Below are 55,622 nucleotides of genomic sequence, written 5' to 3'. Positions count from 1 at the left end.
TGGATTGTCCGGAACCTGGCAGAGCCGACCGCCTATCGGCAGCGGGTCGAGATTGCCGGATAACGTCGGACCGCTGGCCGATGCGGGAGACACCCCCGCGCGCACGGCGCATCACACGGTCGCGACATCACTCTCTGTCGTTAGCCGAAAATTTGGCGACTATTAGCCGGATTTCCCAGTATCGAGAAGTAACGGCAGATGCGCTCGACCGGCTTGCCGATATCATTCGACCGCTTGTGCTGCCGGAACCCGATCCGGCCGATGTTAGCTAGTGAGGTCTGCAATGAAGCGGAGCGATGAATTCGCCGGCGTGGCGCCTACGGGGCCTCGGACTCGGATGGCAGATCTGCCATTGCGAAGAGAATTGTTGAATAGAACATCGTATCTCGCGCCGCAGCCTTCCGTTTCCATACGAATGAATACCAATGAGAGCCCTTTCCCGCCGACGTCGCAGGTTTCAGAGGAAATACTGGTTTCGCTGCGAGAGGCGGTCACGTCACTACATCGATACCCCGACAGGGACGCGATCGAATTACGGACCGACTTGGCCGAATACATATCTCGACAGACCGGTGTCCCGGTGGATTTCGGCAACATATGGGCGGCCAACGGATCGCTCGAGATATTACTGCAGTTGATGCAGGTCTTCGGCGGCTCCGAGCGCAGCGCATTGAGTTTCGTGCCGAGCTACTCCATGTACGCGAGCATCGCGACCACCACGGAAGTCGAATGGCTGGAAATTGCCCGCGACGCCGAATTCTCACTCAACACAGACAAGGCACTCGCGGCAATCCTCGAACACACCCCTGACATCGTGTTCTTGACAAATCCGCACAATCCCACCGGACAGAGCATGGCGACCGCCGACCTGCAGCGGATTCTCGAGGCCGCGCCGGGCATCGTGATCGTGGACGAGGCATACGGCGAGTTCTCCTCGGTACCCAGCGCGATCGGCCTGATCGACAGGTTCCCCACACGTCTGATGGTGACCAGAACCCTGAGCAAAGCATTCGGCTTCGCCGGCGGACGCCTCGGATACCTTGTCGCCGCTCCCGAGGCCATCGAAGCACTGAAGTTGGTGAGCCTGCCCTATCACCTATCGGCCCTGACCCAAGCGGCAGCGCGGGCGGTCTTGCGCCACGCCGACGAGATACTCGGACACGTTGCAGAATTGACGAAGGAGCGAGAACGCATCACCCGTGTTCTGCGCCACCACCGATTCGATGTGGTGGATAGTGCGGCCAACTTCCTCCTGTTCGGCCGGTTCACGGACGCGCCGCTGGCCTGGCAGCATTACCTCGACCAAGGTGTCCTCATCCGCGATATCGGCATACCCCACTATCTCCGCATGAGCATCGGTAATGCTGCCGAGAACGACAGGTTTATCGAGATCACCCAGCTTCTGGAACCCATGGGCCCGTAAACGGTTGGTTCAGAAAGTCCGGTGTGCGGGCCGAGATGAGCGGCCGTTCGGAATTTGGCGCACGACGATCACAATGAGCTCTGATCACGGCCGCGCCGATCGCCACCTATGAGCGGACATTCGCGTCGCTGACCGAGGTCGCCGACTTCGGCAATGGCGACATATCGCTGACGCACGGGTGGCGTACGCAAACGAATGAGCAGCCGGTAGGGATGGTTCGGTACCGGTCCCATCCCGAAGAACAGCGGCCGCCGTGGAAACGGTGCCTGCTGCCGCCCACCGCTGGCGCGCACCGCACCGCACCGCGCTGTAGGCCTACGAGCACGTCGATGGCCGTTCGGCTTTGCGGGCGGCGTGCTCCCGGTTTGCTGTCGCGGCCAGTGACGGTTCTGCTTCAATGGATATATGTGTAGGTGGATGGCCTACTCCGGTGAGCCGATCCTTGCCGAGGATCTGCTGTTCCGTCCGGCACATTCGCTGATCGTCCAGAGTCTGCACTCCCATCTCGGGGCGACGACCACGAATGGCGATGGTTTCGGTGTCGGCTGGTACGGCGAGGGCAGCGAACCGGCGGTATACAAGAGCATCGAACCAGCCTGGAACGATCGGAACCTGCGCGAGATCACCGGTCAGGTGCGAACGCCGCTGCTGTTCGCACATGTGCGGGCCTCGACCGGCACGCCGGTGCAGCGCAGCAACTGCCACCCGTTCCGCCATGGGCATTGGTTGTGGATGCACAACGGTCTCCTCGACGGCTTTCAAGAGATCAAGCGCGACCTGCTGATGGCTGTCGACCCGCCCCTGTTCCCCTACATCGAAGGTTCGACGGACTCGGAAGCCTTGTTCTTCCTCGCACTGACGTTCGGTCTCGAAGACGATCCCTTCAGCGGTGTTGCCCGCGCGGTCGGCTTCGTCGAAGATGTCGGCCGCGCGTACGGGATCGACCATCCCGTACAGATGACTGTCGCGACCAGTGACGGCGAATCCTTCTGGATCTTTCGCTACTCCAGCGAGCGGCAGACGAGGTCGCTGTTCTACTCCAGCGAGATCTCGAAGCTGCGCGCTCTCCATCCCGAAGTACGAGTTCTGCGCCACCTGGGCGAGCAGACCCGCTTCGTGGTCTCCGAGCCGCTGCTTCGCGACCTGGCAGGCGCGTGGAACGAAGTGCCGGAATCCTCGGCGAGGTTGGTCCGAGCCGGCGCTGACGAAATCCGGCCCTTCCAACCGATTTCACCGAGCTGAGTTCGAATAGCGCCGATTGTGGAACGCGGTGAGTGCGCCGAAGGGCTGCGTGAGTGCGGTTTCACCCGCCGCTGGTGAGATCGCACCGCCGCGAAATCCTAGACTCGAGCAGTCGCCGATGGGTTGGTCGCCTATGCCGCCAACCGACTGACCCAAGTCGCGGGCACGAACCCGTCGTTCATAAGGGCAACGGGTCGCCCGCTTGTTCGGCCACCATGTAGTCGGCGTACCAATCGGGCCAGTTTTCATCACGCTGGCCGCCTGTTCTTTTCTCATGCTCGCCGTGAGCGACAGACGCGCGCCGCATCGCGCTTGCAAGATCCCGCGCGGAGGCGAAGCTCGTGGTGGACGAGTCGATCCGGCCAGGCAATCGTGTGGTGATCTCCTGGAACAGCCAGCCGTTGCCGTCGGGATCGCTGAACGATGCAAAGGAGCGGTAACTTCCGCGGTCGGGGTCTGGACCGTTCACCCGGATCCGTCCGAACAAATAGGGCTCGTCCGGGCCGGCGTGCACGCTGTCGCCGCCGTGGAACACCTCACCGATCTCGACGCCGCGACGGAGCAGAGCAGCGCGGGCGGCCTCGATGTTGGAGACGACAAGATACAGTCCCTGGGCGGAGCCAGGAACCGCCGTGGTGACGTTCTTGCCGAAAATGACTGACGCTGGAGAGCCTGGCGGCGTGTACTGGATCACCCGAAAGTCGTCTCCTTCGGCGAAGTCGGCGTCGAGCCGCCATCCCAAGTCGCCATAGAAGCGCTTGGCCCGATCGACATCCGAAACGGGAATGACGACGATCTCGAGCTTCATGTCGAGCGTCGTGGTTTCGCCTTGTGCTTCAGTGTCGGTCATATCAAACTCCTTTGGTTTGGATGACTTGCGGTGATTCCGAGGGCAGTGACACCACCAACGCGGGAGTTGTGAACTTACTCGTCGGCGACCACGACTCACCAGGTCGCCGCTACTTACGCGCTATTGCATGATCGCCCCTGCGTATTGTCGATCACTAGATTGAAGAGGGCATGGTCGCGAAGCAGGTGTTCCACTTCCAGCTGGAATGAACAACATGGTCGGCAGCCACTCTGTGCGCTCAGCATGCGTAGGGCAGCATCCTATCGACAGTTGTTGCCGAATTTCCGCCATATGGAATCAAGAGCGCCTGCCCGGCACGACGCGCAACCGTTGCCGACTAAGCATCGCCACGACCCCGTCGGCACGTCGGCCACGCGTTCGCGCCACCAATGTCTCTCCAGGACACCGTGGCTCACTCCCCTATCCACAGGGGCAGTTCATCTTCTTGGAGCCTCTCATCGGAGTGCCATTCATCGACATGTTTTCCCAATACCTCATCGAAGAGGCCGATGCCCTCGCATAAAGCACGATGAGTGCCTGTTGTGTGGTATTGGATCCTGCGCGTTTACGCGTCCGTTGTGTCCATCGTGGTCGTCCTGGTGTTTGTCGAGGGTCGCTGTGGTGCCTCGCATTCCGCGCACACTCACCACATCGACTCCCGCTATCTGCTGCGCGGCGGCCCAGCTCGCGGTCGGCGCGATCTGACACCGCCGTGACGTCCTGGCCATACCAAGACCTCGCCTTGGGTTGGGAGACCCACACCAGGCCCCACGGGTTCGGCACGCTGCGTTCACGATGGGACGGTCAGGATCGCTGCCAAGGGTTCGGGGATGGGATCATCCGGGTCGAGCCCGTCGACTGCGGTCACGTCCACGCCACGCGGCGCCAGATCGGCCGGTACTCGAACCCTGGCCACACATCGAAGCCGTCCAGGTTGGCGCTGGGTTCGAGTGGCAACCATTCCAACTGACACGCCAGGGCGCGCCGCTCCAGGTCGATCCCATTCGAGGCCGGATTTCGCCCTGACGGCCGCCGAGCTGCTCGATCTCCATCAGCGTACCTGCACTGCGGTCTTAAGTTGTAGGCTAAACCACACTGATCCAGGCGTTTTGCCGAGGCCACGCGGCGACACGAAAAAGGCCCCTCGTTCGGGTGTAATACCTGAACGAGGGGCCTATCCGGTGGTGGTCCCAGCTGGTTTCGAACCAGCGACCTTCCGCGTGTGAGGCGGACGCTCTCCCGCTGAGCTATGGGACCAAACTTTGCCGTCCGGGTGGAGCTGAAGCAGCATCCGAACGAGGAGGAACATTAGCACGCACCACCGGGCGTCCACCAAATCGCCACCTGGATGTCGTGGGATGCCATGCCGTGGCGGCGTATTGGATGCCCCGCGATCGGGGGCAAGTGCGTCGAGCGGGGTTGTCCGGAAGGGGGTGGCCCAGTCCCCGACGGTGCCGAGTTGCGTTGCCGGAGTTACTCGTCGAATCCGCGAAGCGCAGCACCCGATCGCACGTACGGAGCCCCTCCGGACGACACCGCCTACCCGAATCGGGCGCAATCCGTAGCCCAACTCATGGACCACACCCGAACAACACCCGTGTGATTCGAATTCGACCCCTCCTACCAGCGGATTTGTACCTTTCCGCGAACGTCGTCTAATGTTTCATCTCGCAGCACGGAGGACAGCTAGAACGCCTCCGAGGTGCAAATGCGGATGTAGCGCAGTGGTAGCGCATCACCTTGCCAAGGTGAGGGTCGCGGGTTCAAATCCCGTCATCCGCTCGAGAGGTAGGCCAGGCTTAATTTTTCGTTATGCCGTCCTCCTTTGCGCGGTGGAGTGGCCGAGTGGTGAGGCAACGGCCTGCAAAGCCGTGCACACGGGTTCGATTCCCGTCTCCACCTCGCGCGATTAGCTCAGCGGGAGAGCGCTTCCCTGACACGGAAGAGGTCACTGGTTCAATCCCAGTATCGCGCACCACCGTAGTACCAGATCAGACCCGGTTTACACCGGGTCTGATTTTGTTTGTGCCCAACGCGCGCCCAATGCCCGCTTTACCGAACCTGGGTGTTAGCCCGGACTGGACGATCAGATCCGATGCGCCGGAGTACATCTCGATCAGTGTGACGCGGGCGGGATGCTCTGCTCGTACTGGAAGATGTTGTGGGGGTCGTACTTCGCCTTGATCCTGCGCAGCCGCTCGAAGCGCTGGCTCCCCCAGTAGGCGGTCTCCCACTCTTGCATTCCGACGTTCGGCACGTTGACGTAGGCGCCGTCCGCGTAGGGCTGCAGCGCCTGGCTGAACTCAGCGGTCCAGGCCTGGGCCTGCGAGGTCAGCGGGTCGCCGACGCCTGGTTGCGTTGAACGAGTCCCCCAGGCCGCGCCGATCTCGCCGTAGAAAAGCGCGTCGCGATGCGCGAACGCCGTGCCGCCGGGGGGCTCCCGCTTGATCGCCCCGCCGAAGGCATCGACGAAGTAGTTGCACTCCTCTGTGGGAGCGTTTCGCATGAAGTCGCCGATGATGTCGATCGCCTCCTTCGGGAACCGCTCTTTGACGAACTCCGAGAAGAACTTCCAGTTCGCGGGCTCCTGCGCGAGCGGGACCTGGGCTCCCGCAAAGAAGTCGCCCCAGTTACCGACCTGCACCGTGACATCGGGCCTGCCGACCGACAGGATCGGAGCCAGCATTTCTCTGGCCTGTGCCGCTGCCCCGTCCACAAGCCACGCGGACAGCAGGATCTGGGACTTGTGGATCTCGAGCTCGGATCCCAGACGGCTGTCGGCGGACGGTACCGTACGCTGCCACGCCTCGAAGACCCCGTACAGGTCGCCAAGTCCATCCCATGTCGCCTGCACATAGGCGAGATGCTCGAGCGCGTACACCTTATAGGTGAGTTGTGTGACGATCCCGAAGTTGCCGTTTCCCGCCCCGCGAAGCGCCCAGAGCAGGTCCGAGTGGTGCTGCAAGTCCGCGTTGATCACCTTGGCGCAGTCGTGACCCGACGGGACGACGACCTCGGCCGCCATCAGGCTGTCGCAGGCCATGCCGAGCCAGCGGTTGAGGGGCCCGAGGCCACCGCCAAGCGTCGCACCACACAAGCTCACGCTGCCCTCACTCCCGGTTGTGACCGCGAGGTTCTGCTTCGCCAGCGTTGTCACCGCTTCCAGTTGGTTCAGCCCGGCACCGACCGTCGCGATACGAGCACCAGGGTCGATCTGTACCGACTTCAGCTGGCTGACGTCGATTACGATGCCGTTGTCGACGTTCGACCAGCCTTCGAGGGCGTGGCGGCCGCTCCGCACCCGCAGCGCGATGTTGTGCTGCCGCGCCCACGTCAGGGCGTTCACCACGTCCTGGGTTTCCTGTGCGAAGGCGATGACCAGCGGATAGTGAGAAAAGAGCTGGTCCCAGCCGAGTCGCGCATCCGTGTACGACGCGTCACCGGGGCGGATGATGTGGCCGGTCAGCGTCGCGGGCGGGCATCCCGGGCTTTTACTCGCGTGGTCCGCGGCCACAATTCCCGGGGCGCTTGCGCCCGCAATATCCGGCGTGTCTGCGGCCGTAAGGCCCGAGACAACGACTGCTCCGACGCCGGCGGCCGCCGACGTCCTGAGCAGGTCACGGCGAGAAAGATCGCTCAAGGTACAGATCCTCTCAATCGGGCTACGCCAGTACCCGGCTGCCAAGGGAACTCCTACCCGCCAGCCGCCAGGCAGTCCTTTGTGGTCGACCCCCGCACGGTAACTGGGTGGCGTGGCGGTGTGTCCCGACACGCCAATCGAGGACGATGACGACACCCGAACGAGGTTCCCGGCGGTGTCGGCCAGCTCAGCAAAACCGGACTCGTCGATTCCGAACGCACCGGAGTGAACGTGGTCCCACCACCCCGAGGACGCGACACCTGTCGACGGAGTCGCCTTTCTGAACTGTGGCCAGGCCACGGCAGGGCGTCGACGGTCCGCGGCGGAGGTGACGAACGATTGACGTCTGCGCATGACAGCGGCGCGTTCGACGGCGTGCGCCGGATCGACCGGGATGTCGGTGGGCGGCGTTAGGCTTTGCCGCATTGTGTTGAGGAGTCGAAGTAGGGGGTTGCCGCGTTGACGATGGATCGAGGCGTTGCGCCGAAGGGCGATGGCGGCCACGATGATGCGGAGTTCGAGCAGGTCGACGACATCGAGGGGGATGTGTCGTTCGGGCTCGAGGAGATCAACGAGTTGTTGGGTGAACTGGTCGAGATACATGGGGACCGTCGGCGGCGGGATGCGGAGATCGTCGGGTTCCGGTTGGGGGTGCGCGGGGAGGCGCCGGAGACCTTGGCGCGGATCGGGGCGCGATATGACCTGTCGCGGGACCGGATTCGGCAGTTGCATACGCGGGCGGTGGGGCAGATCATTCGGGAAGCGCAACTGAGTGGGCATCGGGCGGCAGGGGTGTTCGGGGCGCGATATCCGGTGGGGACACGGGATTCGCAGTTGGTGCGGGCGTTGCTGGTGGAGACGTACGCGACGGACAGCGATATCGCGGCCAACGAGTTGACGTATCTGAAGCTGCGGCTCGCGGGGCATGCCGGGGAGGACGCGCGGCGGATCGCGGGGTTCGTGATGCAGCGGATCATGGCATGGCAGAAGAAGACCAATCGGCGGCTGGCGAAGTTGCACAATGCGGAACCGTCGGCGACCGATGAGGTGAATTCGTGGCTGGGGCAGGTTGATTGGCCCGGGTCGGTGGCTGCTGCCGCGCCGCCCCGCGAGTCGGCGCGGGTCGTCGACGGCGATGACGATGGTAGGGGCAGGTTCTATCTGGGCAAGGTGGGGCGCGACGTGCCGTTCGATTCCGGGCTGGAGGCTCGGCTGTTGCGGACCCTCAACGCGAGCGATCTGATCGCCACGTTCCAAGAGCAGCCGAGCGCCGTCGAATATCAGGTGGACGGCACGGATCAGGTCTTCTACCCGAGCATCGTCGCCGAGCTGGCCGACAAACGGGTCGTGCTGATCGATGTCCAACCGCTGGGACACGTCGGCTTTCACATCAATAGGGCCAAGTCGGCCGCAGGGCGTGCCTATGCGCACGCCAACGGGTGGGGCTGGCTCGTCTGGACAGGGAGCCGGCTCGGTGTGCCGGAACTGCGTGGGCGGCAGGTCGATTCGCAGTCCGAGAGCCGGCTGCGCGAGCTGATCGACAACGGGCCGGTGCACTGGCCTGCGATACAGCGCCTGCGGACGGAGACCGGACTCGAATTACTCGACCTCGCCGCACTGGTCCTGCGCAACGAATGGCGCTGGGATCGTGCGCCGTTCCGATTGACCGCGGGCCGCTGACGCGGCCGTCGCCGATCTCAGCGCACCACCATCGCACCGGCGAGGAAGGTGACGATCAGCATCATGGCGCAGCAGGTGATCAGTTGCCAGTGGCTGATGGTCTGCTGGAGATTGGTGATGGTGGCGCGCAGGCTGGTGTCGACACGGTTGTGGTCGGCGAGCCTGCGCTGCGCTTCGGCAAGTGAGTCGGCGTGCCCCTGGGTGGATTCCTCGGCGCGCTCCAACCGGGCGGCGAGCTTCATGATCTGTTTCTGCTTGTCCCGCACCGATTTCCGGGACAGGGCCAGCGTGGTGCGCTGATTGACCAGTTCTTGGCGTTGGCGGGCGATGACGCTGGCCTGCGTTCTGGTGTGGTGTTCCCAGTCGGTCACGGTTGCCCATCCTCCTGTCGTCACGTCTCGGTAGCCCCACACGATGTCACCGGTGACCCAGCCCCGCAGAAAGTCGCGCAGTTCATACGGTTCGCGTTGCGGAACGACCACAGCACTGTGCGCGGCGTCGAGCATTCCGAGGTCGATGAGATAGTCACACGCGGGCGGTGCGAGATCGGCGACCCCGATCGCGGGCAGGTAGGCCACCCAATAGCCAGGCGCGCACAGCCACAGCACACCGGCACACCCGGACGCGCGCAGCCGCGCGGTATGTTGCTGTGCCGAATCCCGATCCAGCGGCCCGCTGCGCACCTCGATGGCGAACTCCCGGTCGCCCACCCGCCAGTAGATGTCCACCGGCACATCGCCGACACGGCGATCGACCTCGGCCTCGTCGGCGCCGTAGGCGAGCATCCTGGCGGCCAGCCAATGCTTCAGCCGCCGAATATTCCATTGCGCGTCGATACAATCCGGGCACCGACAGGCATATCCGGACTCGTCCCGCCCTGGTCCGCGCACCGGCCCCTCGGACACCACATCTTCGGACCCGCGACTATCCGATATGCCCAATTCGGCGAGCATCGCCCGACGCCCGCAAGCGGTGTCCACTCGCTGCTTCGTCCTCACGCGACCACTCCCCTGCCCAAACCACCGCAGTTCCGACGACCTCGATCGTCAGCCATAGATCAAGAGTGCGTCAGACTTCCATCGCCCGCCAGTCCCCTTTACCCCGCGCTCGGGTGCGCCATAACTGGAGAACCACCGCTTACCAGCCAATGTGCGGTGCGTCACAAGGGATTTCGCAGCGACATACGAGAGCATCACCACAGAAATTCCGGCGGATTGACACTTGCCGCCATTTCCGTGACACGGCCGGACCACGATACAAGCCCATTCGAGATTGTCGGCCGTCTTGCCCGAGGGCGCCCATGCCACTGGTACAGCCCCCTCGACACAGCCGCTCGTTTCGATGCCGATCTACTATCGGTCGATCACCGCTGCAGCGATAGCGCACGACAGCGAGTAGTTTCCCAAGCGAACGAAAAGTGCCGCGGCCCACTGGGTGCTGGTTGCCTCGAGCCGCGTATCTACCGATCGACGGATAGAATCGGCCGGCCACGGGCGGAGTTCGGGCACATACGGGGAAGAAGGTAAACGAATGGACCACGGCGAGCCGGGTGGCGAGTCGATCGGCGCGCTCTTGTCGAGCCTCGCGACGACCCTGCGCGAGGTAAGCGACAAGCTGGACGCTGTGGCCGGCCGCGTGGACGAGAATCGCGACGACAACGACGTGATCGAGCGCCTTGCGAAGCTGGAGGCGTGGGCTTTTCGTGCCGGGGATGATATGACGAAGCTGGACGCGCGATTGGAACACGTCGAATCCGGCGGCGCCCCGAGTAAGGACACCGTCGAGGCCACTCCCAGCAGGCTCGACGCGAGCCGTCCGGATTCGCCGAAGCTGCCCTCGCGCGCGCAACGCCGCGAAGCGACCGTGATACCGCCACTCGGCGACCAGTCCGGACGGACACCGACAGCGCCGTTCGAAATTACTCCGGCAGCGCCACGCCGAGACCCCGCCCCGGCTGTGACGCCGAATACCCGGACCGAGCCCGCCGCACCCGCCTTCCGCAACGAACGGCTCGAATCCCCGACTCCCCCAGTGCAGCACGAACACGTCGAGCCGGCGACGATCACCCCGCGCACACCACGCGCCGAGTCGACAGCGGCCCCGTTCCACAGCGAACCCTTCGGTCCCGCGACACACAGCGAGCCACGTAACTCCCGGCTGGAGCAGACGGCGCCGACCTTCGGCAGCGAGCGCCTGGAGCCCCCGGCGCCGCCCCGTAGCGAATGGCCGGAGACAGCCCCGACTACGCACTCCGAGCGACCCGAACCTGCCGAGCCCCGGAGCAACGAACGCCTGACGCCCCCTGCTCAGGCATCTCGAAACGACTGGGCCGACTTCAGCTCACCCGCCGCGGGCAACGGCCGCGGCGCATCCACGGCGCCCACGAACCACGGCCGGACCGATTACAGCACTACAGGATCGAGCAACGGCCGGACCGACTACAGCAGCACAGGACCGAGCAACGGCCGCCTAGAAACGCCACCGACCCGACCCGATTCCGGCATGACCGCGCCCCGCAACGACCGCGAAGAAGCCGTCCCCATCCCGCCGGGAGCCCATCGCGCCGCCACAACCACCGAAGACAATTCTCACGTGGACAAGCTGCAGGCGATGCTCGACGAACTCAAGCGCAACGGTCCCTTCGGCGCTCGCCCCGAAGCGCCTTCCCCGGGCGAATTGCCCGGTATCGACCCGCATTTCGCGGTGCGAACCGAGGGGTAGACAGCGACCTGCCGGTGTCATACGCCCGGGCTCTGCACCGCACCCGCACAGGCCACCGCCGACCCAGGCGTACCGATCGCAGAAACTGAACCCCGCACCGAACTCCCGGGCGACGCTGCCGACGGCCCTCGTTCGAGACCGCAGGGCCCGCTGACCAAAAGCTGGGCTGCGACTTCGGTGCAGTCCTGATACAGCCGTCACCACGCCGGCAAGCGCAGCCTCGACCTGGTGTCCGGGCGGCTCGGCGGGCTCGGCACAAGGCAACGGCACGATCGAGGCTGGCGCGCCGATGTCGACGGCGGACTGTCCCGGCTACAGATTGCCCATGAATCCCGTGTCTGATGCCGACAGGACACGGCCGAATCGCCCTACGGTCGGTCGCCGTGGCGAGAGTGTGGGTCTGCGCCGTCGACAGCGCTGGTGAGGACGGCGCGGATCAGCTCGCGAAACCAGCGGTGGCCACTGTCGGCAGTGTTGCGGGGGTGCCAGGCCATACCGATGGTCACCTCCGGCAGAGGTAGCGGAATCTTGAAGGCACACAACCCGAGCGCGGCCAATGTGGTGGCACTGAGGGCGGCGGGCGCCGGGCAGATCAGGTGGCCCGCTCGAACGGCGAGCAGTGCGGTGGTGAGGTTCGGGACGGTGGCTACAACGCGGCGGGTGCGGCCGTGCAAGGCCAGTCGGTCGTCGATGGGGCCGCGGGCGCGACCGAGCCGGGAAATGGAGAGGTGCGCGGCCGAGGCGAACGCCGCCACTGTGACACGGTCGGTGGCGAGCGGGTGGTCGGGCGCCGCGACGCCGATCACCCGGTCGCCGAGCACCCGTTGCACCGTCGTTTCCGGATCGGTGTGGTCGATGACGCCCACCTCGATGTCGACTCGACCGTCACGTAACGCTGCGGTCCCCTCGAAGGTGTCGGGCAGAAAATGCACTGTGACGCCAGGGGCTCGGGCCCGGACGGCGGTCAGCAGCGGGGCGGCGAGTTCGGTCAGCACCGTGTCGCCCGCCTGCAGGGCGAAGCTGCGCTTGAGCCCTGCGGGGTCAAGGGCGCCGCGCGGGGTGAGCAGCGCACGGCCCTGCTCGACCAACACGCTCACTTCGTAGCGCAACTCCAGCGCGCGCGGCGTCGGCACCAGATTGCGGCCTGCGCGCACCAATAGCGGATCGCCGAGCACGCGCCGCAACCGAGCCAGCGTTCGGCTCATGGCGGGGGCCGAGGTGTGCATCCGCTCGGCAGCCCGCGTGACGCTATGGGTGTCCAGTAGCGCATCCAGAGCAACCAAGAGGTTCATGTCCAAGGCTTCCACCCATGGATTATCACCAGCGGAAAGACAAGATACCAACATTGCGCTGGTGATAATCCGTGTCGACTCCTGGCGTTGTAGCCAGACGGCGCCGTGCTGCCGATCTCGAAATCCACTGCCGGAAGGACTCAGCCACTCATGTCCCCCATCCCCAGGTTGCTGTGCTGAGCCAGAGCGGTTGCACACTGAGCTTCGTCGATCTCACGACCGGTACCCGTACAGCACGAATCGATGTCGTTCCCGAAGGACACGAACTGTGTTTCGATCCCAGCTCACGGCTGTTATACGCCAGCCACACCTATCGCTCGGGCCATGTGGCCGGCCCATGCGGCCGAGAGCCATGAGATCACCGTGGTCGATGTCGACATCCATGACATCGTCGATGTCTCGACCTGTCTCCAGAGCACGCACCGCACGAACTGTTGCTCGACTCCGATACCGGGCTGCTGTACGCCGGTGTCGAGGAGGACCCCGCGGGACCGAACGGGCTCGTGGCGATCGCTCTGAAATCCCGACATATCGTGCGCCGCATCTCGGCGGACGCCGCGATCCCGCACTAGGCCGCACTCACTCCGGACAGCAAGAAGGTGTACACCAGCAACAAACGGGCACCATTCGTTTCGGTGCTCGATCTCACCGATCACGGGGCGGCACGGCGAATACCGGCGCCGGGCAGCGAAGGCCTGGCCCTGTCGCCCGACAGTGCGCTGTTGCTCGTGGCGACGCCTGTCATGAGCATCCCGCCCGATGCGGAAGCCTCGTATGCGGTGTAGGTCATCGACGTCGGCACCGACGCCGTGGTCGAGACGATTTCCACGCCCGCGGTGCCGGGCCGGTCCATGTCACCGCGAACAGCCGCGTCATGGTGGGCCAGTGGCGATTCGGTGACGTCGGCTCACCGTTGCGCGCCGGGCTGCTCTCGATATACGACGCGATCGCTCCGTTCGGCCGGATCGAGGTGGGCGTCGGACCCATCGACAACCGCGACTCTGGAGGTGGATCGCGGCGACGATCTGCGCTGGACCGATCGATCCCCAATCAGGGTGCGCACGGCATGGCCTATGTTCCGGCCATCGCCTAGCTGCCTGGCGCTGCCGGGGTTCCGGCGGGCACCTGCACCCCCGGCGTAGTGTGGTTCGCCGGTGACCGGCGCTCGCCGAGACCGCGGTAGGACGACGGTTTGATCGTCCGGAACCATTGGGCGGCGCGAGTTCTCAGCGGCAACCGATAGTGCAGGTCGGCGAGCATCTCATCGATGTTGTGGATGGAGAACGGGGTGATCGCGGTGCCGTGGGCGTGGTGGCCGTTGGTCCGCTCGGCCATCCACTGCAGGCGTTCGTCGACCTGCGCGCCCATGGTCTCGGCGGTGGGCAGTGCGAGCCTGCCGCCGAGCAGTGCGGCGGTCCAGTGCGCGGCGACCTCGGCGTTGAGCGCACTGATCACCGAGGAGTTGTAGCCGACGAAGGTCAGGTTCGGGACGCCGACCGGCAGGATCTGGCGGTACAGGCGGAAATTGCCGTCGTCGTCGGTGAGCTGACGCTGGATGTACGGGGTGAGGAACGGGACACGCTGATGGAATCCGGTGGCGCAGATGACGACGTCGGCCTGGATCATCTCGCCGGTGGACAGCTGCACGCCGGGTCCGTTGTCACCGCCGAGCATCTCCGCGATGGTGGCGTCGCGATGGACCGCGATACGGCCCGCCGCCACTTGCTCGTAGAAGTTTTCGGTGGTGAGACCGACGGTGCTTTCCGCGATCTCCTCGAACCTGCCGTCGGGCACCAGACCCAGTTCACGCAGGTTCATGTGCTTGGTGGCGAGCTCCTGGATCACATCGAGATTGGTGTCACGGAACGAGTGGCCACGGCCGTGCAGGAAGCGTTCGAACCGGCCGAGCTCCTGATAGCGGAAGTGCGCCTCTCCCATGCGGGTCAGCATCAGTCGTTCGTAATCCAGGACGCGGGCCAGCTTGCGCGGCATCTTCCACAGCAGCCGTCGCGCGACCACACTGGTCGAGGCGGCGACGTGGCTGACTGCCTCGGCGATATCGCAGGCGGACTTTCCGTAGCCGACCACAACGACCGACTTGCCGCGCACGGCTTCGACGTCATGGAATTTCGAGGCGACACCCAACTGCCCGCCCGCGCGGCGGAAACGGTCGGCGCCGGGGAAGTCCGGCAGCACGGGATCGCTGAACACGCCGTTGGCGATCACCAGGTGGTCGCAGGAGGTGCGGCGGATACCGCCCCTGTCACGAATCTCCAGCAGCCAACCGCTGTCGACGGGATCGGCGGCGACCACCTCGGTATTGAGCCGCAGGTGCTCGCCCAGGCCGTTGTGGCGGACGTATCCGTCCAGGTACGCCTGCATCTGTTGCCCGTCGGGCACGCGAGGGTAGTCCGCGGGCATCGGATAGTCCGAGAAGTGATAGGTGTGCTTGCTGTTCTGCGCGCGCAGCCCCGGATACCGGCGCGTCGCGCTCCACACACCCCCGACGTCGGGAGTCCGGTCGAATACTTCGACCGGGAATCCCTCCTGTCGCAACACCTTCGCGCAGGCGAGGCCTGCGATGCCCGCACCTACGATCGCGATGCGGTTCCCGCTCGTCATGGGACGGAGATTACGTCGCCTGCGCCCGTGCGGCAAAGCCCGCCCAAGATTTCACCCGTCTGAACGTGGGGTGACGACCATCTTGGCCTTGCCGCGCGGCACGGTAGTGATGTTGCGTACACGACCGCGTTCCGGCTTCGCGCCGGCAGGCGCCGACAGGCTGTATCTGTTCAGGATTTCGCGCAGCACGGTGGTGCCCTCCATGAGCGAGAAACCCGCACCGATGCAGCGGCGCACCCCGCCGCCGAAGGGTAGCCAGGTGTTCGGCTCCACCTCGCCGTCGAGGAAACGCGACGGCCGGAACGTCGCGGCGTCGCGATAGTTCTCCGTGCTGCGATGCGCCAGCAAGATGGAGCAGCTGACCACGGTGCCCGCGGGCAGCCGCCAGCCGCCGATGGTCATGTCGCCGGTGAGTTTGCGGACGGCGCCGGGAATCACGGTGCGCAGCCGCATGGCTTCCTTCATGACGGCTTCGAGCGTCTTGTCGTCGTCGGTGCGCACCGCCTCGAAGGCCTGCTGTTGCAGGTCGGGGTGGACAGCGAGTTCGTGCAGGGCCCAGGACAGTGCGGCGGCCGTGGTTTCGTGCCCGGCCAGCAGCAGGGTGATCAGCTGGTCGCGCAATTCGGCGTCGGTGAGCGGCGGGTCGGCGTCGGTTTCACCGCCGGCTTGCAGCAGCCTCGACAGCACATCAGTGCGCTCGGCGAGGTCGGGCGCGGTGCGGCGGGCCGCGATCTCCGCGTAGAGCAGGTCGTCGATGGCGACCAGGTTGTCGTGGAAGGCCCTCCACGGTGCGAACCGCTGCAGCGCGGGTTTCAGGAAGCCGATGTACTGGATGGTGCCGATGGTGACGATGCGATGCAGCCGCGGCGCGAGTGCCGCGCGGGTGCGTGCATCGGTGACGCCGAACACCACCCGCATGATGACCTCGAGGGTGAGCGCGTTCATCCGATCGAGGGTGATCACTGTGGAACCGGGCTGCCAGCGTTGCACTTCCGCGCCCGCGATCTCGGCGACCACGTCCCGATAGCCGCGCAGTGCCGCACCGTTGAAGGCAGGCATCAGCAATCGGCGCGCCCTGGCGTGCTCGGCTTCGTCGGTCATCAGGACCGAATGCGCGCCCATGATCGGCCCGAGAATCTGGTTGCCTTCTCCGGCATGCAGGTCGCGCGGGTCGCCCGCGAAGATCTGTTTGATGTGTTCGGGCCGGGTGAACACGACGAGCTTGTCCGCGAAGGGCGGCACTCGCAGCGCGAACACATCGCCGTAGCGCCGACGCAGCGGCGGCAAGATCAGTGACCGGCGGCGGATATACAAGAAGCCCTGTACGAATGCCGGTAGGGGTGGGCCCGGCGGATACGTTGCAGTCATCGCTTCCTCCGAATCCGAGCCGGAGGCATCGTTGTTCCGGTCATGAGCAAATGTCGCACATTCCGCCGACCGCGGGAAAGGCCGCGGGCCTGCCTTCCACAGGTGCGCGGCGCAGGCATCCGGTGCACGAGAGAAATCCGCCTGCGGCCGTCTCGTCTCGATGATCCGCCCCGCCGGACGAGTTGTCTTGTGCCCCTTCGATACTGGCACGCGATGCCAGTATCGTCCACCGTCCGACCGGGATGTGCCCGGACCGAGGCCGGGGCGCAGTTCTCTGCGTGCACGATTCGGCGGGCGTGCCGCCGTCGGTGTCGTTACCCTGCGGGAATGAGTTCGATTGCGCCTGTACTGCGCGGCGCCCGGGTCGCGAACTCCCTCGCGTTCGGGTTGCAGGGTTTCTTCTTCGCCGTGGTGCTTACCCACTTGCCGCAGCAGAAGGAGCGGTTCGGCCTGTCCGACGGCCTGATCGTCGGGTCGGTGGTGTTGGTGTCGCTGCTCGCCGGTGGCGGTAGCGTGGCGGCCGAACAGCTGGCGATCCGCTGGTCGAGCCGCACCACGCTGCGCATCGGTCTGCTCGGCATCGCGAGCACCGGCTGCGCGCTCGCGATGGCGCCGAACACGATCGTGCTGCTGGTGACACTCGGCTGCTACGGAATCGCGGTCGGCATCGTCGATGCGAGCACCAATATGCAGGCGGTGTTCATCCAGCACGGGTACGGCACCTTCATCCTGTCGTCGTTCTACGCGGCCTGGAGCGCGGGATCGATCACCGGTGCGCTCTTCGTGTCCGGCTGTGAGGCACTCGAGGTCACGCTGCGCCAATCGGTTCTGACGGCGGCGGGGGTGGTACTCGTACTCGGGGTGGCACTCGGACCACGACTGCTCGGCGCCGACGCGGCGAAAGAAGATCCGGCGGAAGAAGGTCCGGCCGAGAGCGAACCCGGAGCAACGGAACCATCGGGGACCGTCGCGCTCTCGGCGTATCTGGTGTTCGGCATCGCCATGGCGCTGGTGTTCGCGATCGACCTCGCGGTCGGGAACTGGTCTGCGCTCTATCTGACCGACGACCTGCTCGCCAGTTCGGCCACCGCAGCCTTGGCATTGGCCGCTTATCAGGGCACCTCGCTGATCGCCCGGCTCACCGGCGACATCTGGGTCCGGCGCTTCGGGCCGCGCCGGGTCGTGCAGGTCGCCGCCACGATCGGGGTGGTCGGCCTTGCGGTGGTGGTCGCGGCTCCTGGGCCGGTGGTCGCCATTGCCGGCTTCTTGGTCGCGGGTATCGGGATGCCGGTGATCGCACCGCTGTGTTTCAGTGAGGCGGGACAGCTGACCAGCGGACGCGCGTTGGACGCGCTGATGGCGCGCCTGAACCTGTTCAACTACGCGGGCACGCTCGTCGGCGGCGGTGTGGTCGGCGCGATCGCCGCCGGGTTCGGTCACCGTGCCGGATTCGTCATTCCACTCGTGTTCGCGGCGGTCCTTATCGGGCTCGCACGCGTATTCCATTCACGTTCCGAAGCGGGCAAGTTTCTCGCAGCGGGCGATGACCATGCTGTACTGGACAGATGAGCAACATCCCAGTCACCGTCGACCGGGCCGGACTGTGGGACGCCGAGGCCCTCAGTGACGTTGCGGCCGCGACCTTTCCACTAGCCTGCCCGCCCGGCGCCACCGCCGACGACATCGAGATCTTCATCAGCGATGCGCTGTCCGGAGAGCGCTTCGGCGAATACCTGACCGACCCCACGCGCACTGTGCTGAAGGCGGTCGCGAACGGTGACATCGTCGGCTACGCGATGCTGCACGCAGGCGACCCGGGCGATCCCCAGGTCGCCGCGGCGGTGAATCTGCGGCCGGTCGTCGAGATCAGCAAGATGTATGTGCTGCCCGGCCATCACGGCAGCGGGGTATCGAAGGCGCTGATGCGCGCTACACTCCAGCGCGCTCACGAAGAGGGGGCCGCGGGAGTCTGGCTCGGGGTCAATCAGGAAAACACCCGTGCCCAGCGTTTCTACACCAAGCACGGGTTCACCAGGGTGGGCACCAGGACCTTCCACGTCGGCAACCAGTTGCATCACGACTTCGTCATGCGAAAGGTGCTCTAGCTCTTCACGAAATTCACCAGCGCCGCATGAAATGCGGGTTCGATCACGGCCATCAAATGGTCGCCGGGCACCACGGCCAGGGTGCCGTCGGGTAATGCGGACGCGAGTCGTTCGGGTTCGGCGGCGAACGGGTCGGCGGCGCCTGCCAGGACCAGCGTGGGCACGGTAACGCCGGCCAGTGTGGTGATCGGCTCGTCGTCGAGACCGGTCGCGACCGCCTCGATGGCCGCCCGGTCAGCACCGATCGCATCGGCGAGAATCCGGAACATCATGGCGACCGGGGATGCGCCTACGCCGTCGCCGTGCATGGCGGCGCGCAGGTCGTCGATGTCGATGACGCGGCGGTCGACGCCACCGCAGTCGAGCACACCCGAACCGATGCCGCCGACAGCCAGCTTCGTCACCCGCTCGTCGGCGGCCGCGACCAGCAGCGAGATCACCCCGCCCATCGAATAGCCGACCTGCACAACGCGATCGAAGCCGAGCTCGTCATACAGGGCGCTGACGTCCTTCGCCATCGCCGCCCACGAGTACCGCGCGGCGTCGTGCGGTTTGTCCGAGCGGCCGTGTCCGCGGGCGTCGAGCGAGACGACGGTGTGCCCGGCAGCCCGCAAGGCCTGCACCACACCGGTGCCCATCCAGTTGGCGTTGGTGTCGGCGACGACCCCGTGCTGCAGCACGACCGGGACCCCGTCGCCCTCCCACACTCGGTAGTTGAGCTCCAACCCGTCCCAGGTCTCGAACTTCGTCATGCCCGCATCGTAACGGGGTTCAATCCAGGGGTTGACAAGTTCTGGATGTTCAGTCTTTACTGAACTCATCAGTTCTTACGGAAATTGCAAGACATACAGAACCTGATCGAGAACTTTTCGAAGGAGCATCATGACCACCGCCGCCATCCGCACCGAGGGCCTGACCAAGCACTACGGCAAGCATGTCGCCCTCACCGAGCTGAATCTCGAGGTCGGCCAGGGCGAGGTATTCGGATTTCTCGGCCCCAACGGCGCGGGCAAGTCCACCACCATCCGCATCCTGCTGGATCTGATCCGGCCGACCTCGGGCCACGTCGAAGTTCTCGGCGTCGATCCGCGCGCGGGCGGTGCGGAACTGCGCAAGCGCATCGGCTATCTGCCGGGCGAGCTCGAGATCGAGGGCCGCAACACCGCACGCGACCTGCTCGGGTTCCTGGCCGATCTGCGCGGCACGGTCCCGGCGAATCGGATCACCGACCTCGCCGATCTGCTCGATCTGGATCTGTCCAAGAAGGTCGGCGCGATGTCCAAGGGCAACAAGCAGAAGGTCGGCATCATCGCCGCCTTCATGCACAACCCCGACCTGCTCATTCTCGACGAACCGACCTCCGGCCTTGATCCGCTACTGCAGCAGCGCTTCCTGGACCTGGTCACCGCGGCGAAGCACAACGGGCAGACGGTGTTCATGTCCTCGCACATTCTCAGCGAAGTGCAGCAGACCGCCGATCGGGCCGTCATCATGCGCGCGGGCAGGCTACTCGGCACCGAGAACGTCGAGGATCTGCGGCGGCGTTCGCCGCGCTCGGTCGAGCTGGTGTTCGGCGAGGACATTTTCGCCGATGATTTCGCGAAGCTGCCGGGTGTGCGCGACCTGACCATCGAGGGAAAAACGTTGCGCTGCACCACCGAAGGCGAAGTCGACGACCTGTTCAAGATGGCGGCGAAGAACCGCCTGATCAGCGTGCTCTCCACCGAGCCGGATCTCGAACAGATCTTCTTCAGCCTCTACGGCCGCTGACCCGTACCGGCAAGCACACCACCAGAATACTTATCGCACAGGAGAACTCGTCATGACCCGCTCGGTTTTCACCCAGACACTGAAGGAACAGCGCCGCGGCCTGATCGGCTGGTCGATCGGCCTGGCCATCGTCCCGATGATGTACCTGCCCAACTTCCAGTCGCTGCAGCAGCAGGGCTCGCTCGACATCAAGCAGAACAAGATGTACGAGGCCATGGGTATGGGCGATTTCGCCAGTGCCACCGGCTATCTGCAATCGATGGTGTACGCGATGATGGGCACGCTGTTGTTGCTGATCTTCGCGGTTACCTTCGCGGCACGTTCGGCCGCCCAGGAAGACAGTGGAACGCTGGATCTGCTACTGGCTCAACCGATCAACCGCCGGGGCCTGCTCGCGCAGCGGTTCGCGGCGCTGGCGGTGCAAACCGGAATCGTCACCACTGTCTTCACCCTGAGCATCATCGCCGGCGCGAACGCGGGACAGATGAACATTCCAGCGGGCAATATCGTTGCCGCAAGCGCGGGACTCGGCCTGCTCGCCCTCGTCGTCGGCACGATCACCATGCTGATCGGCGCGATCACCGGAAAGCGTACGCTGACACTGGGATTCGCCGCGCTGGTCGCACTGGCCGCCTACCTGGCCAACAACCTCGGCGGGATGTTCGACGGCACCGAATGGCTGCGCAAGCTGTCGCCCTTCTACTACGCGATCGGTGACTCACCACTGGTCAACGGCTGGAACGTCATCAACCTCGCGGTGCTGGTCGCCGTGGTCGTCGTCGCCGTGACGGCAGCGCTGAGCGCCTTCGACCGCCGCGACCTGGCGGTCTGATTTTTCCGAGCGGGGCGGGCCGACACGGCCCGCCCCGTTTACCCATATCGACACCACCGAAGGGATACTCGACCGATGAGCGAGCGCAGCGAACGACACACATGCACAGCGCCACTGGGGATCACGGAACAGACCACTGGCGAGGCCCGATCATGACCAGCACGGACAACGAGCCGACCAATGACCCCACCCAGGAACAGTTGGCGTTCGTCGAGGATTTGGCGCTCGTATTCGAAAAAATGGGCCTGGTCCGGATGGTCGGCCGGGCGGCGGCCTGGCTGCTGATCAGCGACCCGCCCCAGCAGACGTTCGGCCAGATCGCCGACGCGCTGCAGGCATCGAAGGGATCCATCTCGAGCGCACTGAAGACTCTGGTCACCATGCGCTGGGTGGACAAGACGTCCAAGCCTGGTGACCGCAGGGACTACTACTCGATCCGGCCCGGAATCCTCCCCGACCTGCAGCGCCAACAGCTCGCTCAATACACCGATCTCACCGACACGACTACACGCGGCCTCGCGCTGTTCGACGACCCGAACGGCGAACAAGCCGCCCGGGTCCGCGACATGCACGAGTTCTTCCTTTTCGTCTCCAAGGAGATACCCGTACTGCTCGATCGCTGGGATGCCGCGCACCCGCGCTCCTGAACCGAGCATCAGAGGATCCCGGCATCCGCCGGGATCCCTTGCGTGACAGCCGAGATCAGGCCAGCACCTTGGCCTTCAACGCGGCAACGTCGGTGGTCGAGAGCCGCAGGCCGTCGCGGACGTAGTTGTCGAAACTGCCGTAGGTCTCGGCGGCCTGATCGAAGGCGGCGTCGAGCCAGGGCTGCTGGACGCCGTTGATGGTGTCGTTCGGGCCGGTGTTGCGGTACTGGTTCGACAGCAGGTAGTCCTGGTTCACGGTGTCGCGGTCGACGCCGAGAACGGTCAGCAGGACCGCGGAGGTCCAGCCGGTGCGGTCCTTGCCCGCGGTGCAGTGGAACAGCACTGCGCCGTCTTCGGTCTCGATGACGTCGCGCAGCACCGCGGCGAAGGCCTCGTTGGCGCCGGGGGCGGTGATGAAGGCGCGGTAGAGGTCGTCGCCACCGGTCAGGGTGGTGATCAGCGTTTGTGGCGGCGCCTGGCCGATGACATCGGCCCAGTGCGCGGTGGCTCCGGCGGGCACCTTGTCGGCGCCGATGGCGCGTTCGTAGACGGTGCGCAGGTCGTCGACGTAGCGGACCTGGCGCTGGGTCAGGTCCGCGAGATCGGCTGGTGTCGCATTGTTGAGCTGACCGGTGCGGTACACCAGACCGGTACGTACCAGTCGGCCGTCGACGGTGCGGTAGCCGCCCGCGTCACGCGCGTTCTGCACGCCCTGCAGGTTCAGCGAACGGTCGAATACAGTCGCCGACGCGCTCGGCTGGTCCGCGAGGGCAGCACCTGTCACGGGCCCGAAGGCGACGGTGAGACCGGCGGCGAGTGCCACCGGGACACGGATCGAACGACTGACCATGACAAGTCTCCCAACGGTTGAACAAACAGCCCCGGCTCGAGACCACCCAACCAATTGAAATACCAGTAGGTCAACTTTGGGCAGTAGCCGCTATGCGGCTGCCGCTTCGAAACGCGACAGCGCCAGCAGTCGCGAGATCGCGCGCAGGTACTTCTTGCGGTATCCGCCGTCGAGCATCTCCTGCGAGAAGATCTCGTCGAGCTTGGCGCCGGAGACGGTCACCGGAATGCTCGCGTCGTAGAGCCGGTCCGCGAGCACCACGATGCGCAGTGCGACGGCCTGGTCGTTGACCTGGTGCACGTTCGAGATGTACACCGAAGACACTCCGGAGATCAGGGCGCCGTACTTCGACGGATGCAGCGTGCTCAGGTGTTGCAGCAGCGCGTCGAACTCGTCGAGCGTGGATCCCGGTGTGGCAGTGGCCCGTTCGGTCAGCAGCTCCGGTGAGGTCGGCTCGGGGGCAGGCGGTAGATCGCGGTGGCGGTAGTCGGGGCCGTCGACGCGCACGGCCTCGAAAATCGAGCCGAGCTTCTTGATTTCCCGCAGGAAGTCCTGCGCGGCGAAACGACCCTCGCCCAGCTGGCCGGGCAACGTATTGGAGGTCGCGGTGATCGACACACCGCGCGCGGACAGCTCGGTCAGCAGGCGCGAGACCAGCATGGTGTCGCCGGGATCGTCGAGTTCGAATTCGTCGATGCACAGCACACTGTTGGCCGCCAGCCGCTCGACGGCATTGTTGAAGCCGAGCGCACCGACGAGATTGGTGAGCTCACCGAAGGTGCCGAACGACTTCGGCGCGGGCGCGCTGTGGAATATCGAGGCGAGCAGGTGGGTCTTGCCGACTCCGAATCCGCCGTCGAGATATAGGCCCGCGCCACTGACCGGCTTCTTCTTGCCGAACAGGCTCTTCTTGTTGGCCGCGTGGTTGATCTTGGCGACCTGACCGGCGAAGTCCTCTGCCTTGCGCACCGCGGCAGCCTGGCTCGGCTCCTCGGGATCCGGGATGTAGGAGGCGAAACTGACCTCGTCGAACATGGGCGGGGGCACCATCTGCGCGACCAACTGGTCTGCCGGAACCTCCGGATGGCGATCGACAAGGCGTTCTTGCATAGACGGAGCCTAATGACGTGGTGTGATGTTGCTTCATGCAGCGTATCCACAATGCGATCCAGCTCACAGGGCTGAGCGACGATGACCTGGCCGAGCTGTACGCCTACCCCGTCCGGCTCGACCGGCCCTGGGTCCGAGCCAATTTCGTGTCCAGCATCGATGGCGCCGCCACCAGCGGCGGACTGTCCGAGGGTCTGGGCACGCCGGCCGACAAATCGGTGTTCGCGATGCTGCGCGAGCTGGCCGATGTGATCCTCGTCGGCGCGGGCACCGTACGTGCGGAGAACTACGGCGGCGCCCGCGCCGACCCGCGGCGGCGGCGTGCTCTCTACGATCGCGGGCTCGGCGGCCACCGCGACGGCGCACCGCCGCCGATCGCCGTGCTCACCGCGAGCGCCGCGATCGAACCCGGCTCGCGGCTGTGCACCGATGCCTCCGCCACACCCATCGTCATCACGACCGCGGCGGCGCCGCAGGACCGCAAGCAGCAGTTGCGCGACGCGGGCGTGCGGGTCGTCGAGGCGGGCGATATCGCGGTCACACCGAAAGGGCTGCTGCGCGCATTGGAAGAGCTCCAATTGCGCCGCGTGCTGTGCGAGGGCGGCCCCCACCTGTTCGGCGAGTTGCTCGACGCCGACGCGATCGACGAACTCTGCCTGACCACCGCACCTGTGCTGGTCGGCGGGACGGCGCGACGAATTTCGCTGTCCGCACACGAGTTCCACACCCCCATGGCACGCAGGCACATCCTGCTCGACGACGACGGCACGATACTCACCCGCTGGGCCCGTCGCTGACGTGCGCGACACCCACGCCTCAGCGCTCATCTACGGCTGCTTTGTGAAACAACCGGGCGAACCTGGCAGGCTGTAGCGCATGCGCTGGACTCGGGCCGCCGTGCTGGCCTCGACACTCTCGATCATGATCGCCGGATGCGGTGCGGGCCCCTCCGATCGCCCCGGTGTCGCCGTCGAGCGCGCGCCCGCCGTCGGGGGGCCCGCCGCCACGTCGACCCCGCCACCGCCGCCCAAGGCCGAGCTGCCCAAGACCGACCTGAGCTGGCGGGAGTGCACGGCGCCGACGCTCGACCTGCTCGGGCTCGGCCCCGCGCCCGCAGGCCTGGTCCTGGAGTGCGCGGAGTTCTCGACACCGATCGACGGGACGGGCTCGGTGCTCGGCACCTTCCGTGCGGGCGCGATGCGGGCCCGTCTGCCGCAGACCCCGGCCGACGCCGCCCCGCTGGTGCTCACCTCCGGAGCGGATCGGTCCTCCTCGGCCACCCTGGCCGGGCTGGCCGTCGGACCGGCGAGCGGTCTGCTGACCACGCGTCCGATCGTCGCGGTGGACCGCCGGGGCCTCGGCACCTCACAACCGATCGACTGCCTGCCGGCCGACGTGCGGCGCGGCCTCGCCGACAACGCTCAATTCGCGCCGGGCGCAACCGATCCCGCCGAGGCGGTGACCGGGTTCAGCCAGGACGCCACCATCGCGTGCCGCGACTTCCTGCACCCCTACGAGGGCACCTTCGACGCTCCGCACGCTGCCGACGACATCGAACAGCTCCGCAAGCAGTGGCAGGTCGAACACATCGACCTGCTCGGCAGCGGCAACGGCGCCAAAGTGGCGCTGAGCTTCGCCCGCAGGTACGGCGACCACCTGGCACGGCTGGTCCTCGACTCCCCCGAAGCCGTCGGCGCCGACGCGACCACCAGGGCCGAACAGCAGGTCCAGGGCGCGGAGGCGGCGCTGACCGCCTTCGCGCAGCGCTGCACCGGAATCAACTGTTCGCTCGGCGCGGACCCACGCGCGGCGATCACCGATCTGGTGAAACGCGCGAGCACCAGAGGTCTCGGCGATGTCTCCGCGAACGCGCTGCTGACCGCGGTGACCGGTTTCCTCGGCGGACCGCGCGCCGACCAGGCCAGCCGCATCGCCGAACTCGCCGACGCGCTCTCGGCGGCCGGACGCGGCGACCGCGGTGCGCTCGGCAACCTCATCCTGCGGGAATCCGCCGCCACCGCGAGCGACGGGCAATTCGTGAACCGCTGCACCGACAATCAGACGCCGCCGACCCCGAGCCGGGCCGCGGAACTCAGTGCCGAGTGGGGACAGAAGTATCCGGTCTTCGGCAAGGCCGCCGCGATCGCCATGATGGCGTGCGCCGCCTGGCCGGTCGCGGGTGCGCCACCGCTGCCCGCGAAGCTCGACCTGCCGGTTCTCGTTCTCGGCGGGATCGCGGATCCGGTCGTCGGCAGCAGTGGCCAGGCGTCGGTCACCGGCGCGCTCGGCGCAGCGGGCGCTCGCCACGCCTCGGTGACGTGGCAGGGCTGGGGCCATCCGGTCTTCACCCATTCCGGCTGTGCGCAACAGGCGCTGCTCGACTATCTGAAGGACGCGAAGTTGCCGAAGGATGGCACCGCGTGCCCCGCATGACCCCCTGATATCGGCGCGCCCGGCAGGTCCCCGCAACCGGCATGAGCAGATCCGGTGTACCGTGCCCCAGTGTTACTTCGACAGCTCGAGCCGCGCACCGCTCGTACCACCGCCGAAGCGATCAAGTTCGCACTCTGGCCCTTAGCGGTCATGACTGTGCTCAATCGGGTCTTCATCAAGGCTGTCAACGGGTTCATCACCGACGACTTCAAGCCGGTCTACAACGCGTCGCTGGCCTTCCTCAACGGCAACCCGGTGTACACCGCCAATTTCGACTCGGTAGACCCGCATTACCTGTATCCGCCGAGCGGAACCCTGTTGATCGCGCCGCTGGCCCTGGTCGATCCGGAAACGTCGCGCTGGTGCTTCATCCTGCTCAACGCCGTCGCCATCATCCTGGCCTGGTACCTGCTGCTGAAGCTGTTCAAGTTCACGCTGTCCTCGGTGGCGGCTCCGGTGCTGCTGTTCGCGATGTTCATCTCCGAAACAGTCATCAACACACTGGTTTTCACCAACGTCAACGGTTGTATCCTGCTGGCCGAAGTGGTTTTCCTGCATCTGCTGTTGCAGCGCCGAGACCTGTGGGCAGGCGTGATACTCGGCTTGAGCATCGCCGTGAAACCAACGCTGGCGCCGCTGATCCTGATCGCGGCCGCTCGCAGGCAGTGGAAGGTCTTCTACACCGCGATCGGCGTACCCGTCGCGCTGACCGCGATCGCCTGGCCACTGTCGAAGGACGCGGACAAATTCTTCACCCGGACCGCGCGCTACATCGTCGAGTCGCGGGATTACTTCAACAGCGCCATCGTCGGCAATGCGGCCTACTACGGCCTGCCGTTGTGGCTGACCTGGGGCATGCGCATCCTCATGGGCGTACTGGTCGCCATCACGCTGTGGCTGCTGTACCGCTACTACCGCGAGGACGAACTGTTCTTCGTGACGACCGCGTCCGGTGTGCTGATGACCGCGTCGTTCCTGCTGCCCTCGCTCGGGCAGATGTACTACTCCATGATGCTGTTCCCGTTGCTGATGTCGGTGGTGCTGCACAATTCGGTGCTGCGCAACTGGCCTGCCTGGCTAGCGGTGTTCGGGTTCATGTCCTATGACAAGTGGCTCTCGGACCGCTGGCAGGGCTTCGGGCGCAACCTGGAGTATCTGCGCATCACCTTCGGCTGGGGTCTGCTGCTCATCGTGATCTTCTGTGTACTCGGTGACCGTTATCTGGCGGCCAAGCGTGACGGTCGACTGCAATTCGGCATCGACCCGATCTGGATGCGGTCGGCGCCCGACTCCGGCGGCGACACGGCTGCCGCCGCGGCGCCGCAGAGTGCGAGCAAGACGGACTCCGAAGACACCGACGCCGAGGGCATCGAACGGTCCGGACTTCGGGAACCGCAGCCGAGCGCAGTCAAGTAGCGACACGGTTTACGGCACGTCAGCCGAAAACCTATTAGCGTGGAGCAATGAGTTCCGACGCTGACACGACCCTGCCCGCGCCTCGCATCCAGCTGACGCCGCAGGAGTGGAAGGCCAAGCTGAATCCCGAGGAGTACGCGGTGCTGCGGCAGGCCGCGACCGAACGCCCCTTCACCGGCGAGTACACCGACGCCAAGACCGAAGGCGTCTACGTGTGCCGTGCGTGCGGGGCCGAGTTGTTCCGTAGCACCGAGAAGTTCGACTCGCACTGCGGGTGGCCTTCATTCTTCGATCCGGCCGAGTCGGAGGCGGTCATCCTGCGCTCCGACGACACCCTCGGTATGCGACGGGTCGAAGTGCTGTGCGCCAATTGCCACAGCCACCTCGGCCACGTGTTCGAGGGCGAGGGGTACAACACGCCCACCGACAAGCGCTACTGCATCAACTCCATCGCACTGCAGCTGCACCCCTCGGACACCGCAGCGCAGTAGTCTTCGGCGCTCAGCGGAAGGATACATACGGATCCCCCGAAATATCGGGGGATCTGGTCCGTTGCGCGGCGTTGCTCAGTAATTGCAGTGTCGGCTGTCGAAGGGCAGGTCGGCGAACACACGGGACAGCGGGTAGACAAGGCCACTTGCGCGCTGTCCAGAGCCGCCGCCGAAGAATGCCGCTCCCCGCACGTCTGCCGAGCCCGACGGCGCGTCCGCCGAGGGCGGGTGGCTGATCCTGGATTCAGCTCTGCAGCGTGGAATTCTGCTGCCAGGAATACCGCGGCAGACCTCGGTCCGGACGTCGGCAGTATCGTCGCCACCGCACCGGCCGCACTGCCTCTCCCACCGGACCCTCGCCATCCTCTGGACTGCCGGCCCCCTGCACGGCACCGTAGTGGTGCGCGCGGCGGGGGCTGACCCGAATCACCGGAGGTCGAGACGGCATATCGGGTTCACGTCGACCCGATCGGGCCCGCCATCCACTGGAGGCCGCAGGCGGGGTCGCCGTCGAAGACTGCCCGGCTCAGGGCAGCGCGGCGATGAGCTTGTCCACCTCGACGCGCGGACCGGTATAGAACGGAACCTCTTCACGCACATGCAGGCGGGCCTCGGTGGCGCGCAGATCACGCATCAGATCCACGATGCGGTGCAGCTCCGGCGCCTCGAACGCGAGAATCCACTCGTAGTCGCCGAGGGCGAACGAGCTGACGGTGTTGGCGCGCACATCCGGGTAGCCACGGGCGGCTTTACCGTGATCGGCGAGCATCTTGCGCCGCTCGTCGTCGGGCAGCAGGTACCACTCGTAAGACCGCACGAACGGATAGACGCAGATGTAATTGCCCGGGTCTTCACCGGCAAGAAACGCCGGGACGTGGCTCTTGTTGAACTCGGCAGGCCGATGCAGCGCCACATTGCTCCACACCGGAGTACTCGCCCGGCCCAGCTCCGTGGTGCGACGGAAGTCCGCGTACGCGGCCTGCAGGTCCTCGACACGTTCGGCGTGCGTCCAGATCATGAAGTCGGCGTCGGCACGCATGCCCGCCACGTCGTAGATGCCGCGCACAACCACGTCACGATCGGCGAGCCCCTCGAAAAACGCCTGCGCATCGGCAATGGCCTTCGCTCGATCTTCGCCGAGCACACCCGGTTTCACCTGGAACACCGAGAACATCAGGTACCGGATGGTGGAGTTGAGGGCCTGGTAGTCGAGTCGCGCCATGCTTCCATCGTGCCACTCGCCCGAACGCGGGCGGCCCACGGGCCGATCGAAGCCACCGTGCCGAACGATCGCACGGCCTCGCCCCGATCGCCGATGGAACTCGCCATCGAAGCCCGCGTCGCATGCTGATATCACACGCCGAACCTTCGAACGATACGAACCGGTCGAAGCCGATCACACGCGCGGGCCGCGAAATCCGGCGCAGACATGGCCAGATCGAGGTGCCGCGCGTGGTTCGGAGAATGCCGGAGGTACAGCGTGTGGTCCGCCGACAATCCCGGTGGGCAACCGCCTATCACCGTGCGGCCGACACGGTGAAGGAGGCGCCGTTGAGCATGAACGAACGCGACGGCAGTCGCCCTACGCGGATCGAGACCGGGTAGGAAGCCCGGCTGCCGGACACGAACGCGGGCCGCGTCAGCTCCTCGCACGGCCCCAAGACCGAGCGGCAGAGGCTGGGTTCACCCTTGTCCACCCGCGATCCGGTGGGCAGCCGCCGTGCCCGAGGCCACACAGGCCGGGACGCCGACGCCGTGCAGATAGGCGCCCGCGACAGCGAGGCCGTCGAGATTTGCTACGGCCGACTCGATTTCGGCGACACGGTCGGTGTGGCCGGGGGCGTACTGGGCAAGGCCGCCCGGCCACCGTTGGACGAGCGCGCCGATCGGTTCGATGGTGGCGCCGGTGACGGTGGCGAGGTCTTCGGTGGCGGCGGCGATCAAGTCGGCGTCAGACCAGGACAGGGTGGAATCGTCGCCGAATTTGCCGAATGAGACACGCACGGCGGCAGTTTCGCGCTCCGCCAGGTGTGCCCATTTACGGCTGGACAGGGTAAACGCCTTGGCCCGCAACGATTCGCCGGTGGCGACAAGGATGCCGGAGTGCTGCGGAAGGGCCGTGTCGCGCGGAAGCGCCAGCGCGACAAGGGCAGAGGAGGACAGCTCGATGCCTGCCGCTGCGGCGGACGCGGCGGGCGCGAGGGTGCGCAGCAGGCGGGCGGTCACCGGCGCCGGGGTGGCGAGCACGACCGCGTCCACGGCACCCACCGGGTCGACGACCCAGCCGCGCACGCCGCGGGCCAGTCGAGTGGCCGGTGTCGCGGTGACGAACTTCGCGTCGGATCTGGCCGAGAGCGCTTCCAGCAGTACCTGATAGCCGTCGCGGATGCCGCCGAAGACGGGCGCGTCGGATGGCGGCGGCATGGCGGCGGCGACCGCGTGGGTCAGGCTCGGTGCGCCGTCGTCGAGTGCCGCGGCCAGCGTCGGCAGCGCCGCGCGTACACCGATCGAACGGGAGCTGCCTGCGTACACGCCGCCGAGCAGCGGGTCGACGCTGCGCTCGGCGACCTGCGCACCGAACCGGTCGGCGATCAGGCTGTAGACGTCGATATCGGCGTCGGGGTACCAGGCCATCGGCCTACCGGACTCCGCGTCGATCCGCGCGAGTGTGTCGGCGTCGACCAGCCCGCGCATCGACTCGGCGTCCGCGGGGATGCCCATCAGAGTGCGCTCCGGCATCGGATGCGCACTGCCCTCCGACCAGAGCAGCGGGCGCAGCCCCGCCGGAACGACCAGCTGCGGCTCCAATCCGAGTTCACGCACCAGTCCAGGCACCTCCGGCCGACGGCCGATGAAGGCCTCGGCCCCGAGATCCAAAGGCTCCCCGGCCAATTCACCGGTGTACAGAATGCCGCCCACTCGATCGGCCCGATCGATGACCACGATGTCGGCTCGCGGCCCGAGCAGTGTCCGCAACCGATACGCGGCAACCAATCCCGTGATTCCGCCGCCGACAACCGCGATTCTCATACCTTCGACCGTAACCTGCCCGCTATCGGCCGCTGGTGTCGCCACGGACAATCAGGTCTGCCTGCTCCCTGGTGCGATCGGCCGCGAAGTGCGCGTCCTCGGTCGCCATCCACTGCTGCCACAGCGACAGCGTGTGGGCGCCGTCCCGCTCTAGCCCACGGGACAACCGCACCTCCGGCGGTGTCTCGACCCACACCGCCAACGACAGCCGGTCGCGCACAGCGGCGCGTGCGGAGGAGACGCCTTCCAGCACGATCACGCCACCAGGAGTGACCTCGTGCCATTCGGCCAAGGCCCGATCGACCCAGTCGTAGCGCTGATACCGCCCCGGCCTGCCGCGCGCGATCGGTTCGAGCACCTGCTCCTCCAACCTCGGCCACCAGGCGAGCTGGTTGTTCTCCGCCGCGAAATCATCGGTGTGCACCACCTGCGCGCCGCACTCCGCGGCCAAAGACGCGGCGAGCGTGGACTTCCCGGCGCCGCCGCCCCCGTCCACCGCCACCAGACGCGTCGACCCGAGCCGCGGCTCATGCGCGAATATCCGCGCGGCAATCTCCTGTACCGACACATCCACAACGGTATGAACCCTCCGCTGATCAGCCCTGTTCCCGGTCTCTATGGCGGAACCACCAGGCGGCGCGCCGGTCGGCCGAGTAGCGATCGTCCCCGCTGTGCGCCACACTTCGCGGCTGTTCATGCGGACCCGACGCGAGCTGGTCGGGTTCGCCCAGGATTCACGCCGCGTGGTACCGCCGCCCATCGCGTGAGCAGCGGCCCGAACTCGCTCGATGAACCGCGGGCGGCCGGTCGAGGCTTACGAGCCGGCCACCGGGAGCTCAGAGCTCGTGGACCAGTTCGACCAAGGCAGTCAGTACGCCGGGGTCAGTGTCGGGCAGTACGCCATGGCCGAGGTTGAAGATGTGTCCGGCCGCGCCCATGGTGATCGCCTCGTCGGCTTCGCGGACGATCCGGCGCGTCTCGGCCTCGACGGCTGCCGGACCGGCGAACAGGACCGCGGGATCCAGGTTGCCCTGCAACGCTTTTCCCGGTCCGACGCGACGCACCGCTTCGGTCAGCGGTACCCGCCAGTCGACGCCCACGACGTCCGCGCCCGCCTCTCCCATCGCGCCGAGTAGCTCACCGGTCCCGACACCGAAATGGATGCGTGGCACGCCTGCGGCAGCCACCTCCGCGAACACCCGCTCGGAATGCGGCAGCACGAAGGTGCGGTAGTCGGCGAGTGAGAGCGCGCCCGCCCACGAGTCGAACAGCTGCACCGCGTCCACGCCCGCGGCCAGTTGAGCCTGCAGGAACGCGATGGTGATGTCGGTCAGTACGCCGAGCAGCTCGTGCCAGGTCTGCGGATCGGCGTGCATCATGGCCTTGGTGCGCTCGTGGTTCTTGCTCGGTCCACCCTCCACCAAGTACGAGGCGAGCGTGAACGGCGCGCCCGCGAACCCGATCAACGGCGTCTCGCCGAGCACGTCGGTCAACAGCCGCACGCCGTCGGTGACCGCGCCCACTTCTTCGGGTCGCAGCCGCGGCAGTGCCCGAACATCAGCGGTGGTGCGCACCGGCGACGCGATCACCGGACCCACACCGGGCACGATGTCGAGGTCGATGCCCGCGGCCTTCAATGGAACCACGATGTCGGAGAACAAGATCGCCGCATCCACGCCGTGCCTGCGGATCGGCTGCATGGTGATCTCGCACACCAGCTCCGGATCGAAGCAGGATTCGAGCATCCCGATGCCCTTGCGCAGTTCGCGATACTCGGGCAGCGACCGGCCGGCCTGACGCATGAACCACACCGGCCGACGGCTCGGTGCGGCGCCGGTGGCGGCGGCCAGGAACGGAGCATCGGTCAACCGGCGGCGGGTGTGAGTGTTCATCGCCTTCATCGTAAGCGGGCCGCCGCCCGGTCTTCGCTCGGCCGGGGCAGAGCCACTCCTGAGACGCTGTCCGGCACGCGACCGCGGCCGGCCGGGCAACGCTCGCGGCGAGCCGCGCCCGGCAGCCGTCCGGACTCGTCGTCACCCAGCCGCGCACGGCAGCGCAGAAACACCGCGTCCGACGGTGCAGAATGCGGCTTGGCGGCGCGCCTCCGACCGCGTCGGGCGGACTAGGTCTACCGTCGCTTCCGTGACACCGCTCGACTTCCGCGACGGAGCCGCACCGACCGAGGGACCCGATGAGCCAGCTCAATTTCGTGCCGCGGTCGAGGCGATGGCCACCGCTGCCGTGCACCCTCGGATCGAGCTGGCACCGATCCGACCGCCGCAACGCCTTGCCCCCTTTTCGTACGCGCTCGGCGCGGAAGTCAAACACCCCGAAACCTCTGTCGTGCCAGTCGATTCCGAGGGTGATGCATTCGGCAGGCTGATCCTGCTACACGATCCGGACGGCGACGACGCATGGCACGGCATCTTCCGCCTGGTCGCCTATATCCAGGCCGACATCGACGGCGCACTGGCCACTGATCCGCTGTTGCCGGAGGTCGCCTGGAGTTGGCTGGTGGACGCTCTCGAAACGCGCAACGAGCCGTTCACGGCCTTGGGCGGCACCGTCACCTCGACGAGTTCGGTGCGCTACGGCGACATCGCCGGGCCGCCGCGGGCGCACCAATTGGAGCTGCGCGCATCGTGGACGGCGGTCACCACTGACATGCGGCCACACGTGGAAGCGTTCTGCGAAGTGCTCGCCTACGCGGCCGGGCTGCCGCCCGCCGGTATCACCCATCTGCGGCCAGAGTCCTATACCAGCAACGACCACATCTAACCGCCCCGTAAAGTTCAGGTTTATGCCGGTAGCAGACGAGTCCGACCAGGGCAGCACAGCGGAAGACAACGCAGCGGAGCCGCTGCTGGTCCCCGCGGAGGGTGTTCCGCCGGTGCTAGCTACCGCACGCGAGATCGCCGACGCCGCTGCCCGCCTTGCCGAGGGCACCGGTCCGCTGGCCGTCGACGCCGAGCGTGCGTCCGGCTTCCGGTATTCGGCCCGCGCTTACCTGATCCAACTCCGCCGCGCCGGAGCGGGCAGCTTCCTCATCGACCCGATTCCGGTGACCGATGAGCTCGCACCCCTGGCCGAGGCGATCAACGACCTCGAATGGGTGCTGCATTCGGCGGATCAGGACCTGCCGGGTCTCGCCGAACTCGGTCTGCGCCCCGCGCGGCTGTTCGACACCGAATTAGGTGGCAGGCTGGCCGGTTTCGAACGCGTCGGGCTCGCGGCAATGGTCGAGAAACTGCTAGGCAGGGCGTTGCGCAAGGGCCATGGCGCGGCCGACTGGTCGACGAGGCCGCTGCCCGACGAGTGGCTGAACTACGCCGCGCTCGATGTCGAGCTGCTGCTGGAACTGCGTGACGAAGTCGCGAAAGCGCTCGACGAGCAGGGCAAGACAGATTGGGCCGCACAGGAATTCGAGCACGTTCGCAGCACCGAGCCCGGTGCGCCGAAGGCCGATCGGTGGCGGCGCACCTCCGGCATCCACCAACTGCGCCGCACCAGGCAGCTGGCGATCGTACGCGAACTGTGGAACACCAGGGACGGGTTGGCACGATCGCGCGATGTCGCGCCCGCGCGCATCCTGCCGGACTCGGCGATCGTTTCCGCCGCGACCACGGAGCCGCGCACCATCGCCCAACTGCGGGCGCTGCCGGTCTTCGGCGGGCCACGGCAGCGGCGGTACTCCCGGGAATGGCTCGGCGCCGTCGACCGCGGTCGGACACTGCCCGACAGTGAGCTGCCGCCGCTGACCCAGCCCTTCGACGGGCCGCCTCCGGTGAACCGGTGGGAACGCCGGGATGCCGCTGCAGCCGCCCGGCTGACCAGGGCGCGTGCCGAGATGGGTGAACTGTCCACCGAACACGCCATTCCGGTGGAGAACCTGCTGTCCCCCGACCTGGTGCGGCGACTGTGCTGGGACGGGCTGCCGGATTACGACCGTGTCCCGGATTCACCCGCCGACCTGGCGGCGGCCATCGACGGATTCCTCAAGTCGGGCGGGGCGCGGCCGTGGCAGCGGGAACTGGCGGTACCTCGGCTGACCGCGGCGCTGACTCCGGAAACGCGCGACGCTTAACGCCCGTTCCGGGACCTGTGCCGCACCATTCGCCTGCCGGGCGAGACGCAGCACAGGTCAGGAATTGGCGGTGACCGCGGCTTCGACGGTTTCCTTGAAGACCCGCAAACCTTCGTCCATGCCCACACCGAACGCGACCGCGAGTTCGTCGGGCAGCACATCGTGGATCCAGACGAATCGGCTGCCGTTGTCGTGCGGGAAGACCTGCATCGACGCATTGTTGTGCTGCGGGGTGACGCTGTCGCCGACGATGGAGTACACGAAACGGCGCTCCGCCTCGTCCAGCGCGATCAGACGCTCACGCAGCACCGTTCCGTTCACGAACGTGGCCACCCGAACTCCGGGACCATCGAGCCGACACTCGGTGACGTAACCGGGCGCCATGCGAATCGGGCCCTGGCCGAAGTCGCGGATGATCGCCCATACGTCATCGACGTGGGCCTCGACGACGATCTCCTTCTTGATCGATCCCATGGCGAACTCTCCTGTTTCTGTGCGGGCGTGAAGCCCCATAACTGGCGTTAGGTGAACGGTAGTTAGTTAACCTCCTATCGTCAATAGGTAGTTATTATGTAGTCATGCCCGCCAGAGCCGAGACCACGGCCGCCGATGACCTCACACCCGCCGCGATGCGTCGACTGGTGGAATTCGTCAACACCCGCCGCGCCGACGGCGACGCCATCGGCACCCCGGATCAGTTGGCCGCCTGGCTGCGCGACCACGCGCTACTGCCGCCAGACACTGCCGTCACCGCGCACGAACGCGACCGCGCCGCCCGCGTCCGAGAAGGACTGCGCGCCATGCTCGCTCAGAACAATGCCGGCCCCGTCAGCAGCCCACGACCCGACGGACTCGACCCCGCAGCACATGCCGAACTGTCAGCCATGACGGCAGAACTCCCCCTGACACTCGACGTCACCAGCACGCCACCGACCCTGGTCCCCGCCACCCACGGATCGGTCGATACCGCCCTAGCCACCCTGCTCGCCGACATCGCGACCGCCGTCGCCGCAGGCACCTGGTCGCGCCTCAAGACCTGCCGCGAACCAAGCTGCCGCTGGGCCTTCTACGACCACTCCCGCAACCGCGGTCGCACCTGGTGCTCGATGAACGTCTGCGGCAACCGCGTGAAAGTCCGCGCCTCCCATCGCCGCAACTCCGCGCGATAGCTTCCGAGCCCACTCCCGCAGGCACGAACCAGACAACCGCCCGGCACTCGACTCCCGACGAGGGGCACGGCTGCGGCAACCATCCTGAGTGGCACTCCTGATGACGTGCCACTCACCTCATGATGGGGACAACGCGCCCAGGCCGCCGCGGTCAGCGGGCGTCGAGCCAACCGGTGATGCGGCGGGCGATATCGGGAGCCGTCAGGCCCAATTCCTCGTGGATCTGGTTGCGCGAAGCATGGTCCAGGAAGTGTTGGGGGACACCGAGATCGCGGGTCGGGACGTCCAGGCCCGCGCCGCGGAGGCGGGCGGAGATGGTGGAGCCGATGCCGCCGTGCAGACCGCCGTCTTCGAGAGTGACCAGAAGGCGGTAGTTTTCGGCGAGCTTGACGATGGTGTCGGACACCGGGAGGACCCAGCGAGGATCGATGACGGTGATCGAAATACCCTCTGGCTGTAGCAGATCCGCTACCTGTAGGGCCAGCTCGGCGAAGGGGCCGACGGCGACGAGCAGGACGTCGCCACGCTGGGTCTGGGCGGAGCCGCCGTCCTGGTCGGGCAGGCGAAGGACGTCGACGCCCTCGAGACGTTCGACGGCCGAAATATCTTCGACGACGCTGCCCTTCGGGAAGCGGATGGCGGTCGGGCCGTCACTGATGGCCAGCGCCTCGGCGAGTTCCTCGCGCAGGGTGCCCGCATCGCGCGGGGCGGCCACACGGATGCCGGGGATGATGCCCAGTACCGAGAGGTCCCACATGCCGTTGTGGCTGGCGCCATCACTTCCGGTGATGCCTGCACGGTCGAGCACCACGGTGACCGGCTGCTTCAGCAGGGCGACATCCATCAGCAGCTGATCGAAGGCGCGGTTGAGGAAAGTGGAGTAGATGGCGACCACCGGGTGCATGCCGCCGAGCGCGAGACCCGCGGCGGAGGCCATGGCGTGCTGCTCGGCGATACCGACGTCGAACATCCGGTCCGGGAAACGCTCACCGAATGCGGAGAGGCCGGTCGGCCCCGGCATGGCCGCGGTGATGGCCACGATGTCATCGCGGCGTTCCGCGTGCGCGATCAACTCCTCGGAGAACACCGCTGTCCAGCCGCGAGCCTTGGCGCCGAGCGGCCGGCCCGTCAGCGGGTCGATCGGATCGCACGCATGCATCTGATCGGCTTCGTGGTTCTCGGCGTGTGAGTACCCACGGCCCTTCTGCGTCACCACATGGACGACGACCGGACCGCCGAAATCCTTCGCCCTGCGCAGGGCTGCTTCCAGCGCGACACCGTCGTGGCCGTCGACGGGGCCGACGTACTTGAGTCCTAGATCGCTGAACAGCTCCTGGGGGCTGACGGCGTCTTTGATCCCGGCCTTCACCGCGTGCACCATCGAGTACGCGGATTCGCCGACGCGCGGGATGCTCTTGAGGATCCGCTTGCCCGCATCCAGCGCGTGCTCGTAGGCAGGCTGGGTGCGCAGCGCGGTCAGCCGGTCGGCGAGGCCGCCGATGGTGGGCGCGTAGGAGCGGCCGTTGTCGTTGACCACCACGACCACCGGACGATCGGGAGCTGCGGCAATGTTGTTGAGCGCCTCCCAGCACATGCCGCCGGTGAGCGCGCCGTCACCGACGACCGCGACCACATGCCGATCTTGGCCCGTCAGCGCGAACGCTTTCGCGAGGCCATCGGCGTACGACAACGACGCCGAGGCGTGCGAGGACTCCACCCAGTCGTGCACGCTCTCGGCCCGGCTCGGGTAGCCGGACAGCCCACCCCGCGTGCGCAGCGCATCGAACTGACCCTTGCGGCCGGTCAGGATCTTGTGCACATAGGCCTGATGCCCGGTGTCGAAGATCAACGGATCGGCCGGCGAATCGAAGACCCTGTGCAGAGCGATGGTCAGTTCCACCACACCGAGATTGGGTCCGAGGTGACCACCGGTCGCCGCGACCTTCTCGACCAGGAACTCGCGAATCTCCGCCGCAAGCTCCCGCAGCTCGGCCACATTCAGCCGGCGCAGGTCTTCGGGCGCATCGACCCGGGAAAGCACTCCCACCTGAACTCGCTCCCTCCGGATAGTGCATCTGATCCGAACAGTCTACGGAGCCGCGGTGGCGCCCCCGCACGACGACAGCACCTCACCTGCCGACATGGCGCTGAAATGTGAGTCTCCACACGAATCGCCGGACGAAAAGCACCTGTCCGGAGAAACGAGCGTGGACGAACATCCCACCGCGGCGCGGCGTGGCGGCCGGAGAAAATCCATCCGAAGACACGCGCTCAGCGGACGAAGGATCGACCACGGCACATACGCTACCGCGCCTACAGTGATCGTGTGGCCGAGCCCGAGCAGAAGGTTCCGCAGGCGGTCGAACCCGGCGTCGTGGCACGCCTGGTCGCCGACGTATACCAGCTGTACCGCGCCGACGAATCCGGCGCACTGGCCGATTACATTCCGGAACTCGCTGCGGTCCAACCTGATTCGTTCGCCGTGTGCCTGGCCACCGCGGACGGCCGGTTCTACGGCGCGGGCGACGTCGCCACCATGTTCACCATCCAATCCATTTCCAAACCGTTCACTTACGCGCTCGCCCTGGCCGACAAGGGCCCCGCCGCGGTCGCCGAGCGCATCGATGTGGAACCCTCCGGCGAGCCGTTCAACGAGATCAGCCTGGACCCGGTGACCGAGCGACCGCGCAATCCGATGATCAACGCGGGCGCCATCACCGCCGCGTCCCTGGTCACCGGCGACGATCCCACCGACAAGTTCGAACGCATCCGGCGCTGCTACTCCCGATTCGCCGGACGCGAGCTGACGATGAACGAGGCGGTGTACGCCTCCGAGGCACGCACCGGCTTCCGCAATCGCGCCATCGGCTACATGCTGCGCTCCTTCGGCATCATCGACTCCGATCCGGACGAGGCGGTCGATCGGTATTTCCGGCAGTGCTCGCTCGATGTCACCTGCCGCGACCTCGCGCTGATGGCGGCGACGCTGGCCAACAACGGTCTCAACCCGGTGACCCGCGAGCGCGCATTGTCGGTCGCGCTGACCGAGCAGGTGCTCAGCGTCATGACCACCTGCGGCATGTACAACGCCGCGGGCGACTGGGTGACCACGGTCGGACTGCCTGCCAAGAGCGGTGTCGGCGGCGGGATACTCGCGGTGTTGCCCGGTCAGATCGGGATCGCCGTCTACTCCCCTCGGCTGGACGAGCACGGCAACAGCGTGCGCGGCGTTGCCGCATGCCGTGCGCTGTCGAAACGACTGGAACTGCACTTCCTGCACGTGACGCGATCCGGGCGCACCGCGATCCGGGCCGCGTACTCGGTGGCCGAGGCGCCCTCGCGACTTCGGCGCACCACCGAGGAGATGGCGGTGCTCGCCGAGCACGGTGACCGCGCTCGCGTGTACGAGCTGCACGGCGACCTCCTGTTCGCGGGTGCCGAACGTGCCGTGCGGGCCATCGAGGAGCAGTCGGGCGAGTTGGCGGCGCTGGTCGTCGACCTGCGCCGGGTGGGCGAGGTGAGCGAGATCGCGGTGCACATGCTCGACGAACTGCAGAACGAACTCGCCGCGGCGGGCTGCCGCGTCGCCATCGTCGATCCCGACGGCACGATGGGCCACCTGGTCTCGAGCCTGGTTCCGAATGATCCGCGCGGACGCGTCTTCGTCGACCGCGACACCGCCACCGAATGGTGCGAGGACATCGTGCTCGACCGGTACCGGCCCGCTGACGAACCGGCGTGCACCTCCATTCCGATCGAGGACCATCCCGCGCTCGCCGCACTGAACCCTGACAACCGGGCACGCCTGGCCAAGGATTTCGAGGTGCGCACCATCGCCCGCGGTGAAGTGATCGCGCGCCGCGGCAGCACCCGCTCGGGCCTGTACCTGATCCTGGAGGGGCGGGTGCGGATCACCTTCGAGGGCGCCGACGACGGGCGTACGCACCGGTTGGTGTCGCTGTCGGCAGGGATGTCGTTCGGCGAGATCCCGATGCTGGTCGGCACACCGTTCGTCAACGAAGCGCGCGCGGAGAGCGGTGTGCGGGTCGCGGTGCTGAGTCCGGAGCGTTTCGACGTGCTCACCGAGAAGGCGCCCGAGCTGAAACTTGCGCTGCTCGAGCGCCTGGCCGCGGGCGCGTACGCGCAGATGGACGCCGCCGTGCGCGCGATCGCGGTCCGCGGTGGCGACTATTGAGTTCGGCGGGCGGGGACATGTGCGCGGTATCGCCCGTTGAGCCCTGCGAGACCACGATCCCACCGAGTCAGGAGAGCGCCGTGAGCAAGAAGAAATCCGACGAAGCCGCCACGGGCGCGGTGACCACCTTCGGGAGCGGCAGCGCCCGCGCCACTCCCGACCTCATGCGCGTGACCATCTCGATCGAAACGCGGGCGAGCAAGGTCGCGCTCGCGTACGGGCAGGCCGGTGAGCGGGTCGCCGCCGTCACCGATTCGCTGCGCTCCGACGGGGTTTCGGGGGCCGACATCGCCACGAGCGGCCTGTCGGTGCGCACCGAGACCGTCTGGATCGAAGGTGGCGGTTCGAAGATCACCGGCTATCTCGCAACGACCGACCTGACCGTGGTGCTGCGCGATATCGGCGAGAACGCCGATCCCGGACCGGCCACCATCATCGCCAACGCCGTCGATGCGGGCGGCGACGATGTCCGGTTGGGCGGCCTCACCCTGACATTCGCCGATCAGGAAAGCCTGCTCACCCGGGCGCGCGACGCGGCATGGGACAACGCGCTCGCCAAGGCCGAGCAATATGCCGCCCGCGCGGGCCGCACGCTCGGGCCGGTACTCGAAATCACCGAGAACACCACCTCGGCACCGCAGGCCTACCCTCGCCTCCAAGCGATGTCCGCGCCCATGGACGCCGCCTATGGCGCGGCTCCGGTACCGGTCGAGCTCGGCGAATCCGAAATCAGTGCCGCCCTCCGCGCCACCTGGCAGCTCGACTAGACCGCCACCGAACCGATCGGCGGCATCGAGCAACGCGGCGGCCACCGGTTGGAGGCTGTGCGGCCGCGAGATATCCGAGGCGGCAGCGCATTCCGGGAAGCCGGTCGGTCGGTCGGATTTGCCACGGCACGGCGATGTCCTCGCCTATATTGAGAAATCGGTGGCCACCGTCACAGCTGCCGGGTGAGGATTTCGCATGTCGTTCGTGCTCATCGATAAACCGCGCCCACACGTCGCCCTGGTGACGCTGAACCGGCCGGATCGGATGAACGCGATGGCCTTCGATGTGATGATTCCGCTGCGCGAGGCGCTCGAGGAGGTCAGTGCCGACAACGACGTGCGGGTCGTGGTACTCACGGGAGCAGGGCACGGTTTCTGTTCCGGCGCGGATCTACAGAGTGCGGGGAAGGTGCCCGATACCGAGGGACTGACCGTCACCAGCGTCGCGCGGCGCTCGATGGATCTGCTGAACGACGTGATGATCACCCTGCGGCGCATGAACCAACCGGTCATCGGTGCGATCAACGGCGCGGCGATCGGCGGTGGCTTCTGTCTGAGCGTCGCCACCGACATCCGGATCGCGGGCGAGGACGCCTACTTCCGGGCGGCGGGGATCAACAATGGGCTCACGTCCGCGGAACTGGGCATCAGCTATCTGCTGCCTCGTGCCATCGGCTCCTCCCGTGCCTTCGAGATCATGCTGTCCGGACGCGACGTCGATGCCGCCGAGGCCGAGCGCATCGGCCTGGTCTCCCGCACCGTGCCGACCACGAAACTCCTGGAAACCTGTTACGACCTGGCCGAGCGGATCATCAGCTTCAGTCGGGTCGGCACGGAGCTCACCAAACGCATGCTGTGGAGCGGCATGGAGGCGGGCAGTTTCGAATCCCAGATGCAGCATGAGGGCATGGCGCAGCTCTACGTCCGACTCACCACCGGCAATTTCGACGAAGCCATCCGCGCGCGCCGCGACCGCCGCCCGCCCAGCTACGAAGACTGACCGTCTACTACTAGCGCCCGAGACCTTTCACCAACAAGGTCACCGTTTCCGTGCCGGCAATCCGGTCTTCGGAGATCTTCAGGTATTCCGGTGACTGCGCCCACTCCTGGAACGCCGACTCATCGGGGAAGGACATCAACACGACCTTCTCCCGATCCGATTACCCCTCGATCACCTGCGGGCTCTCATCGGCAGCAAGCAGCGTGCCCGAGTATCGAACGAAGATCTCCATGAAGCGCGCCTGGTAGCGGTCATAGGCGGCACGATCGGAGAACTTCAGCTGCGCGTCGACGTACACGGTCATGGGCGCGACTCTATGCCGCCGACCGGACGATCAACGCTCCAACAGCGCGAGACATTCGACATGGTGAGTGGCCGGGAACGCGTCGAAAGCCCGCAGCCCGGTGAGCTGATAGCCCGCCGACTGGTACAGCCCGAGGTCGCGGGCGAAAGCGGCCGGGTCGCAGCCGATGTGGATGATGCGGGCGGGATCGTGCTGGGTCAGTGCCGAGACGACTTCCTTGCCCGCGCCGGTGCGCGGCGGATCGAGCACCACCACTTCCGGTGCGGCACTGCCCTGTTCGGTCAGCCAGCGCTCGACCCGGTCCGCGCGCAGATCCACCCAGGGCAGGTCCAGCAGGGCCGCGTTGCCGTCGGCGACGGCGGTGCGGGCGGATTCCGCGGCGAGCACCGATCCATCCGGACCGACCTGGTCGGCCAGCCGGGCCGCGAAAACCCCGGTGCCGCTGTACAGATCCCAGGCGAGATCGCCGGAACCCAGGCCGGACCACTCGGCCACAATGTCCGAATAGCATTGCGCGGCACCATGATGCGCCTGCCAGAAGCCGGTCGCCGATAGTTCCCAGCGCCGATCGGCCACGTACTCGACCGCGCGCCCGGTGCCGTCCAGCACCGACTCCTCGCGTGGCGCATGCGTCGCCGCGCGACGCGCCGACGCGCTGCGCCGTTCGCCCGCCTGCGCCTCGCCATTGCGCAGCGCCCGCCGGTCGGGTCGCCCGCTGTCGCGCCTGCCACGACGCTCACCGCCACGCTCGTTACTCCGTGGCCGCTCGCTGCCGCGCCGGTCGTCCCCGCGACCACCCGCCGAAACCGGCACCGGCACCTCGAGTTCGACGATATGCCGCACTCCGTCGCCGTCGACCGCGATCACCAGATCCGCGCCGGGTGTCCAGGATTGCTCGGCCACTCCGTCCAACGCGCCGGGAACCGGTTGCGGGCAACGCAGATCGGCGATCACGTCGGTGCTGCGCAGCCGGTGCACTCCGGCCCGGCCCTGCGCGTCGACCACCAATCGAACCCGGGTGCGCCAACCGCCGATCTCGTCGGTGGAGCCGGTGATCGGCTCCACGGTGATCTCCCGCTCCACGCCGGCGATCCGACGCAACTGCTCGGCGACGACCATCGCCTTCAATGCCCGCTGCGCTGCCGGTGTGGCAAAGGAGAAGTCGCAGCAGCCCGCGCCGCCCGGTCCCGACACCGGGCAGGTCGCGGGAACCCGATCCGGTGACGCTTCGAGGATATCGATCGCGTCGGCCCGGCAGAACGAACCGCCGCGGTCTTCGGTAACCCGGACCCGCGCCAGCTCACCGGGGAGTCCGTGCCGGACGAAAACAACTCGCCCGTCGTGGCGTGCCACACAGAAGCCGCCGTGTCCCGGCGGGCCGAGCCGCACCTCGAAGGTGGTGTTGCGCCAGTCGGTCATCCGGTCCTGTCCTCGTACCCACGTCGCACCGCACCCGGCGCGTTGATCACGCCTGCCTGCCGCGCCCGGGTGGAGGAACTCAGCTGCCACGGCACGCTGGTCACCATCACCCCCGGCTCGAAAAGCAGCCTGCCCTTGAGCCGCAACGCGCTCTGGTTGTGCAGCACCTGTTCCCACCAGTGCCCGACCACGTACTCCGGAATGAACACCGTCACCACATCACGCGGCGAATCCTTGCGCACCCGCTTCACGTAATCGAGCACCGGTTTGGTGATTTCGCGGTACGGCGATTCGATCACCTTGAGCGGCACATTGATATCGCTCTGCTCCCATTCCCGGACCAGCCCCCTGGTGTCGGCTTCGTCGACGTTCACCGTCACCGCCTCCAGGGTGTCAGGGCGGGTGGCACGAGCGTAGGCCAGCGCCCTCCTGGTCGGCAGGTGCAGTCGGGACACCAGCACGATCGAATGCGAGCGGCTGGGCAGTACACCGTCCCACTCGTGTTCGTCCAGCTCGCGCGAGACCGAGTCGTAGTGGCGGCGAATCATTTTCATCACCACGAAGATCGCGACCATGGTGAAGATGGCGATGTAGGCCCCCGCGAAGAACTTCGTGATGAGCACGATGACCAACACCGCGCCGGTCGCGGTGAGCCCGATCGCGTTGATCACTCGTGAGCGCATCATCCTGGCACGCTGCGCCGGATCGGTTTCGGTGCGCAGTAAGCGCGTCCAGTGCCGCAGCATGCCCGTCTGGCTGAGCACGAACGATACGAACACACCCACGATGTAGAGCTGGATCAGCTTGGTCACCTCGGCGCCGAACAGCACGACGAACGCGATGGCGGCACCGGAGAGGAACAGAATGCCGTTGCTGAAGGCGAGCCGGTCGCCACGGGTGTGCAACTGCCGGGGCAGGTAGCGGTCTTGCGCCAGAATCGAGCCGAGCACCGGGAATCCGTTGAACGCCGTATTGGCGGCGAGCACGAGGATCAGCGCCGTCACACTCGTGATGAAGAAGAAGCCGATCGGGAACCCGTGGAACACCGTCTCGGCGAGCTGCGCGATGAGCGTCTTCTGATGGTAGTCGGCAGGCGCGCCGGACAGCTCGGACACGTTGTGCGCGTAGACGATCCCGATCTTCTGGGCCAGGATGATGATGCCCATCAACAGCACGATCGCGATGGTCCCGAGCATCAGTAGGGTGGTTGCGGCATTGCGCGACTTCGGCTTCCGGAAGGCGGGCACCCCGTTGCTGATCGCCTCGACACCGGTGAGCGCGGCACAGCCGGAGGAGAACGAGCGCGCGATCAGGAAGGCGAACGCGAGACCATAGAGGTGCTCCTCCTCGGCGTTGAGCTGGAAGCCCGCCGATTCCGCCTGCAGGTCGTCACCGAGGACGAAGATTCGGAACATCCCCCACGCGAGCATCGCGAACATGCCGATGATGAACGCATAGGTCGGAATCGCGAACGCGGTGCCCGACTCGCGCACGCCGCGCAGGTTGATCGCGGTCAGCACGGCAATGGCGACCACGGCGAACAACACCTTGTGCGTATCCACGAACGGGATCGCCGATCCGATATTGGAGGCCGCGGAAGAGATCGACACCGCGACAGTGAGCACATAGTCGACGAGCAATGCGCTGCCGACGGTGAGCCCGGCATTGGGGCCGAGATTGGTGGTGGCAACCTCGTAGTCACCACCGCCGGACGGATAGGCGTGCACGTTCTGCCGGTAGCTGGCCACCACCACGGCCATGACGAAGGCGACCGCGAGTCCGACCCACGGGGCGTACACGTAGGCCGAAATTCCGGCCACCGACAGGGTCAGAAAGATTTCCTCTGGCGCGTACGCAACCGACGACATGGCATCGGAGGCGAACACAGGGAGCGCGATTCGCTTCGGCAGCAGGGTGTGGCCCAGCGAATCGCTACGGAAAGGCCTACCCAGCAGCACCCGTTTGGCTGCCGTCGTCAACTTGGACACTGGAGCGAGCATAGATCCCCGAACGGTTGATCGCGCCTGGGGGCGGCCCGCGTCGCAGGTTTGACTTCCGGTCAGAGGGGGAAAGTGGGCCATGGACGCTCTCGGCGGGTACGGTTTTGCCGAAGACAAGCAGACCGAACGGCACGAACGGCTGCATCGCCTTCGCTCGGCTCGACGCCACAGGTGTCGACGGACCTTGTCCGGCTGTTGGATCGTTTCCAGGAACGAGGTTGCACGGTGTACGTAGTGATCATGGGGTGCGGGCGCGTGGGTTCGTCGCTGGCACGCGCCCTGGTCCGGGTAGGTCACGAGGTCACGGTGATCGACCGGGACCCGAGCGCCTTCCTGCGTCTCGGCGAGGACTTCCCAGGTGAACAGATCGTCGGCGTCGGGTTCGACAGGGACGTGCTGGTTCGCTCCGGAATAGAGCGTGCGGACGCGTTCGCCGCGGTGTCCTCCGGCGACAACTCCAACATCATCTCGGCGCGCGTCGCTCGCGAAACCTTCGGCGTCGAGCGCGTCGTCGCCCGCATCTACGACGCGAAACGCGCCGCGGTCTATGAACGGCTCGGTATTCCGACGATCGCCACGGTGCCGTGGACGACCGACCGGTTCCTTACCGCGCTCATCGGCGACAGCGGCACCACCACCTGGCGCGACCCCACCGGCACTGTCGCCGTGGCCCAGCTGGCGCTGCACGAGGAGTGGTACGGCCGCACGGTGCGCGATCTGGAACGCGCCGTCGGCGCCAGGGTGGCGTTCATCATCCGATTCGGTCAAGGGCTGTTGCCCGACAGCAAAACCATGGTTCAGGCCGACGACATCGTCTACGTCGCCGCCACCTCCGGCAGCGTCGGCGAGGCCGTCGCATTGGCCGGTAAGCCCCCAGCAAGCGAGGACTGAACATGAAAGTGGCGATCGCCGGAGCCGGCGCCGTTGGCCGATCGATAGCCAGGGAGCTCCTGCGCGGCGGCCACCGCGTGATGCTGCTCGAACGTCAGCTCGATCACATCGACCCGACCGCCATCCCGGACGCCGTGTGGGTGCATGCCGACGCCTGTGAGCTCGCGCTGCTCGAGGACGCGGGGCTGGAGACCTACGAGGTCGTCATCGCCGCCACCGGCGACGACAAGGCAAATCTGGTGCATGCCCTGCTCGCCAAGACCGAGTTCGGGGTGCGCCGCGTAGTGGCCAGGGTCAACGACCCGCGCAACGAATGGCTCTTCGACCCCTCCTGGGGCGTCGATGTCGCCGTGTCGACGCCGCGGCTGCTCGCCTCGCTGGTCGAGGAGGCGGTGTCGGTCGGCGACCTGGTCCGGCTGATGACGCTGCGACAGGGTCAGGCCAATCTCGTCGAGATCACCCTGCCCGCCGACACCGCGCTGGCAGGCAAACCGGTGCGCACACTCACCTTGCCGCGCGACGCCGCGCTGGTGACGATCCTGCGTGGCGGCCGGGTGATCGTGCCGCAGCCCGACGACCCGTTCGAGGGCGACGACGAGCTGCTGTTCGTGACCTCCGTGGAGGCCGAAGAAGATCTGCGGGTGGCGCTGGCCCACCACGGCATCAAGCCATAACACCCCGATAGGGCCGGATGCCTACGCGGATCCGGCCGTGTCAGGCAGCGGCGAGCTCGGCGCGCAGCTTGTTGAGCGCGCGGTGCTGCATCACCCGAACCACGCCGGGGCTGGTGCCGATCGCCTCCGCGGTCTGCGCGGCGCTCCAGCCGAGCACGATCCGCATGACCAGCACTTCGCGGTGCGCGGGCGCCAGAATCTTCATCAATTCCCTTGTCACGTCGCGACGTTCGGACGCCAACGCCCATTCCTCCGGGCCCGCCGCGGTCGAGACCGTGTCCGGCACGTCGGCCACCGGGTAGCTCGGGTGCATCTGCGAACGCCGGAACGCGTCGGCGACCTTGTTCGCCGCGATCCCGTACACGAAGGCCAGGAACGACTTTCCCTGATCCCGGTAACGCGGGATGGCGTTGACGGTGGCCATCAGAATTTCCTGCACCACATCGTCGGCAGTGACGTGCAGGTGTGAGGTATTGCCCAGGCGCGCACCGCAATACCGGCGAACCAGCGGATGGACCAGGCGCACGATCTCGGTGACGGCCTGCCGGTCGCCCGCCGCGGCGGGTCCGATCCAGGTGTCGAGCTCCGCGGAGATTCGGCGGCTCTCCGAGAATGCCGGGCTGTTGTGCCCGCGGGTCTTCGACAGTGCCGCAATGTTGTGCTCGGTAGCCATCTTCCGAGTCCTTTCGCCGATGTTGCGCTTTTTTGTCTCGCAACGATCGTCTGATGAACTCGGCGTTCCAACCAGTAACCCCAGGGTGGGTACTCCCCCACCTCCGCGGTGCGTGTTACCTCACCCCTGTGTGAATCCCCGGCCGCACCGGACCGCCACGGTCGCGGAATCCCACGAGGTCGCGACCGGCGCGGAATCCCACGGGCACTGCGACCGCGTGAATACTCGGGCCGATCCCGTGGCGGGCCCTCAGGCAGCTTCGGCAGTCGTCGCGCGGCGGACCGGCGTGTGCCCGGCCCTGCGCACCGCCCACACGGTGACGGCCAGCGCGACCGCCGTCAGTGGCCACCCCATCGCGATACGGGCCGCGGCAAGCCAGCCGGTGTGGTCGGAGTCGTAGAGCTGCGACTGCACCAGGTAGCGGGCCGCGAACACCAGCACCCAGATAGTGGTCGCGACGTCGTAGAGGCGCACCACGCGCCGATCGGTCCGCCAGTCGGAGCCGTGCCCGTTCAACACGCCCCAGATGACGCCCACCAACGGCCGGCGCACCAGCATCGACACCAAGAAGACGCCGGCATACACGAGGCTGGTGTAGATGCCGAACAGGAAGAAGCCCTTCGCTTCGCCCATGCGGTAGGCGATGAACGCGCAGATGCCGACACCGACAAACCCGGAGATAGCAGGTTGAATCGGGCTGCGGCGTATCAGGCGCCAGATGAGAATCGCGGCGGCCACGCCAAGGGCCGCCCAGATCGCCGCGGTGAGACCGGCGACGGTGTTCACGGGGACGAACACGAGGACCGGCAGCGTCGAATAGATCAGGCCGCTGAAGCCGCCCAGCTGCTCGAGCAGCGTCTGCTCGACCGTGTCCGCTGTCTGGTCGAGCGGTCGCGCGGGATCTGCCTGCCGGTGCCGACCGGAATCGACCGCGGCGCGCGGCGCGTCCTTCACCACCGCACCGGGTTCGGCGGGCTCACGCATCCCGGTATCGATCGACTTGTCGGCGGCGTTCTCGTTGCTCGATGGCATACGTCAGCTGTTCCCGCGCAATTCGTAGTAGGGGTTGTAGATCACCTTGCGGCCGTCCCGGTCGCCGACCCGGCCACGGACCAGGATGCGCCTGCCCGGCTCGATCCCGGGAATTCGCCTGCGCCCGATCCACACCAAGGTGATGGCGTCGGTGCCATCGAAGAATTCTGCCTGAACACTGGCGCCCGCGGACTTCGGACACGCCTCGACACTCCGTAATCGGCCGAGCATGGTGGCTTCGTCACCGCGTCGACACTCCGATGCCCGACACGCTCCCGAGGCATCTGCTGTCTCGGCGAGTTCTTCGGCGTCCAACCGATCGAGGTCCTCGGTCAGTCTGCGGCCCAAACGGCGAAAATAACCTGAGGCAGCGGATGGCATTGCACGCTCTCCTGCATGGAGCAAGACGACGTGGGTTGCACGCCATCGTGGTTTTCCGGTAACGACCGGCTATTGGCCGTATACCCGCCACTGTAGATGGGCAACCCTGCCCCCGCTACGCTCGGTCCGATGTTCGAGACCCCCTCTCCCGCGGTTGTCGTCGCGCTGCCGGGCACCGGATCCGACGCCGACTTCGCCCGCCGCGCGTTCGAACCTGCCTGCGTAGCCCGCAAAACCGCGTTCCTGGCTGTCGAACCGGACCCAGGCGCTGTCGTCGCATCGTGCCGGGCGGCATTGGACGCCGCGGCCCGCTCCGGACCGGTGCTGGTGACGGGAATCTCCCTCGGCGCCGCGATTGCCGTGGAATGGGCGGCCGAACACCCCGACGCCGTCGTCGGCGTGGTGGCGGCGCTGCCCGCGTGGACCGGATCCGACACCGCCACCTGCCCCGCCGCGCTCAGCGCCGCCGCGACGGCCGCACAGTTGCGGGCCGACGGTCTGGACGCGGTGATCGAGCGGATGCGAGCGAGCAGCCCACGCTGGCTGGCCGATGCGCTCACCCAGTCGTGGCGCGCCCAGTGGCCGCAACTGCCCGACGCGCTCGAGGAGGCCGCCGACTACAAGTGGCCGGGCACCGAGCGTCTCGCCACTCTCGATGTCCCGGTCGCCCTGGTCACCGCGGTCGACGACCCGGTGCACCCGCTCGCGGTCGCCGAGGAATGGGCCACGCTGATCCCTCGCTCCGAGCTGATCCGGATCACCCTCGCCGAACTGGGCGAAGATCCGGCGATCCTTGGGAAGACCGGGCTGTCCGCATTCAATTGAGCGACACTGACAGCCGCGGCCTACCGCGAGCGAGCGAACCTTACGAGCGACGTTCACTTCGGCCTACCGCGAGGGAGCGAGTCTTACGAGCGACGTTCGCGGCCGGGGCGGCCGCCGCTTGGCGCACGCGGGCGGCCAACAAGGGCCGCGAGGGCGCGCGGGCGGGCCCCCTCGGCGCCCCCCCGCACCGGCGGGCCGCGGCCGCCGCCCCGCCCCCCTTCGCCGGCCGCGAACACGCAGCGCCGCAGGCGCTGCAAATCGGATACAGATCAGTTCAAGCCGAGCTGCTGCATCGCGGATCCGTCGGCGCCACGCCGGGGTTCCTGCGGCATCCGCGGCGGGATCACCGTGGCGGGCGTGGCCTGGGCCGCGGCTTGGGCGGCCGCGGCTTGCTGCTGCGCCTCCACCTGCTGCTGATGTGCGGCGGCGAGCTGCTCGGCCAGTTCCTGCGGCAGCACCACGGCGAGGGGTTCACGCACCGGCATCGGGTCGTCGCCGCGGCGAATCACGGTCTCGCTGAGGATAGCTCGCGCGGCCGCGACCAGCGGTCCGTCCGCTTCGGCGGCGCCTGCCGGACCCGCGGCGACAAGGCGGACCATCCAGCGAGGCCCGTCGACTCCGATGAATCGGAGATCCGCGCCCTCGGTGATGGCGAGCAGCTCGCGGCCCCACGGTCCGGTCTCGACCGCGACCCTGGCGCCGTCCTTGCGTAGCGATTCGGCGAGATCGGCTGCCACCATGCGCCATTGGCCCGCCGACTTCGGCGCCGCGTAGGCCGCGACGGTGATCCGGCCGTGTTCGGTGGCCAGGTGCACCGCCTGCGGGGTGCCGTCGGGAGTCATCTCGACCTGCAGCTGGCCGCCTGGCGGCACCGGCAGAATCACCGACCCGAGGTCGAGGCGCTGGTCGGCCACATCCTCGAGCAGCTCGGCGACATCGCCGTAGTCGTAGGGGCCGGACTTCGGCGCGTCGGCGTCATCGTCGTAGTCGTCATCGTCGTAGTCGGCATCGTCGTAGTCGGCCGCGGCGTACGCGGCCGGGACGTAATCGGCTGGGACGATGGGGTTTTCGTCGGTGATGGGCTCATCGATCGGGATGATGGGGTTTTCGTCGGTGATGGGCTCATCGTCGTAGCCCGGCTGCGCGTACGCGGCGTCCATGTACTCGGCACCCTCGTCGTACAGCTCATCGGCATATCGGTCGTCGGACTTCTTCTTCTTTCCGAACATTGCTGTCATGCCTCCTTACCTGCCGAGCCCGCCCCATCGGCCTGCGCGGTCAGACTCGCGTGACCGCCGCTCGAGCCGTATCCGCCCGCGCCGCGCGCGGTGTCGTCGAGCGTGTCGACCTCGACGAAATCGACCAGCTCCACTCGCTGCACGAGCAGCTGCGCGATCCGGTCGCCGCGCCGCAGCTCGATCGGGGTGCGCAGGTCGTGATTGATCAGGCACACCTTGATTTCACCGCGATACCCCGCGTCGACCGTGCCGGGGGTATTGACCACTGACAGCCCGGTTTTGGCCGCGAGGCCCGACCGGGGATGGATGAGGCCGACGGTGCCCACGGGCAGCGCGACGGCGACGCCGGTGCCGACGAGCACCCGCTCGCCCGGCTCCAGGATGACGTCTTCCGTGGTGCACAGATCCACGCCCGCGTCACCGTGATGGGCGCGCGCGGGCATGGGGATGCCGGGATCAAGCCGCAGCAAGGGTATGGGTGAAAGTGCGTTCACGTTGATCGAGCCTACGCGTAAGCCGCTGACCACCGTGACTTAGTGTTGAGTCGTGTCGGACCAGCCCAATCCCGCGACGACGGACCACGAAAACAACCGCCAGCACCCCTACCGCGAACGCCTGTGGGTGCCGCTGTGGTGGTGGCCGGTGGCCTTCGCCATCACCGGGCTGCTTGCCGCCGAAATCCATATGGGCGCTCCAGGAGTCCGGGCGTGGCTGCCGTATGTGGCGCTGTTCCCGGTGCCGGTGTGGGTGCTGTTGTGGCTGAGCCGCCATCAGGTGGAGGTCGCGCCGGATTCGACCGGCACGCCGGAACTGCGCGTCGATCGCGCGCATCTGCCCGCGACCTTTGTGGCGCGCGCAGCAGCTGTCGCGCCGACAGCGAAAAGCGCGGCGCTGGGTCGCCAGCTCGACCCGGCCGCCTATGTACAACATCGGCCGTGGATCGGACCGATGGTCGTGCTCGTGCTCGATGACCCGGACGATCCGACGCCGTACTGGCTGGTCAGTACGCGACGGCCCGAACGGGTCCTTGCCGCGCTTGGCATACCTGGCACGGGGCCTGGTGTGCCGAGCGCGGGCTGACCTCGATCTCGCTACGAGATCAGGCGGCGCAGTCCATGCAAATCAACTGACCGCCGCTTTCGCTGGCCAGCCTGCTCCGGTGATGAACCAGGAAACAGCTGGAACAGGTGAACTCATCGGCCTGCTTCGGGATCACTCGAACCGTCAGCACTTCCTCGGACAGGTCCGCGCCGGGAAGCTCGAACGACTCCGCGGTATCGGATTCGTCGATATCCACGACGGCGGACTGTGCCTCGTTGCGACGAGCCTTCAGCTCCTCCAGCGAATCTTCCGACACTTCGTCGGTTTCGGTGCGCCTCGGTGCGTCATAGTCGGTTGCCATGTCGTCTTCCCCTCGTCCTTACTCCGTATATCCCGGACCGGCCGCATCAGTCCCGATTCCTCTCGGAATCGCGCTGACCCGCACCGCCCCGCCGGTGGCGCACATCACACGTGCACCGGTCGCCTATCAGGTCGGACCCATTCAGCCCATCACTGATAGCGTTTGGTGAACGCAGGACATGCCCTGCTTGTTCCCGCGACCGACCACCATTTTCGCCGCCAGTGATTCGATCTGGGCCGCCAGACAATAGCGGACCGCGCGGCAAAAGTCGCAATCAAAACACAGACGAGTCGAAACCGACGACGAATCGACACCGTTCGTCGAACTCGCCGAGACCTTGCGCACCGTCACCGAGACAATTTCGTACAGTGTGCTGGTGGTTTCACTGATCACCGAAGGCAGCGCAACGGATCAACGGGGTCAACCCTTCCTCCGACGGCGTAATCAGCCATGGCTCATCCTGGTCGGCGTGTTGGTGCTGATCTGCACAGTTGTGTGGATCAGGGCTCTGACGACCGAGGACGACGGCAGCACGGCCATGTCGTGCAACTCTCCGAGCCCGGCAACCGACGCGAAAGCGCCGCCACCTGCGCCCTTAGGGCAGCGGGTCGGATCGTCGCGGCTACAGGACGTCGATCCGGCGCCGCTGGCCTCGTCGAAGGTCCGGGTGCTCAATGCCAACAACAAGAGCGGCCAGGCCTCGCACATCGCCACGGCGCTCGGCGATCTCGGCTTCGCCAGCGCACCTGGGCAGCAATTCGGTAACGATCAGGTATACGTCAGCGGTGACCTGGAATGCACCGGCCAGATCCGCTTCGGTGTGAACGGCCGCCCGGCCGCCGCCTCCGTACAGCTGGTCGCGCCGTGTGCTGAGCTGATCGAGGATCAGCGCGGCGACGACACCGTGGATCTGGTGCTCGGTTCGGTGTTCGGTGAGTCACTGCGGCCGAGTACCGATGCCGAGGAGGTGCTGCGTTCGCTGAAGAACCCGGCGCCGGGTGGTTCGCCGTCGATCGACGGCACGCTGCTGGCGGCCGCACGAAAGAGCCGTTGCTGAACCTCGTGTCCCCGGCTCGGCGCTGAACCGTTCAGCGCCGAGCCTGCCGCACCGAGTCCGCTAGGCGTCCGGGATCGGGTCGGTGGCGCCGACCCGATCGAGCAGCTCGGTCAACTCATCGGCGATTCCCGGGGCCATGGCGACCACCAGATCGCCTGCCGCGCCGGGGTTGATGGCCGGTGGCAGGACGAGCCGCGCGCCCGCCTCCGCGGCGATCAGGGCCCCGGCCGCCCAGTCCCACGCATTGAGCCCGTGCTCGTAGTAGGCATCGACACGGCCGGACGCGACCAGGCACAAATCGAGGGCCGCCGCACCGAACCGCCGGATGTCCCGAATGTTCGGCAGCACCTCGGCGACCAAGGCGGCCTGCCTGGCGCGCCGGTGTGTGCCATAGGCGAATCCGGTGGCCACCAATGCCAGCGACATCGACTCCACCGGCGTGCAGCGCAATTGTTCGACGGTGCCGTCGGCATCCTCGCGCACCGCGCCGAGGCCGAGCCCGGCGCTGTAGGTCGATGCCCGCGCGACATCGACAACCGCGCCCGCGACGGGCCGTCCGCCGCGGACCGCGGCGACCGACACGGCATAGCCCGGGATGCCGTAGAGAAAATTGACGGTGCCATCGATCGGGTCGACCACCCAGTAGATCGTGTCCGGTGCGCCGCCTGCCAGGCTGCCGCCGCCCTCCTCACCGAGGATCGGGTCGCCGGGGCGCAGGTCGGCGAGCAGCTCGCGGATCAGTTCTTCGGTCTCGGTGTCCACGACGGTCACCGGGTCGGTGGGATGTCCTTTCGTCTGCACGTCACCGGCGACGCGCGCGCCGTCCGGACCGAAGACCTCCGGACGGCGCGCCCGGACGTGGGGGGGGGGGGGGGGCGCGCGCTGGTGGGGCCGGCGGGACCCCGCGGCCGCGCCGCCCCCGGGCGGGGCGGGGGCGCTCCGGCCCCGGCGGGGGCCCCCCGCACCGCACACCGCGACCGTCCGCCCCA

54 protein-coding genes, 4 tRNA genes and 1 pseudogene (1 of these 59 running past the window's edge) are annotated in these 55,622 nt (G+C 66.8%); 30 read left to right on the top strand and 29 right to left on the bottom strand.

Annotated features, from left to right (window positions below; all coding sequences use genetic code 11):
• From ACFU4Z_RS21610 to ACFU4Z_RS21600, 3 genes are all read left to right on the top strand, one after another.
• Positions 1-63: the end of an NAD(P)-dependent oxidoreductase gene (locus ACFU4Z_RS21610; RefSeq protein WP_379065659.1), read on the top strand. 564 nt of this gene lie to the left of the window's left edge; the window shows 63 of its 627 coding nt (coding positions 565-627); its start codon lies off the left edge, out of view; it ends in the stop codon at positions 61-63.
• 220 nt (positions 64-283) lie between these two features.
• Positions 284-1,423: a histidinol-phosphate transaminase gene (locus ACFU4Z_RS21605; RefSeq protein WP_379065657.1), complete on the top strand. Its 1,140-nt coding sequence runs from the start codon at positions 284-286 to the stop codon at positions 1,421-1,423.
• A 417-nt stretch (positions 1,424-1,840) separates the two neighbouring features.
• Entirely contained in the window at positions 1,841-2,665 is an 825-nt protein-coding gene (locus ACFU4Z_RS21600) for a class II glutamine amidotransferase (RefSeq protein WP_379065655.1), read from the top strand.
• Between the two features lie 178 nt (positions 2,666-2,843).
• Here ACFU4Z_RS21600 and ACFU4Z_RS21595 read toward each other — a convergent pair whose 3' ends face one another.
• Positions 2,844-3,515, bottom strand: a complete 672-nt coding sequence (locus tag ACFU4Z_RS21595; protein WP_379065653.1) for a VOC family protein — start codon at positions 3,513-3,515, stop codon at positions 2,844-2,846.
• Positions 3,516-4,697: 1,182 nt separating this feature from the next.
• Positions 4,698-4,772 (bottom strand) — tRNA-Val (locus tag ACFU4Z_RS21590).
• Positions 4,773-5,225: 453 nt separating this feature from the next.
• On the opposite strand from ACFU4Z_RS21590, the gene ACFU4Z_RS21585 reads away from it, so the two are divergent.
• From ACFU4Z_RS21585 to ACFU4Z_RS21575, 3 genes are all read left to right on the top strand, one after another.
• Positions 5,226-5,297, top strand: a tRNA-Gly gene (locus ACFU4Z_RS21585).
• A 49-nt stretch (positions 5,298-5,346) separates the two neighbouring features.
• A tRNA-Cys gene (locus ACFU4Z_RS21580) sits at positions 5,347-5,417 on the top strand.
• A gap of 1 nt (position 5,418) precedes the next feature.
• Positions 5,419-5,493 (top strand) — tRNA-Val (locus tag ACFU4Z_RS21575).
• Between the two features lie 138 nt (positions 5,494-5,631).
• Here ACFU4Z_RS21575 and ACFU4Z_RS21570 read toward each other — a convergent pair.
• Positions 5,632-7,758 carry an FAD-binding oxidoreductase gene (locus tag ACFU4Z_RS21570; RefSeq protein WP_379065651.1) on the bottom strand — a complete coding sequence of 709 codons (2,127 nt, stop codon included), beginning with the start codon at positions 7,756-7,758 and terminating at the stop codon, positions 5,632-5,634.
• Between ACFU4Z_RS21570 and ACFU4Z_RS21565 the strand changes: the two genes are divergently transcribed.
• Complete coding sequence (locus ACFU4Z_RS21565; protein ID WP_379065649.1) at positions 7,702-8,835, top strand: sigma factor-like helix-turn-helix DNA-binding protein; 1,134 nt, start codon at positions 7,702-7,704, stop codon at positions 8,833-8,835. The genes ACFU4Z_RS21570 and ACFU4Z_RS21565 overlap by 57 nt on opposite strands.
• Before the next feature lie 17 nt (positions 8,836-8,852).
• On the opposite strand, the gene ACFU4Z_RS21560 is transcribed toward ACFU4Z_RS21565, so the two are convergent.
• Positions 8,853-9,833: a hypothetical protein gene (locus ACFU4Z_RS21560; protein WP_379065647.1), complete on the bottom strand. Its 981-nt coding sequence runs from the start codon at positions 9,831-9,833 to the stop codon at positions 8,853-8,855.
• Between the two features lie 532 nt (positions 9,834-10,365).
• Between ACFU4Z_RS21560 and ACFU4Z_RS21555 the strand changes: the two genes are divergently transcribed.
• Positions 10,366-11,556: a hypothetical protein gene (locus ACFU4Z_RS21555; protein WP_379065644.1), complete on the top strand. Its 1,191-nt coding sequence runs from the start codon at positions 10,366-10,368 to the stop codon at positions 11,554-11,556.
• Between the two features lie 368 nt (positions 11,557-11,924).
• Here ACFU4Z_RS21555 and ACFU4Z_RS21550 read toward each other — a convergent pair whose 3' ends face one another.
• Positions 11,925-12,854 (bottom strand): LysR family transcriptional regulator, encoded by a 930-nt coding sequence (locus ACFU4Z_RS21550; protein ID WP_379065974.1) that lies wholly within the window; start codon positions 12,852-12,854, stop codon positions 11,925-11,927.
• 428 nt (positions 12,855-13,282) lie between these two features.
• On the opposite strand from ACFU4Z_RS21550, the gene ACFU4Z_RS21545 reads away from it, so the two are divergent.
• Positions 13,283-13,420: a hypothetical protein gene (locus ACFU4Z_RS21545; RefSeq protein ID WP_379065642.1), complete on the top strand. Its 138-nt coding sequence runs from the start codon at positions 13,283-13,285 to the stop codon at positions 13,418-13,420.
• An 80-nt stretch (positions 13,421-13,500) separates the two neighbouring features.
• Here ACFU4Z_RS21545 and ACFU4Z_RS21540 read toward each other — a convergent pair whose 3' ends face one another.
• Positions 13,501-13,701 (bottom strand): hypothetical protein, encoded by a 201-nt coding sequence (locus ACFU4Z_RS21540; protein ID WP_379065639.1) that lies wholly within the window; start codon positions 13,699-13,701, stop codon positions 13,501-13,503.
• A gap of 21 nt (positions 13,702-13,722) precedes the next feature.
• Here ACFU4Z_RS21540 and ACFU4Z_RS21535 point away from each other — a divergent pair, with 21 nt between their 5' ends.
• On the top strand, positions 13,723-13,941 hold the full coding sequence (locus ACFU4Z_RS21535) for a hypothetical protein (protein ID WP_379065637.1): 219 nt from the start codon (positions 13,723-13,725) through the stop codon (positions 13,939-13,941).
• On the opposite strand, the gene ACFU4Z_RS21530 is transcribed toward ACFU4Z_RS21535, so the two are convergent.
• Positions 13,938-15,470: a flavin-containing monooxygenase gene (locus ACFU4Z_RS21530; protein ID WP_379065635.1), complete on the bottom strand. Its 1,533-nt coding sequence runs from the start codon at positions 15,468-15,470 to the stop codon at positions 13,938-13,940. The two genes, ACFU4Z_RS21535 and ACFU4Z_RS21530, sit on opposite strands and share 4 nt — an antisense overlap.
• A 51-nt stretch (positions 15,471-15,521) precedes the next feature.
• On the bottom strand, positions 15,522-16,838 hold the full coding sequence (locus ACFU4Z_RS21525) for a cytochrome P450 (protein WP_379065632.1): 1,317 nt from the start codon (positions 16,836-16,838) through the stop codon (positions 15,522-15,524).
• A gap of 327 nt (positions 16,839-17,165) precedes the next feature.
• Here ACFU4Z_RS21525 and ACFU4Z_RS21520 point away from each other — a divergent pair, with 327 nt between their 5' ends.
• Together ACFU4Z_RS21520 and ACFU4Z_RS21515 are read left to right on the top strand one after the other, a co-directional pair.
• Entirely contained in the window at positions 17,166-18,407 is a 1,242-nt protein-coding gene (locus ACFU4Z_RS21520) for an MFS transporter (protein WP_379065629.1), read from the top strand.
• 5 nt (positions 18,408-18,412) lie between these two features.
• Positions 18,413-18,943: a GNAT family N-acetyltransferase gene (locus ACFU4Z_RS21515; protein WP_379065972.1), complete on the top strand. Its 531-nt coding sequence runs from the start codon at positions 18,413-18,415 to the stop codon at positions 18,941-18,943.
• On the opposite strand, the gene ACFU4Z_RS21510 is transcribed toward ACFU4Z_RS21515, so the two are convergent.
• Positions 18,940-19,695, bottom strand: a complete 756-nt coding sequence (locus ACFU4Z_RS21510; RefSeq protein ID WP_379065627.1) for an alpha/beta fold hydrolase — start codon at positions 19,693-19,695, stop codon at positions 18,940-18,942. The two genes, ACFU4Z_RS21515 and ACFU4Z_RS21510, sit on opposite strands and share 4 nt — an antisense overlap.
• Positions 19,696-19,825: 130 nt before the next feature.
• On the opposite strand from ACFU4Z_RS21510, the gene ACFU4Z_RS21505 reads away from it, so the two are divergent.
• From ACFU4Z_RS21505 to ACFU4Z_RS21495, 3 genes are all read left to right on the top strand, one after another.
• Positions 19,826-20,713: an ABC transporter ATP-binding protein gene (locus tag ACFU4Z_RS21505; protein WP_379065625.1), complete on the top strand. Its 888-nt coding sequence runs from the start codon at positions 19,826-19,828 to the stop codon at positions 20,711-20,713.
• A 52-nt stretch (positions 20,714-20,765) separates the two neighbouring features.
• A complete protein-coding gene (locus ACFU4Z_RS21500; RefSeq protein WP_379065623.1) occupies positions 20,766-21,545 on the top strand; it encodes an ABC transporter permease subunit in 780 nt (259 codons plus the stop codon).
• A gap of 152 nt (positions 21,546-21,697) precedes the next feature.
• A complete protein-coding gene (locus tag ACFU4Z_RS21495) occupies positions 21,698-22,192 on the top strand; it encodes a GbsR/MarR family transcriptional regulator (RefSeq protein ID WP_379065621.1) in 495 nt (164 codons plus the stop codon).
• 55 nt (positions 22,193-22,247) lie between these two features.
• On the opposite strand, the gene ACFU4Z_RS21490 is transcribed toward ACFU4Z_RS21495, so the two are convergent.
• Both ACFU4Z_RS21490 and zapE read right to left on the bottom strand, forming a co-directional pair.
• Positions 22,248-23,042, bottom strand: a complete 795-nt coding sequence (locus ACFU4Z_RS21490) for a tyrosine-protein phosphatase (protein ID WP_379065619.1) — start codon at positions 23,040-23,042, stop codon at positions 22,248-22,250.
• A gap of 90 nt (positions 23,043-23,132) precedes the next feature.
• Positions 23,133-24,152 carry a cell division protein ZapE gene (gene zapE / locus ACFU4Z_RS21485; protein ID WP_379065617.1) on the bottom strand — a complete coding sequence of 340 codons (1,020 nt, stop codon included), beginning with the start codon at positions 24,150-24,152 and terminating at the stop codon, positions 23,133-23,135.
• Between the two features lie 35 nt (positions 24,153-24,187).
• On the opposite strand from zapE, the gene ACFU4Z_RS21480 reads away from it, so the two are divergent.
• From ACFU4Z_RS21480 to msrB, 4 genes are all read left to right on the top strand, one after another.
• Positions 24,188-24,949 (top strand): pyrimidine reductase family protein, encoded by a 762-nt coding sequence (locus tag ACFU4Z_RS21480; protein WP_379065614.1) that lies wholly within the window; start codon positions 24,188-24,190, stop codon positions 24,947-24,949.
• Positions 24,950-25,028: 79 nt separating this feature from the next.
• Positions 25,029-26,585, top strand: coding sequence for an alpha/beta hydrolase (locus ACFU4Z_RS21475; protein WP_379065612.1), 1,557 nt, complete (start codon positions 25,029-25,031; stop codon positions 26,583-26,585).
• A gap of 69 nt (positions 26,586-26,654) precedes the next feature.
• Positions 26,655-28,001 carry a glycosyltransferase family 87 protein gene (locus tag ACFU4Z_RS21470; protein ID WP_379065610.1) on the top strand — a complete coding sequence of 449 codons (1,347 nt, stop codon included), beginning with the start codon at positions 26,655-26,657 and terminating at the stop codon, positions 27,999-28,001.
• Positions 28,002-28,048: 47 nt separating this feature from the next.
• Complete coding sequence (gene msrB / locus ACFU4Z_RS21465; RefSeq protein WP_379065608.1) at positions 28,049-28,492, top strand: peptide-methionine (R)-S-oxide reductase MsrB; 444 nt, start codon at positions 28,049-28,051, stop codon at positions 28,490-28,492.
• A 526-nt stretch (positions 28,493-29,018) separates the two neighbouring features.
• Here msrB and hemQ read toward each other — a convergent pair.
• The 5 genes from hemQ to hemE all read right to left on the bottom strand — a co-directional run bounded on the left by hemQ (position 29,019) and on the right by hemE (position 33,423).
• Entirely contained in the window at positions 29,019-29,714 is a 696-nt protein-coding gene (hemQ, locus tag ACFU4Z_RS21460; protein ID WP_328403444.1) for a hydrogen peroxide-dependent heme synthase, read from the bottom strand.
• 295 nt (positions 29,715-30,009) lie between these two features.
• The gene (locus ACFU4Z_RS21455; RefSeq protein WP_379065605.1) at positions 30,010-30,189 is read right to left on the bottom strand and encodes a hypothetical protein; all 180 of its coding nucleotides are present in this window, start codon (positions 30,187-30,189) and stop codon (positions 30,010-30,012) included.
• Positions 30,176-31,522 (bottom strand): protoporphyrinogen oxidase, encoded by a 1,347-nt coding sequence (locus tag ACFU4Z_RS21450; protein WP_379065603.1) that lies wholly within the window; start codon positions 31,520-31,522, stop codon positions 30,176-30,178. The genes ACFU4Z_RS21455 and ACFU4Z_RS21450 overlap by 14 nt, the downstream gene beginning before the upstream one ends.
• 22 nt (positions 31,523-31,544) lie before the next feature.
• Positions 31,545-32,090 (bottom strand): uridine kinase, encoded by a 546-nt coding sequence (locus tag ACFU4Z_RS21445; protein ID WP_379065600.1) that lies wholly within the window; start codon positions 32,088-32,090, stop codon positions 31,545-31,547.
• Between the two features lie 268 nt (positions 32,091-32,358).
• A complete protein-coding gene (gene hemE / locus ACFU4Z_RS21440; protein WP_379065598.1) occupies positions 32,359-33,423 on the bottom strand; it encodes a uroporphyrinogen decarboxylase in 1,065 nt (354 codons plus the stop codon).
• A gap of 325 nt (positions 33,424-33,748) precedes the next feature.
• Here hemE and ACFU4Z_RS21435 point away from each other — a divergent pair, with 325 nt between their 5' ends.
• Positions 33,749-34,300 carry a DUF3000 domain-containing protein gene (locus ACFU4Z_RS21435; RefSeq protein ID WP_379065969.1) on the top strand — a complete coding sequence of 184 codons (552 nt, stop codon included), beginning with the start codon at positions 33,749-33,751 and terminating at the stop codon, positions 34,298-34,300.
• Positions 34,301-34,322: 22 nt separating this feature from the next.
• The gene (locus tag ACFU4Z_RS21430) at positions 34,323-35,606 is read left to right on the top strand and encodes an HRDC domain-containing protein (RefSeq protein ID WP_379065596.1); all 1,284 of its coding nucleotides are present in this window, start codon (positions 34,323-34,325) and stop codon (positions 35,604-35,606) included.
• 57 nt (positions 35,607-35,663) lie between these two features.
• Here the strand turns inward: ACFU4Z_RS21430 and ACFU4Z_RS21425 are convergent, their stop codons facing one another.
• The gene (locus ACFU4Z_RS21425) at positions 35,664-36,080 is read right to left on the bottom strand and encodes an SRPBCC family protein (protein ID WP_379065594.1); all 417 of its coding nucleotides are present in this window, start codon (positions 36,078-36,080) and stop codon (positions 35,664-35,666) included.
• Positions 36,081-36,184: 104 nt separating this feature from the next.
• On the opposite strand from ACFU4Z_RS21425, the gene ACFU4Z_RS21420 reads away from it, so the two are divergent.
• Entirely contained in the window at positions 36,185-36,775 is a 591-nt protein-coding gene (locus ACFU4Z_RS21420) for a CGNR zinc finger domain-containing protein (protein ID WP_379065592.1), read from the top strand.
• 151 nt (positions 36,776-36,926) lie between these two features.
• Here ACFU4Z_RS21420 and dxs read toward each other — a convergent pair whose 3' ends face one another.
• On the bottom strand, positions 36,927-38,822 hold the full coding sequence (dxs, locus tag ACFU4Z_RS21415) for a 1-deoxy-D-xylulose-5-phosphate synthase (RefSeq protein ID WP_379065590.1): 1,896 nt from the start codon (positions 38,820-38,822) through the stop codon (positions 36,927-36,929).
• Between the two features lie 279 nt (positions 38,823-39,101).
• On the opposite strand from dxs, the gene glsA reads away from it, so the two are divergent.
• The 3 genes from glsA (at position 39,102) to ACFU4Z_RS21400 (ending at position 42,737) form a co-directional block, all read left to right on the top strand.
• Positions 39,102-40,970 carry a glutaminase A gene (gene glsA / locus ACFU4Z_RS21410; RefSeq protein WP_379065588.1) on the top strand — a complete coding sequence of 623 codons (1,869 nt, stop codon included), beginning with the start codon at positions 39,102-39,104 and terminating at the stop codon, positions 40,968-40,970.
• A gap of 80 nt (positions 40,971-41,050) precedes the next feature.
• Positions 41,051-41,737 (top strand): SIMPL domain-containing protein, encoded by a 687-nt coding sequence (locus tag ACFU4Z_RS21405; protein WP_379065586.1) that lies wholly within the window; start codon positions 41,051-41,053, stop codon positions 41,735-41,737.
• A 196-nt stretch (positions 41,738-41,933) separates the two neighbouring features.
• On the top strand, positions 41,934-42,737 hold the full coding sequence (locus tag ACFU4Z_RS21400; RefSeq protein WP_379065584.1) for an enoyl-CoA hydratase: 804 nt from the start codon (positions 41,934-41,936) through the stop codon (positions 42,735-42,737).
• Positions 42,738-42,747: 10 nt separating this feature from the next.
• Here ACFU4Z_RS21400 and ACFU4Z_RS21395 read toward each other — a convergent pair.
• The 3 genes and pseudogenes from ACFU4Z_RS21395 to ACFU4Z_RS21385 form a co-directional block, all read right to left on the bottom strand.
• Positions 42,748-43,041: pseudogene (locus ACFU4Z_RS21395) on the bottom strand (DUF1330 domain-containing protein).
• Positions 43,042-43,071: 30 nt separating this feature from the next.
• Positions 43,072-44,460, bottom strand: coding sequence for a class I SAM-dependent RNA methyltransferase (locus tag ACFU4Z_RS21390; RefSeq protein ID WP_379065582.1), 1,389 nt, complete (start codon positions 44,458-44,460; stop codon positions 43,072-43,074).
• On the bottom strand, positions 44,457-46,448 hold the full coding sequence (locus tag ACFU4Z_RS21385; protein ID WP_379065580.1) for an APC family permease: 1,992 nt from the start codon (positions 46,446-46,448) through the stop codon (positions 44,457-44,459). The genes ACFU4Z_RS21390 and ACFU4Z_RS21385 overlap by 4 nt, the downstream gene beginning before the upstream one ends.
• Before the next feature lie 237 nt (positions 46,449-46,685).
• On the opposite strand from ACFU4Z_RS21385, the gene ACFU4Z_RS21380 reads away from it, so the two are divergent.
• Positions 46,686-47,351: a potassium channel family protein gene (locus ACFU4Z_RS21380; protein ID WP_379065578.1), complete on the top strand. Its 666-nt coding sequence runs from the start codon at positions 46,686-46,688 to the stop codon at positions 47,349-47,351.
• A 2-nt stretch (positions 47,352-47,353) separates the two neighbouring features.
• Positions 47,354-48,025, top strand: a complete 672-nt coding sequence (locus ACFU4Z_RS21375; RefSeq protein ID WP_328403473.1) for a TrkA family potassium uptake protein — start codon at positions 47,354-47,356, stop codon at positions 48,023-48,025.
• Positions 48,026-48,065: 40 nt separating this feature from the next.
• On the opposite strand, the gene ACFU4Z_RS21370 is transcribed toward ACFU4Z_RS21375, so the two are convergent.
• The 3 genes from ACFU4Z_RS21370 to ACFU4Z_RS21360 all read right to left on the bottom strand — a co-directional run bounded on the left by ACFU4Z_RS21370 (position 48,066) and on the right by ACFU4Z_RS21360 (position 50,111).
• The gene (locus ACFU4Z_RS21370; RefSeq protein ID WP_379065575.1) at positions 48,066-48,698 is read right to left on the bottom strand and encodes a sigma-70 family RNA polymerase sigma factor; all 633 of its coding nucleotides are present in this window, start codon (positions 48,696-48,698) and stop codon (positions 48,066-48,068) included.
• Between the two features lie 249 nt (positions 48,699-48,947).
• Complete coding sequence (locus ACFU4Z_RS21365; protein ID WP_379065573.1) at positions 48,948-49,730, bottom strand: DUF3159 domain-containing protein; 783 nt, start codon at positions 49,728-49,730, stop codon at positions 48,948-48,950.
• A 3-nt stretch (positions 49,731-49,733) separates the two neighbouring features.
• Positions 49,734-50,111 carry an OB-fold nucleic acid binding domain-containing protein gene (locus tag ACFU4Z_RS21360; RefSeq protein ID WP_379065571.1) on the bottom strand — a complete coding sequence of 126 codons (378 nt, stop codon included), beginning with the start codon at positions 50,109-50,111 and terminating at the stop codon, positions 49,734-49,736.
• A gap of 129 nt (positions 50,112-50,240) precedes the next feature.
• Between ACFU4Z_RS21360 and ACFU4Z_RS21355 the strand changes: the two genes are divergently transcribed.
• Positions 50,241-50,936 carry an alpha/beta fold hydrolase gene (locus ACFU4Z_RS21355; protein WP_379065569.1) on the top strand — a complete coding sequence of 232 codons (696 nt, stop codon included), beginning with the start codon at positions 50,241-50,243 and terminating at the stop codon, positions 50,934-50,936.
• A 269-nt stretch (positions 50,937-51,205) separates the two neighbouring features.
• Here the strand turns inward: ACFU4Z_RS21355 and ACFU4Z_RS21350 are convergent, their stop codons facing one another.
• Together ACFU4Z_RS21350 and dut are read right to left on the bottom strand one after the other, a co-directional pair.
• Complete coding sequence (locus ACFU4Z_RS21350; RefSeq protein ID WP_379065967.1) at positions 51,206-52,165, bottom strand: DUF3710 domain-containing protein; 960 nt, start codon at positions 52,163-52,165, stop codon at positions 51,206-51,208.
• A gap of 5 nt (positions 52,166-52,170) precedes the next feature.
• Positions 52,171-52,668 carry a dUTP diphosphatase gene (gene dut, locus ACFU4Z_RS21345; protein ID WP_379065567.1) on the bottom strand — a complete coding sequence of 166 codons (498 nt, stop codon included), beginning with the start codon at positions 52,666-52,668 and terminating at the stop codon, positions 52,171-52,173.
• A 52-nt stretch (positions 52,669-52,720) separates the two neighbouring features.
• On the opposite strand from dut, the gene ACFU4Z_RS21340 reads away from it, so the two are divergent.
• Positions 52,721-53,254 (top strand): DUF3093 domain-containing protein, encoded by a 534-nt coding sequence (locus tag ACFU4Z_RS21340; RefSeq protein WP_379065565.1) that lies wholly within the window; start codon positions 52,721-52,723, stop codon positions 53,252-53,254.
• A 19-nt stretch (positions 53,255-53,273) separates the two neighbouring features.
• On the opposite strand, the gene ACFU4Z_RS21335 is transcribed toward ACFU4Z_RS21340, so the two are convergent.
• Both ACFU4Z_RS21335 and ACFU4Z_RS21330 read right to left on the bottom strand, forming a co-directional pair.
• Positions 53,274-53,576 (bottom strand): DUF4193 domain-containing protein, encoded by a 303-nt coding sequence (locus tag ACFU4Z_RS21335; RefSeq protein WP_062988999.1) that lies wholly within the window; start codon positions 53,574-53,576, stop codon positions 53,274-53,276.
• Positions 53,577-53,717: 141 nt separating this feature from the next.
• The gene (locus ACFU4Z_RS21330; protein ID WP_379065563.1) at positions 53,718-53,969 is read right to left on the bottom strand and encodes a hypothetical protein; all 252 of its coding nucleotides are present in this window, start codon (positions 53,967-53,969) and stop codon (positions 53,718-53,720) included.
• Between ACFU4Z_RS21330 and cei the strand changes: the two genes are divergently transcribed.
• Positions 53,953-54,633 (top strand): envelope integrity protein Cei, encoded by a 681-nt coding sequence (gene cei / locus ACFU4Z_RS21325; protein WP_379065561.1) that lies wholly within the window; start codon positions 53,953-53,955, stop codon positions 54,631-54,633. The two genes, ACFU4Z_RS21330 and cei, sit on opposite strands and share 17 nt — an antisense overlap.
• 60 nt (positions 54,634-54,693) lie before the next feature.
• Here cei and ACFU4Z_RS21320 read toward each other — a convergent pair whose 3' ends face one another.
• Positions 54,694-55,605: an inositol monophosphatase family protein gene (locus ACFU4Z_RS21320; protein ID WP_379065965.1), complete on the bottom strand. Its 912-nt coding sequence runs from the start codon at positions 55,603-55,605 to the stop codon at positions 54,694-54,696.
• Positions 55,606-55,622 lie beyond the last annotated feature (17 nt).

It is taken from the genome of Nocardia sp. NPDC057440, from assembly GCF_042802915.1.
In the GTDB taxonomy this organism is placed as follows: domain Bacteria; phylum Actinomycetota; class Actinomycetes; order Mycobacteriales; family Mycobacteriaceae; genus Nocardia.
Note: the sequence above shows the minus strand (reverse complement) of the source record. Positions and strands in the feature narration are given on the sequence as shown.

Excerpts from the sequence above, each read along its gene's own strand:
- ACFU4Z_RS21570 (WP_379065651.1), bottom strand. The coding sequence starts at position 7,758 with ATGTATCTCGACCAGTTCACCCAACAACTCGTTGATCTCCTCGAGCCC.
- ACFU4Z_RS21525 (WP_379065632.1), bottom strand. The coding sequence starts at position 16,838 with ATGACTGCAACGTATCCGCCGGGCCCACCCCTACCGGCATTCGTACAG.
- ACFU4Z_RS21480 (WP_379065614.1), top strand. The coding sequence starts at position 24,188 with ATGCAGCGTATCCACAATGCGATCCAGCTCACAGGGCTGAGCGACGAT.
- ACFU4Z_RS21420 (WP_379065592.1), top strand. The coding sequence starts at position 36,185 with ATGCCCGCCAGAGCCGAGACCACGGCCGCCGATGACCTCACACCCGCC.
- msrB (WP_379065608.1), top strand. The coding sequence starts at position 28,049 with ATGAGTTCCGACGCTGACACGACCCTGCCCGCGCCTCGCATCCAGCTG.
- ACFU4Z_RS21600 (WP_379065655.1), top strand. The coding sequence starts at position 1,841 with ATGGCCTACTCCGGTGAGCCGATCCTTGCCGAGGATCTGCTGTTCCGT.
- ACFU4Z_RS21520 (WP_379065629.1), top strand. The coding sequence starts at position 17,166 with ATGAGTTCGATTGCGCCTGTACTGCGCGGCGCCCGGGTCGCGAACTCC.
- ACFU4Z_RS21555 (WP_379065644.1), top strand. The coding sequence starts at position 10,366 with ATGGACCACGGCGAGCCGGGTGGCGAGTCGATCGGCGCGCTCTTGTCG.
- ACFU4Z_RS21430 (WP_379065596.1), top strand. The coding sequence starts at position 34,323 with ATGCCGGTAGCAGACGAGTCCGACCAGGGCAGCACAGCGGAAGACAAC.
- ACFU4Z_RS21400 (WP_379065584.1), top strand. The coding sequence starts at position 41,934 with ATGTCGTTCGTGCTCATCGATAAACCGCGCCCACACGTCGCCCTGGTG.
- ACFU4Z_RS21350 (WP_379065967.1), bottom strand. The coding sequence starts at position 52,165 with ATGTTCGGAAAGAAGAAGAAGTCCGACGACCGATATGCCGATGAGCTG.
- ACFU4Z_RS21360 (WP_379065571.1), bottom strand. The coding sequence starts at position 50,111 with ATGCCATCCGCTGCCTCAGGTTATTTTCGCCGTTTGGGCCGCAGACTG.
- ACFU4Z_RS21510 (WP_379065627.1), bottom strand. The coding sequence starts at position 19,695 with ATGACGAAGTTCGAGACCTGGGACGGGTTGGAGCTCAACTACCGAGTG.
- ACFU4Z_RS21365 (WP_379065573.1), bottom strand. The coding sequence starts at position 49,730 with ATGCCATCGAGCAACGAGAACGCCGCCGACAAGTCGATCGATACCGGG.
- ACFU4Z_RS21605 (WP_379065657.1), top strand. The coding sequence starts at position 284 with ATGAAGCGGAGCGATGAATTCGCCGGCGTGGCGCCTACGGGGCCTCGG.
- ACFU4Z_RS21475 (WP_379065612.1), top strand. The coding sequence starts at position 25,029 with ATGCGCTGGACTCGGGCCGCCGTGCTGGCCTCGACACTCTCGATCATG.
- ACFU4Z_RS21355 (WP_379065569.1), top strand. The coding sequence starts at position 50,241 with ATGTTCGAGACCCCCTCTCCCGCGGTTGTCGTCGCGCTGCCGGGCACC.
- ACFU4Z_RS21335 (WP_062988999.1), bottom strand. The coding sequence starts at position 53,576 with ATGGCAACCGACTATGACGCACCGAGGCGCACCGAAACCGACGAAGTG.
- ACFU4Z_RS21540 (WP_379065639.1), bottom strand. The coding sequence starts at position 13,701 with ATGGACCGGCCCGGCACCGCGGGCGTGGAAATCGTCTCGACCACGGCG.
- ACFU4Z_RS21450 (WP_379065603.1), bottom strand. The coding sequence starts at position 31,522 with ATGAGAATCGCGGTTGTCGGCGGCGGAATCACGGGATTGGTTGCCGCG.
- ACFU4Z_RS21375 (WP_328403473.1), top strand. The coding sequence starts at position 47,354 with ATGAAAGTGGCGATCGCCGGAGCCGGCGCCGTTGGCCGATCGATAGCC.
- ACFU4Z_RS21390 (WP_379065582.1), bottom strand. The coding sequence starts at position 44,460 with ATGACCGACTGGCGCAACACCACCTTCGAGGTGCGGCTCGGCCCGCCG.
- ACFU4Z_RS21505 (WP_379065625.1), top strand. The coding sequence starts at position 19,826 with ATGACCACCGCCGCCATCCGCACCGAGGGCCTGACCAAGCACTACGGC.
- ACFU4Z_RS21500 (WP_379065623.1), top strand. The coding sequence starts at position 20,766 with ATGACCCGCTCGGTTTTCACCCAGACACTGAAGGAACAGCGCCGCGGC.
- ACFU4Z_RS21530 (WP_379065635.1), bottom strand. The coding sequence starts at position 15,470 with ATGACGAGCGGGAACCGCATCGCGATCGTAGGTGCGGGCATCGCAGGC.
- ACFU4Z_RS21495 (WP_379065621.1), top strand. The coding sequence starts at position 21,698 with ATGACCAGCACGGACAACGAGCCGACCAATGACCCCACCCAGGAACAG.
- ACFU4Z_RS21370 (WP_379065575.1), bottom strand. The coding sequence starts at position 48,698 with ATGGCTACCGAGCACAACATTGCGGCACTGTCGAAGACCCGCGGGCAC.
- ACFU4Z_RS21535 (WP_379065637.1), top strand. The coding sequence starts at position 13,723 with ATGGTGGGCCAGTGGCGATTCGGTGACGTCGGCTCACCGTTGCGCGCC.
- ACFU4Z_RS21435 (WP_379065969.1), top strand. The coding sequence starts at position 33,749 with ATGGCCACCGCTGCCGTGCACCCTCGGATCGAGCTGGCACCGATCCGA.
- hemE (WP_379065598.1), bottom strand. The coding sequence starts at position 33,423 with ATGAAGGCGATGAACACTCACACCCGCCGCCGGTTGACCGATGCTCCG.
- zapE (WP_379065617.1), bottom strand. The coding sequence starts at position 24,152 with ATGCAAGAACGCCTTGTCGATCGCCATCCGGAGGTTCCGGCAGACCAG.
- ACFU4Z_RS21425 (WP_379065594.1), bottom strand. The coding sequence starts at position 36,080 with ATGGGATCGATCAAGAAGGAGATCGTCGTCGAGGCCCACGTCGATGAC.
- ACFU4Z_RS21490 (WP_379065619.1), bottom strand. The coding sequence starts at position 23,042 with ATGGTCAGTCGTTCGATCCGTGTCCCGGTGGCACTCGCCGCCGGTCTC.
- hemQ (WP_328403444.1), bottom strand. The coding sequence starts at position 29,714 with ATGGCGCGACTCGACTACCAGGCCCTCAACTCCACCATCCGGTACCTG.
- ACFU4Z_RS21595 (WP_379065653.1), bottom strand. The coding sequence starts at position 3,515 with ATGACCGACACTGAAGCACAAGGCGAAACCACGACGCTCGACATGAAG.